Genomic DNA, 53,116 nt, shown 5'->3' with positions numbered 1-53,116 from the left:
CCCGCGCGCGGGTCCGTAGGCGGCTTAGCCGCCTACCACCAGGGATCGGCTTCGCCGATCCCCTGACGGCGTTTCACGCCGTCGAGGGCTCCGCTTCGCGGAGCCTGACCGCCGTTTCACGGCGGTTGTGGGGGTTGCTCTGGCCGCTTCGCGGCCTCTGACCTGGGCTTTTGCCGCTTCGCGGCTAGGCTGGCTAGGAGGGGTGCGGGTGGCCTCGTCGGTTCCGTTTCCCTCGAACTTGGTTTCTATTTCCCTCACCTCCCTTTATCTAATTCCGTTTAGGTTTCCCACCATAAGGGTTACCGAATTCTTTGTCAAGTGTGGTGGTCGCCTCTTTATCTGGCGCCTTTTCTCGGTAATTCCTTGGCTTTATGAGAATACCTCGGCATTCGTTTTCCAAACGGCCGTAGGCCGTTTTCCTTTGCCCCGCAGGGGCGGGCCCCGGCGCGAAGCGCCTTAAAGGGGCCCACCGCGATAGCGGCGGCCCGATAGGGCCGGGTCTTTTCCGCCCCGTGGCCGAAGGCCACTTAGGGGGGCGGGTTTCCTTTCGGGCCCGCGAAGCGGGACCAGGCCGCCCGTGGCCGAAGGCCACATAGAGGCGGCCCAGCCCGAAGGGCTGTCGATTGGCCGCGCATTTGGGCATGGAAAAAGGGTGACCATTCACCGGTCACCCTTTTTCTGTTGCCTAGTCGTTACCTAGGCCGTTCTGTCAGCCCCCCATGTGGTCGAGCCAGTCGGCGGGTTCCATCCCGTCGATGGTCGGCCGGTCCTCGTCCCACTTGAAGTCACCGGGCGAGAGCTCGATCTCTGCGTCTTTGGCCCTTTCGAGGTAGGGCTCGATTTCCTCGGCCCGCTCCTCGTCGAGTTCGGCCTCAAAGTGCATGAGGCCCGCGTCGATGACGAGTTCCGGGGTGCAGTCGTTGAGGCGCGCGAGGTGGAACAGGTCGGCGAGGAGGTCGCCGCCCAATTCCCTGAGAATGTCGCCGTCCACGTTGAGGGTGCCGTCGAGGTAGTTTTGCCCGGTCGTCGCTCCGAACGCTTCCAGGGCGGTAACCGCCCAGTGCGCGCGGGTCCTATTGGCCTCGGCGGCGCCGTCCGCGTAAAGGTCCGTCATTTCCTTTTCCCTGCCTTTCACTTGCCGTAGACGGTGATTGCGGCGCGGACCTTTTCCGCGTCGAGGCACCCGGGGTGCCGGAACGTCGAGGGCGGGTTTCCGTTGCGCCCGCGCAGGTGGGACCAGTAGCGGGGGCCTTGCCACCCGCAGAGCTGGCACCGGAGGAACCACGGGTTATCGGCCCCGGGGTAGCCGCCGAGGGGGGTCCAGAGGAATTCGGCGAGTCCGTCCATGGCCTTGCGCGCGGCCTCGGTGTTCCGGGGCGTGGCGGGCATTCGCGGGTGCAGGAGGGGCACCGGCCCAACCAATTCGCGGGGCGCGGTCTCCTGGTCCTTCTCGGCGTTCTGCGGGGTGATCTGCCGCAGTTCGTACATGGCGACGAGGTAACCGGCGGCGAGTTCCTTTCCGACGCTTCCGGCGGCGACTCGGATCTCTTCGTTCTGTCCGGCCGGGACGGCGTACCAAGCGCCGTGCCACCGGTAAATGCGGCCAATGTGCAGTCCGTTGAATCGGACCGGGTAACGGCATTCCTGGTTGGGGGCACCGAGTTCGTATCGGCGCATTTCGTTGTTGGTCACTTGCTCCACCCCCACCACGAACGGATTTCGTCGGCGCTCTCGCCGTAGTTCTCCTCGACCATTTCGGCGAATGAGGCACCGGGGTTGGTGAGGCTCGTAATCGCGGCGTTCACGACGAGGTTGATTGCGTCCTCTTCGGGTTCGCCGAGACTGATCTCGCCGAGGACCATGTCGGCACCCGCATTGACGGCGGTCCGAACACTTTCCTCGGTGTAGCCGAATTCGGGCCGCTTGATTCCGAGGCGGCGCGCGTCGATGTACGCCGCGAGGGATTCCGTCGCGCTCCGCATGGAGTCGAGGCGGGCGTATTCGGCGTTCGGGCACTCGTCGGCGGCGAGGAATTCCTCGATTGCCTCCATGAGGCAGTCAAGGGAATGGGCGGGGTCAGTGGCCGTGGACAGGGTTCCGTCGGCCGAGACTCCCCAGACCTCCATACCGTCGAGGTCGATATCGCGGCTGTCGAGGAGGTTCCCGCATTCGGGGCAGTGGAACAGGCCGTCAGGCCGGATGCAGTAGGCGGAGAGTCCTCCGCACTGCGGGCAGCAAATTGGGTTCACTGAAAGCTCGCCTTTCGCGTAGCGCTTCCGGGGCGTGACCCAGGAGGCCGCACGGCACGGCGCGTGCTTTTCGGCCCGGTGCGCGCCGAAGGCGCAGGGCCGAAAACCCTTTTGCCGGTGCGCGCCGAAGGCGCAGGCAAAAGGGCGGTCCCGCGAAGCGGGACCGAATCGCCGGTGAACGCGCCGAAGGCGCCCGGCGATTCGCCCGGAGGGCCCGCCAGGGCCCGCAGGGCGGTGCGCGGCGTGCCGTGTGGCACCCTGGGCCACGCCCCGGAAGAAAGGGCCCGTCAGGGCCTCTTGAGGCCCTGCGCCGCGCCCTGCCGCGCCCCGTCACTGCGCCCCGGCCCAGAACGCGCGAGACCCCCCTCCCCGTGTGTCGGGAGGGGGGTCTCGCGCGTGCTCGGTGGCGGTGCCCTGCTACGCCGCTGCGCCCCGTTCGAGGACGCGAATCACGGCCTGTGCGCGCCGCTTGTTCTCCGGGACGTCCCCCAGGAGGACGAGCACCGGCTCGGCCGTCTCGCGGGCGTACTCGGGATCTTCTACGGCAAGGCGAATCCACACCGCGTGGGCGTTGCTGATCACCCGCTGTGTCTCGTCCTCGGGGGCCCCTGCCTCGCGGCGACGCTGCGCCGTCTGGACGAGGAGCTCCAACGTCTCGGCCCAATCCTCTGTCTCCTCGACCCGGCGCACGGTGAACGCGGCCCTCGTCGTCATCACGTTGACCGTAGGCGGTGCGAGAGGCCCGAAGGCACCCGCGAGGGCGGTCTCGATCTGGGCGGCGGCGACGATGGCCTCGACGAGCCGTCCCGCACGTTCGTGGGCGACGAGCTCGGCCCAGACGGATGCGTACTGCGGCGGGAGGGGCGCGGCCCACTCGGGCGGTACGGCGGCCGTGGCGCGGCCGGCATCCGGTGTAGCGGGCTGCGGTGCGGTGCGGGGCTGAGTGCCGACCGCTGTTCGCTGGGGGGCCGGTTCCGGGACGTGGGTCACGACGGGCTCGACCGGCGCGGCCGGGGAGCTGGGGGCCGCGGGGGGCGCCTGTGCGGGGACGGGTGCCGGTGCCGTCGGGTGTGGGCGGTCGAGCGTCATCACGTCGCCGTTGACGTCCACGATCAGGGGCCAGGCCGCCCCGTCGGCCTCCTTGGCGAGCACGCGGACGGGGCGGCCGTGAAAGGCCGCCTTGATCCGGACCTCGGCGAGGGCGCGGACGCGGGCCTCGTTGGCGTCGAGGCCCGCCTCGGTGACCTTCTCACCGTTGACGGTGGCGACGCCGTTCGAGCTGACGGTGATGGTGTAGATCGGGGTTGCGGGAATCTGGTCGGGGTCAGTGATGGTCATTGGTCTTTCTCCGATCTATCCACCCTTGGGGAAATACGGTGGTGCCCAACCGACGTATGTAGAACCCCACTTGCTTTCAATGTCGGTGGCGGGTACGACGTCAATGTAACCCGGTCTGAGAATGTCGTTGCTGGCAATTTTCCCGTCACCGAGATACACGGCAACGTGACCCGCCCGGCCGCCGGTCTCCCAGTACATGAGGGCACCGGGCGGCGGGTTCCGGTCCTTGTCGTGCTTCATGCTGGCCGGCATCTCGCGGTAGTGGTCGATGGCGTACGGCGTCCCGGAGAAACTCCAGCCGTACACCCGGGCAACGAACGCGAGGCAGGCGCGATACCAGTCCTTGCCGCCCGTCTTGGCCTCGTTCTCGGCCCAGGCGATGGCGTCCGCGGTGCTGCGGGGGTTCTTCACGTTCGCGGGCCACGGGGCGTCACCATCGTGGAAGGCGGCGCCGGGCTTGCCGGGGCGGTCGTTGGCGCTCTCGGGGTAGCACTCGGCGTTGGGGTCGTCGTCCTGGTCCGGGTTGGTGGTGGCGGTGTCGTCGCCCTGGTCCTCGTCGGCGTCGCCGCCCTTGCCGGGGCGGTCAAGGTCGATGCCGGCCTCTTTGGCGATCTGCCGGGCGGCGTCCTCCTGGCCGTCGTACAGCTCGGGGTGGGCAGACGCCTGCACCTTCTGTGCGGCCTGCCCGAGGCCCATCGTCTCCCACCCCTTTATGTCGGTCAGGCCGTGGATGCCGGCGGTGGTGTCGCGGTTGGCGCCGAAGAAGAACATCCCGGCCGCGTACTTGGGCTGCATGATCTGTGTCTTCGTGCCCCAGCCCTGCGACGGCCGCTGTTGGAAGAGGCCGATCGAGTCGAGGTGGCCGTGATCCAGATTGAGGAGGGTCGACTCCTGTAGGGCAGTCATCAGGCCGATGAGCGAGGCGCGTCCGGACAGGCCGCCGTCGTCGGCCACCTTGTCAATGATCTTGGCGTTCGCTATCTGGTTCTTCCGGATGTTGCCGGTTGGTTGCTGGGCCTCTCCCCCGCCGTCGTCGCCGTAGTCGACGCCGGGCGTTCCGCGTTCGCCGCAGGAGTCGGCGAACGCCTTCCCGCCGATGCCGGCACCGAAGATGCCGACGACGAACAGGAAGATCACGAACACCACGGACGCTATGGCAGTGGCCTTGATCTTGAGCCCGGTCCCGGCGAAACGGCCGATGGTCCGGACGGCGTCGCGTCCGTCCACTACAGCCCCAGGATTCGGGAGACGCGCCACCCGTCGCCGTCGCCGTTGGTCAACTCGACCTGTAGCACGGTGGTTTCGCTGTAATCCTCGTACCCCTCGACGTCCACCTTCGCCGTGGTCTTCCGCCAGACACGAACGGGAGTGTCCACGGGCAGATCATTGCCCGCGGGCTCGACCTTGACCGTGCTCACGGTGGCGACTCCGCCGCGGCTGACGAGCTTGGACCATCCCGGGTCGGTGTGCCCGGCGAGGTTCTCGACGAGGGCCGCGGTCATGTACGGCTCGGCCCGGAGGACGCTCGCCGTGTGGTCCTGGTCCTTGGGCGGGTTGCGGGTGAGGTAGATCCGTACGGCCTCCTCGGCGACGTGGTCCGGCTTGCTGAGGTCGACGGCCGCCGAGGAGCTCGGCGACGCCGAGGGGCTGCTCGGCGTCGCCGCGGGCGCCTCGTCCTGGGCGCCGGGGGTCGGGCTCGCGGTGGCCGTTACGTGGTCGCCCTTGTGGCTCTCGCCGAGGAGGCTCGGCCACAGGAAGCGGGCCCCGACACCGAGGCCCAGGATCACCAACACGATGACCAGGGCCCCGGCCGGACGGATCGGGTCGCGGCGACGTTCCTCTCGAACCCATTCCTTCGTGCGGCGCCGGACGTCCTCGCGGTGCTCGCGCTTGGCCTCGCGGCGTCCGCGGCGGCCCTTCGTCTTCTTGACCTCCTCCGGGTAGGAGTACGAGGCGAGGATCTCCCGCCACTCCTCCGGGGTCGGTTCGTCTTTCTTCGTCATGGCTTACCCCCGTCGGCCGGTGTTCCTGGGCGCCGGGACCGCCGGGGCCGCTTGGCGGCGTGCCGGCGCGGTGGCGCGGGGCGGCGGCTGCGTGCTCCCGGTCGGCCGCGGTGGCGGACCGTTGGGCGTGCTGCGGATTACCGTCGCCTGAATGATCTTGGGATCGCCCGGCCGCGCGGGCGGCGGGGCCTGCCGGAAGGCGTAGTTCGGCGTCCCGCCGTTCTCCGGGCGCATGACCGGTGTCGGCCCCGACCCGATGGCCGGACGCGTGGCTCCTGCCCCTGTGGTCCCCGCCGCGGCCGTGGTGCCCTCCTTGCCGCCGGGCAGTCCGGCGCGGGGCCTCGACGGCTGCGGGGGCAGGGTGGAACGGGCCTTGCCGGTGACGTCGGACCGCTCGCGGTCGAGCGTGATCACCGGGGCGTCGGAGCGTCCGCCGGCAGTCGCGGCGGCACCGCCGGGCGGGAGTGCCGGACCCGCCCCCGCACCGGCCGTAGCCGGGAGCGGGCGGGGTGCCGGCGCGGGTGGCCGGTGGCGCGGTACGCGGGTGAGGACGACGTTCATGTCGTCGGCTGCGCCACCCCCGCCGCCGGGGAGCTGCGGCAGGTCGTCGCCGCCCCCGCCGCCTCCTCCTCCGCCGCCGCCTCGGCGACGTCCGCGGCCGGGCAGGGTGCGCACGGGCTGATGGTCAACGCCTCCGCCGCCTCGGCGGCTGCTGCCTCCGCCGCCTCGGTTCATCAGCTTGGCGAGGGCGAGGCCGCCGAGCATTCCGGAGGTGGTGCCGCGGACGCCGAAGATTTGGGCGACGACGGCCCGGAAGTTCATCCCGACGATGGCGGCGGCGATGCTCAGGCCGCTGGTGGGGAGCCACCCGTACTGTCCGAACATCTGCGTCGTGGCGGCTTGTAGGGATAGGACGGCGCCGAGGACCATCGTTGCGATGAGGCTTTCGAGGGTCCGCGCGAGGAGCTGATCGAACCAGGCGAGACCCCACTCGCGGGGGCGGCCGGGGATGACCCAGAGGCACGCGAAAATGACACCCGTCAACAGGAGCATGAGGGCCCCGAGGAGGCTCGCCAACGAGGTGAAGGCGAGCATCAGGATTAGCGCCGCGAACAGGATCACGGAGATTAGAGCGGGAATGGTGACCATGATCCGGCCGACGGGGCTATGCCCCTGACGCCATTTCACGGAGTCGCCGCCGACTGCATCGTCATCGACGGTGTCTTGCAACCATTCCTTGCGCTTGTCCTTGTCGCTGCCCTTGTCCAACAGGTCTTTGCCGTACTTCTCGCAGACCTCGAAAGAGCCGAATTCCGCGACACACCACGGGGTCGCCACATATGCGCGCCACACGGCATCACTCGATTTACGGAGGGCGTCATCCCTGCCGTTGCCGCTGAATTTCGGCTTATGGTCGAGCTTGAAAGGGAAGTCGCCCGACCCGTCGCCGAGGCCCTGCGACGTGGCGTTCATGGTGACGCTCGATCCGACCTGACGGGCGCTGTCGATGCCGCCGACCCAGGTCTGAGGGCTGGTCAGGAGCGACACCGAGACCACACCGGAGATCAGCACCCAGGCGATTTGCGACAGGCCCCCGCCCCCGCCGCCCTTCCGGTGCTGCACGAATGCCACCAGGCCGCCGACGGCGAGCGCGCTCGGGAGGAGCGTCACCGTAAGGCCCTTGGCGGCCCCGCCGATGCTCTTGGTGATGGCGTTCTCAAGTTCCGGAATCGTGGTCAGTTGGAAAATCCACTGCACGATCACGATGCACGCTGTACCGAGTACGGCAATCAGGCCCATGCAGATATCCGCGATGGCTTCGGCCATCGGGTCGAGGATGTCCCACTTGCCGAAATCGGAATCGAGCTGCCACAGAGACGGATTGCTGTACGTCTCATAGAGGGTGCCCTCGCCGTCGGGCACCTTATTGTCGGGCGACGGCATGAGGTCGCCGACTCCCGTTGGGTCGATATCCGCGGCGTGCGCGTGCCCGGCGAACACCATCAACGTGGTGAAGGCGAACAGGAGCGGAATCAACACGGTCCGCAGGCGCGGCAAGTTGTAGTAGACGAGCACTGTTACCCCCCTGACAGGGCGGTGCGGACCGGCGAACCGTGCCCCATGTCGCCCTCTTGTACGTCCTCGTGCTGGTCGACGAGCCAGGCCCCGCCCTGCTGGACCAGGCGCAGCGCGCGGCGCGTGGTGGTGGCGTCCTTGCCGGGCCACTTCACGGTGTAGGTGACGAGCACGCCGTACCCGGCCGGGTGGTCCTCGACCGCCGAGACCTCGACGACGTCCGAGGCCGAGACGGGGCCGGTGTCGGCGCGGTCCGGCCCGGTGGGCGTACGGGACGCGACGGGCTCGGGTGTCGAGCCGTCGGCGTACGTCGGCGGGGAGAACGACGGCGAGGGGCTCGACTCGCTGGGGTCGGGCGTGGGCTCGTCCACGGTGAGCCGGTCGGCGCACTCCTCGACCGTGCCGCCGCGCAGCCGGGAGGAGCTGAGGCCGCAAGCGGCCTTCCAGTCAAGGCGGTTGGCGGCCTCCTGGTAGCGCTGGGCCACCTTCACGAGCGCATCGTCCTGGGGGGCCTGCGGCCCGCCGGCACTGGGGTTGGCGTCCTTGGTTCCGCCGTCGCCGTCCGAGGAGCACCCAGCAAGAGCGAGGATGCCGGCGGCCAGTACGACGGCCGTCGTCTTGCGCATCATGCGTTCACCTTTTCCATGCTCACGGGGCCGTCGTCGGCGGACTGGTCGGCCGCCTTGGGTGAGGTGTCGAGGAGCTTCAAAAGCTCCTCGCTCGGTACGTCCCACTGGACGGTGGCGCAGGAGAACCGGCGGTCACGGATCACGCAATGGCCGTGCCGAATCTCGCCGTCGGGCAGGAGGCCGACGGACTGAATCAGGGCGCGGCTGTGGGCGTCCTTGGGCAGGCTGAGGAGCTCGGCCAACGCGTTCTGTTGCTCGCGGGTGGTGAGCTGGAAGCCCGCCACGGTCGTGAGCTGTTCGAGGACACCGACCATGGAGACGAGCGACTCCGGGTCCTGCGTGTCGAGGAGGAGCGACGTCGCCAGGGCGCGGCCCACTCGGGCGATGTACTGCAAGAACGACGAGCCTTCCCGCGTCGCCGTGAGGACGTGGACCTCCGGGACGGCTACCACCTTGCGCAGGCCGCGCAGGTCTCGACGGCCTGCGGTGGTGACGCCGAACGCCAACATCGAGTGCATGAGGGCGACACTCAGGCGCTTCATGGGAGTCCAGTCCCGGCGGCCCTCCTCGGGCTGCGGCAGGGAGAGGCCCGGCATCTGTACGACGAAGATCCCCGGTTCGGGGCTGATGGGCGCCCCGGCGCCGGTCGGGCGGCCCATGAACGGCGCACCCAAGGCGTTCTGCGCGAGTTCGTACAGGGCCTCACCCGCCTTGCGGCCGAGCTCGTCGTCCATCTGTCGCAGGTACTCGATCACCTTCCAGGTGGCGGGCTCGCCCTGGGCGATGACCTCGTTCACCGCGCGGGTGATGGGCGTCTCGGCCCCGGCCTCGCGCAGCCACTCGGGGATGGCAACAGAGAGTTGCGCCGGCACTTCACCACGGGCGACGTCGACACCCTCGGACGCCAGGAGCGTGAACAGGTCGACGGCCCCGGCGAACTTGGGGCCGGTCTCGATGAGGTGGGCGTTCAGGCCGTAGCGGCGGGCCGCGGTGACGAGGCCGCCAAGATCCCCCTTGAAGTCCAGCGCGAGGGCGTAGGAGCCGCGGAATCCGGCGTCGAGGAGGCTCAACATCATGGCCGTGGTTTTGCCTCGTCCGGACCGGCCGACGAAAGCCGTCGTCGTGGCGTCGCCGCGGTCGGACCCGGCCGTCACGTCGTTGCGGAATGTGCCGGGCGTGCTGCCGGTGAGGTATCCGACGATGGGGCCGCGGTCGTCGCCGACCTTGGCGCCGCCCCACCACCAGGAGCCGGACAGGGCCGTGACGTCGCGGACGTGACCGAGGTCGGGCACGCGCAGTTGGTCCCCCGGCTGCACTTCGAGCCAGAGCTCGCGTTGTTCCTCCTCGCCGACGGTGACCTCGATCCCGAACCCGCCGTAGTGCGTGATCACCGCGTCAATCCGGGCCCGGAGGTCTTCGAGGGACGTCTCGCTCGTCACGATCAGCCGGGGGTGATCCTCGACGAGGGTCACGTCCTCACGCCGCATGTCGCGGGTGAGCTCGGCCATCACGTCCTCGGTCTCCTCGATGTCCCGGCCGGGGTCCTCGGCCGACGCCTTCGAGGCGCTGCGGCGCTGTTCCTTGGCCAACCTGCGGGCCTCGTCCACCTTCTTGAGGGCGTCCCGCTTGGGCATCACGCGGAACCGTACGGACGCCTCGGGGCTGACGGGCTGGATGAGCGCGGCCGGGTCGAGGTCCGGGTCGAGGTCGTCCTCGTCCACGTCGGGCACGTAGTTGATCTCGGAGAGGACGCGCAGCCACTCGCCGTTTCCGGGGCTCTCCATCTGCTCGGGGAACCCCGACATGGTCAGCACCGACACCCAGGCCGTCACGTCGCCGTGGCCGTCGACCACGCGCAGGTGGTCGGGGTGGGGCAGGATGCGCCCGCGCGTCAGGGCCGCCAACTTGGCGCCCGCGATGACACCGGCACGCGGGGCCGGCAGGGGGGTTCCCCGGTGCTGCTCGCGGCTGATCATCCATGCGAGCATCTCGACGGATGCGGGCTGCGCCTTCCACGGGGAGGACTCCAGCCGTCGGCCGAGGCGGCGCATCTGCGCGTCGAGGCGGGCGAGTTCACGGGAACCGACGGTCGAGGAGTTGAGGCCGAGGCCGCCCTCGACACCACGGCGGCCGAGCTTCTGCGCCTGCCCCGTGCGCTCGGTGAGGCGCACGCCGAGGAGGAGGTGACGCGTAGGCAGGGCGATCTGTTCGAGGCGGCCGACGCGGATCTGTGCCCACTCCTGCCAGTCCCCGGCGGTGAACATCTCGGCGGCCTCGGCGGCGTAGTCCTCGGCGTGCAGCGGGGACCACAACACCCGAAGGTGGCAGTCGTGCCCGGCGAGGGTGCGCGCGAGGGCCGAGTTCGCGGCGTCGAGTTCGCCGTCGCGGGCCGTCTCCGACATGAGGTCGGTGTTCGAGGAGGCGAGGACGTACCACGCTTCCGTGTGGCTGTCGGTGATGACGAGGCCGTCGGCGAGGGCGACGTACTGCGGCGGCATCGCCGAGCGGTCACCGCCCACACCGAGGAACGTCCCGACCTTCTGTAGAACCTTCACGACGTGTTCCCCCTGTACTGCTGCATTGCCTTGCGGCCGTACGCCTTGCCGACGGCGTCAGGGCCGTACAGGCGAGGGCGTGCGGTGAGTCGAAGCGGGGCGCCGGCACCGGGCGGGACGGACTCCTCGGCGCCGAGCCAACGCTCGACGAGCGGCCCGAGCGGCGACTCGGCGAGGAGCTCGGCCTTACCGGCCCACCGGGCACGGCGGCTGATCCACTCGCTTCGGTTGGCGGCGCGGCGCCCGGCGCTGATGATCGGACGGTGTCCGAGGACGAGGTACCGAACCCCGATGCTCCACCGGGTGATGTTCCATCGGCGCTCGACTATCCGTGATCGCTGCGTGCCGTAGACGGCGGTGATCAGCGGGGGCAGGAAGTAGAGCGTAAACGTGATCTTGGACGGGAGGCCGAACAGGAGCAACAGGGCCCCGGTCCACAGGGCGTAGAGCACGAGCCCCAGGACGAGGGCGCGGCGCGGCGCCCCCTCCCCCAAGTCCATGCCGAGCAACTCGTGTTGCTTGGTCTCAAGGTCAAAATGCCTGGTGTACGTGTGCCCTACGCGCATCAGGCGGACCCCGAGACCTTGCCCCACACGCCCGTGAGGAACCCTTGCACGGTGTCGGGGGCCCAGATGATCGCGCCGACGAACACGGCGGCCACCCCGAGGGTGACCATCTCGCCCCACTCCTTTTTCAGGAAGTGCCCGAGGGCCCTCACCGCGAGGAACGCGGCGAAGAGGTTCCCCACCACAATCAAGATCCAGTCTTTGAGCTCCGCCCCGGTGGTGAGTGGCGCGGCGAGCTCGACGAGGCGGTGCACAGGTTCCACGGGTTCCCCCTTGTACGTGAATGGGCAGGCTAGCCAGGAGTTATGACGGGTGCTCATGATTTATGAGCTGGGGACATGACGGGTCAGGCCGACCCGCCGAGGACGTCGTCGACCTGCCAACGGTGGGCGTCCGAGCTCGACACCTGCGTGATGGTCACGCGGTAGACCTGCTCGACCGAGGCCCCGCCGAGGGACCAGGAGACGCGGGCGGTACCGGTGCGACTTGCGCCGCTTCCGGCGTCCGCGGACCAGGAGACGAGCCCCTTGTACTCGACCCCGGCCGGGAGTGCCGGCACGCTCGCGCCCGGCGCCGTGACGGCGTCGGTGTCGCCTGCGGCGTACGCCGAAAAGAACTTGTCGACGGCCCCCTCGGTCTGCGTGCTCAGCTCGGGGTCCGTCTGCGTCGTGGGCGTGTCCGGTGCCTTGGGTCCGTGCTTGGGGATGCCGACGAGGCCGGGCCGTCCGGTGACGACGATCTGTCCGCCGGATTCGGCAACGGGCACGTCGAGGCCGACCCATCGGGCCGCCTCCTGGGCCGGGGTCTCCGCCTTCTTCTTGTCCTTGGCGGGTTCGGTCTCGACCACGGGCCGGATGAGGACCTCGACCCGTACGCGCGCCTGGGCGTTCTTGGTCTTGGTCACGGCGCCCGGCTGGACGGCTAGCACGTCTTGGCGGCCGTGCCCGTCCCATCCCATGGTGGCGTCGGTGTCCGGGGGCAGGACGGCCGCGAGGAGCTGCTCGCGCTCGGCGGCCTTGCTCTCGTCCCACCCGAGGTAGGCGCGGGCGAACCTCGCGGCGACGGCCTGTGCCGCCTCCTCGGGGTAGGCCGCCTCGGTCTTCGTGGTGGGCGCCTTGGGTGCCGGCGCTTTCGGCGGGATGAACCAGGCGCGCACTCCGGTGATGGCGGCGAGGACGACCACGAACCAGACCAGGCCGCGGCCGAGGCGCCTCAAGAACACGGCGCCCGACCGTTCGTCCTGCGGCGTCCACGGGGTGCCCGAGGAGGTTCTCGACGGCGCGGTTCGGGTGCTGTTCCCGGCCTTGCCGGTGGCGGTCTGCTGTCGCAGTTCGGCGCCCGCGGACTCCCACGGATTCACCGGCCGGGGCGGCGCCTCGTCTGCCTGCCGTGGGACACCAACCGTCGGTTTCTCGCCGGTCCCGTCCTTGCCGGTTGGCTCCGGTAGGCCCATGACCTTCCGGGCGATGGTTCCAAGCGACACCACTCCCCGTAACCTCCCCCGCTACTACGCCCACTTGGGCACATGTGGCCACTCGATGATCGACCATATGCCGGGTTCGATCACAGCGTCAAAGAAGTTGGTAACCACCCCGGCGGGTTGTGGCTGGGCCGTGACACGGCCGTCCACGGAGGTGATCAAGGGCGCTAGAGTGCCGCCCCACACGGCCAAACGAGACGGGGGGCAGGACGGGTGCGCATACGCCGTGAGTGGCTGCGGCACCTGCGCAGAAAGCGCGGGATGACGCAAAGTCAATTGGCTGCCGCTTTGGGCTGTTCACGGGCCGCGGTGTCGACCTGGGAAACAACGGGGCGACTTCCCCGACCTGATCGGCTGCAACTCCTTGCGAATGTCCTCGGCGTACCAGTTCCCGAGCTGATCGAGGACGGCGAATCGCTTTCGCTGGTGTCTCTCCGCCTCACCGCTGGAATGCTCGCAAAGGACGTTGCCCGCGTACTCAAGGTGTCGAAATCGACGTACTGTCATGTCGAGCGTGGGCGACAGAAAGTCCCGCCCCGCTGGTTCCCGATTCTTTCCAGAGCCTTCGGAGTACCGGCGGAATTGCTCGATTCGTTAAGAGAGAAACCATCCGCCACGAACGCGGACGGGGGCGCCGATTGACCACTCGGCGCCCCCGTCCGCTTTCTTTTTAGGCCCGCTCGGGGGCCTCGTAGTGGGTTCTCCACTCTTCCGCGCAACGCCTTTGGATTGCATCAATCGCGGTTCCGGCACCGGCGTACAGAGTTACGCCGTGCGGGTCGGGTTCGATCCGCAGGGAAACCATGTTGAAAAGGTTATCCGCGTGTTTTGCCGCATCCGCGATTAGCGCGTTTGCCCGTAGGTTCCCGATAGGCGGGATAGGCCAACGCATGTGCCACCCGCTACCGACGAGGACAGGCGCGATATCCGCGTACTCATCAGCCGCGTATGCGCGGATACGGCCGTGAACCAAATCGACCGAGAGGAACGCGGCCCTTCCCTTTTTCAGGTCGGCGCCCTCCTCGGCGAGATAGTCCCGGGCGATCTCTTTCACCTGGTCCGGATTATGCACTCGGGGCCTCCTCGGTTTCCTTGTCTGCCTCGGTGCTCTTTCGCGGCGGCGGCGCGGTGTTGTTCTTGTCCTGCCATTCCTGCCATTCCGCAAGCCAGGCCGTGAGCTCCTCCTCGCTGTAAAAGGAAGTCTGTCCGTCGGTGATGCCTTCCGGGGCCTTGATTCCGCGCTTTTCACCGCGCTTGAAATACGTCCGGATGGTGCTCGGCTTGTGAGGGATGATGCCGCGCTCAAACGCCTGGGCGAGGCTGTAGGTCTCGACGACGTCCTCGGCCTGGTCCTCGGCCGCGGCCGGGACGAGCTCGGGGCCGGCACCTGTCGTGCCGCCTGTCGTGCCCCCTGTCGTGAGGGCCGGTGTCGTCTGCTGTGAGCTGGGCGAACCCCCCGTGATCCCCCTCGCGGCCGTGGAGCCGACAGGGGGGAGCGCCGCAGGCCCGTACTTGCCCCCAGGGAGGAACGCGCCCGTCGCGGCGGTCTCGTTGACCTCGTCGAGGACGTCGGGGGTAATCCACGGGGCCATGGCGCCGGCATCGAACCAGGCCGGGGCCTGCTGGCACATCGAAAGGAACTGTCCGACTTCCGGCGTGATGTAGCTCGGCTGAATCTCCCGCACGTACAGGTAATCGGCGTCGGGGTCTTTCCGCTGATCCGAGTAGGCGCCGCGTCCCTTCACGTCGGTGTCGAATCCGAGAACGGGTGTGCTCTGCCCGAATGCCACGCCCCAGGAAACGCGGTCCTGTTGCCCGACGGCAATCTTCGTGCCGATCTGGGCGCGTTCCATCGTGCCGCCGAAAAATGCGTTGGCGAACTGCTGCGTCCCGACGACGACGCGATGATTCGAGGAGCGACCTTGCAGGAGAATGATAGAGAGCCAGTCAAGGAAAGGAGGGGTTCCCTTTCCCTTGAGACCGTAGCGCCACCACGTATATGCGAGCTTGATCAAGGTCGGCAATTCGTCGACAACGAGTGTGCGCGGTACGAGCTGGGCACGTAGTGCCGGATCGGCACCCTTTTGCATTGCCGCTTCGGCCGCCATCATCGACGTGAGGAATTCAGCGAATGCGGCGATGCATTCGCGCACCGTCTTGTGAATGCGGACGCCCGAATATCCTTCGGCCTCGGCGAGGCTGTTCCGCTTCGTGTCGAGAATGTCGATCAGTTCGCCATTCATACGGCCGTGCACGACGGGAATGTAAAGCACCGTCGACTTACCCGAACCGGTGGCACCGGCCACACCCCAATGCGGCGTTGCGGACTGCGTTTGAACGACGACGTCGACAATCGAATCTCTCTCGATTGCGAGGCCGACGAATACGCGGCGCGGGTCTCCCGTCGATTTCCACGGCACGTATTCGGGGAGGACGGGTTTCGCTGCGGGCTTCGGCGCGGGCGTCCACTGGACGTAATGCTCCTTACCGGTGCGCTCCCATTGGGGCACCCATTCGCCGGGTACCCGCTCCTCGATGATGCGCTCGACTGCCGCGACGGACTCGGGTGCACCGATCCAACTCGACGGAATGCGCAGCACAATTCGAGCGCCGTCCGCGCGGACGTTGTCAGGGACAGAGAGCCAACGCGACCGCGGTTCTGTGTCCTCCATTCGGAGGATCTGACGCACCGCCACCCAGACGCCGGGCCCGTAGATTTGTCCATCTGTCCACACGGGGCGGATGCGCCACCACCCCAGTCCGGCCGGGCTGGTGAGGGCTGCGACAAAGGCGGCCAACGCGATTGCGTAAAGGGCGAGTTCGGTCTCGGCGGGGAATCGCCACCACCCCCAGACGAGCGGGATCGGCGCGAGGCGGGCCGCCGAGCGGGCGGCGTACGGCCACCGGGACCATGCGCGCAGAACGCGCCAGATACCCGCGAGGGCGCCGCCGAGGATGCGCACCGGGGCGGTGGCGGCGCGGGCGGCTCGGCGGGCCTTGGACGGCTTGTCGAACGAGACGGCGGCCGGGGCGCCGGGGCGTGCGCCGAGCTGCTCGACGGGCGTCTCGGTGGCCTTGTCGTCGGGCAGGGGTGCGCCTGCCTTCCACCACGTTGCCTCGCTGCGGGTCTCCCCGGTGAGCTCGCGGCCGGTGAGGTACCGGCCGATGCCGGCGGCGGCGTTGCCGAAGAACTGTTCAACGCTCCGGTTGAACTTCTCGCGGTCCGCCGGGGTGCCTTGGTTGGCGAGCACCGCGACGACGACCAGCACAGCGAACAGGCCGCCCCCGCCGAGGCCGAGCGCGCCGCCGGGTAGTCCGTCGACGAGGTCCCTCGGGTTCGGTAGGGCTTCCACGTCTCCCCCTTTCTGTCCCGCACGCCCGGCGGGGCGTGCCCTGTGATCCTCGCGCACGGCCGTACCGGGGCGCCGTCGGGTTTCACCGGGCACAACGCGCGCCCGGCCCCTGGGGAGCCGGGCGCGGGGAAGGGCGGGTTCGTCAGGGCGTCGGCAGGGCGTCGAGGGCGAGCTCCCACGGGTAGGCGTGAACGTCTCCATGCCGGGGCTTGTGCGGGACGAACCCGGGTGCGTCGCCGTCCCCCAGGAGGAGCGTCACCCCGGCCGCGCGCAGCTCGGCGACGCTGCGGGCGACGGCCGGGTGTCGCCCTTGGGCGTCGTTCCAGTGAGGTAGGGCGGTGATCGGCAGGCCGAGGCCGATCCCTTCCGTGATCAGGCCGAGGGCGAGCGTGTCCGAGATTCCGGCGGCCCACTTGTTCAGGCTGTTACTCGTCAGGGGTGCGACGAGGAGGGCGTCCGGGTCGGGGAACGCGTCGGCCTGTGAGGGGAGCTTGTACTCGTGGCGGACCACTCGGCCGGTGAGCTCGCGCAGCTCGTCGAGGTTGCCCTCGGGGTCCTCGGCGGCCCATCGGTGGGCGCTGGGGGTGAGGACGAGGCAGACGTCCCACCCGCGGGCCTGGGCGCCGCGGATAGGGACGGTGAGGTGCCGGGCGGGCGGCGCGGCACATGAGATCAGGTACAGGGTGCGTTGTGTCACCCGGGCAGTCCACAGCGCGAGGCGAGCGCCTGCAAGCGGCTGTCGGCGGAACCGGCCCCCAGGAGGCGCAAGTCCTCGACGAGTTGGCGGGTGCGCGGCCGGCACCGGACCTCTTCCTCGGCCTCGCGTTCGGCGTCGAGGAGGGTCTCGACGGCCTTAGCGCGTTGTCCGGCCTGCGTGAGGCCGCGGGCCAGGTCGGTGAGGAGGTGGGCGCGGCGTTCCTTGGGCAGGGTGGCGCGGGCGGGGTTCGGGATGTCGGCGGCGACGGCGACGGCGTCCGCGCCCTCGGAGAGTTGGACGTGTGCGGCCACGCGGTACAACCGGGCGTTGGTCGGGCCGAACGCGGTCCAGACGGCGTTTCCGTCGGCGCCGAGCTCCTCGGCGTGCTCGTCGGCCTGGTCCAGGAGGCCGGGCACGTTGCGGGCCGCGGTCGAGGCGCGGCGGTCGTCCGAGGCGCCGATGGTGGCCTCGGCCATGGCGGCTTTGAGGTAGAGCATCCCGAGGACGGACAGGCCGTCGGCGCCCCGGGTGCGAAGGTCGGGTTCGAGGCGGGCGGCGGCGGCGAGCGCGAACGCGGCGGCGGCCTGCGCCTGCCCCTGGGCCGTCATGGCGTCGGTGAGGTGCCGGGCGGCCGAGGCCATGATGACCGGGTCTTGGGACCGCTCGGCCGCGGCCACGGCCCGGTGGCCGCTGATGAGGGCTAAGTCGTGGTCCCCGTACTTGATGCCGGCGGCCTCGGTCAGTTCGAGCGTGAGGGACAGGAGGCGGAAGGCGCCGAGGCGGTCGTCGCCGTGGTGGCGTGCGGCGGCCCGGTTGGTGTCGACGAGGAGTTCGGGGACCAGGCGGCCGAGGCTGGCGAAGTGGCCGGACTGGAAGGCGGTGCGGGCGTGGACGAGGCGGCCGTGAAGGGTGCCGAGCGGAAGCGGGGCGGCCGGGTCGTCATCGGCGGTTCCGGTCAGCACGTCGTGCCGTTGCAGCGCGGCCCGGATGGCGTCGAGCTCGACGCCGTCAATGCACTGGCGGCCGGGGCCGTCGGTGAGGAGTGCGTCCAAGGTGATGCCCAGTACGGCGGCGGCGCGTTCGAGGACGGAGAGGCGGGGGTCGGTTTGTCGCTTGCCGCCTTCGAGATCCTGCACCCACCGGCGGGACTGGCCCATGAGGGCGCCGAAGTCGGTTTGCGTGATCCGACGGCGCTCTCGCCAATAGGCGACGCGGCGGCCGATTCCCTGTGCTTCCATGGCGCTTCTCCGGGCCGGGGAACAAGGCACGCACCGTGCGTGCCTACTTCCTGTTGTACGCCCCTTACGGTCCGGATATGGCCACTCCTGAGAACACCCCCCGTAGGTGGGCCGACTTCCTCAACCCCGATGACGAGACGCTCGACCGGCTGCGACATGCCGGCCGTGGCGCTACTTCCCTCGCCGCCGTCGGCACGCCGTGGGACACCGTCGGTGGCCGATGGGAAGCCCTCGCCATCGCCTCACTTGAGCGCGGCCTCGCGGCGCTCGACGTCCTCGACCTTCCCCTCGACGCCGGACATCCGGTGTTCGCCGACCACGCACGGAGCGAGCTCATCGTCCTGGTGCCCGAGGGGACGGCGGCCCGTGCGGTCGACGGCGGCCCGCAGGCCGTGCGCGCGCTCACGGCCGGGACATGGCTCGTCGTCCCGCACGGCCCGACGGGCGGGTACGTGGCTGCATGGTTGAGCCGTCCAACTCGCGGCGGCGGGCGGTACGTTGACCCTGTCCGGCTGTGCGAGGCGGTCCTCGTCGCCGAGGCGCTGCGCGAGGAGCACGCCCGCGCCTGTTGACCCCGTGTGCGGCTCCTCCCCCCGTGGGAGCTGCGCACGGCCCCCGCAGGACCCCGGAGTCTCCGCGCCTTGACTCCGGGGTCCTGTCGGTTCTGCGGCGCAGTGCGCCGTACCCTGGTCCGCGGCGGCCCCCCGGTGATTCACCCTCCGGGGGGCCGCTTTGTCGCCTTCACCTGCCTGTATGTGCGTCGCTCATTTTCTGTGAGCTGGGGACATACGGGGTTGCGGAACAAGGCACGCACCGTGCGTGCTCACCCCCGGCCCGTCGGCCCTTACGGTCCGGACATGGCGCATTCAACGAACGGAACTCCCCGCCCCGACCCTGGTCCGGGTGCCCATCTGCCGGCCACTCGCCGCCCCGTCGAGGACGGCGTCGAGCTCCTGCACGCGGACCGTACGCCCCCCTTCGCTCACGATCTCGTGCGCTCCCTCGACGAGGCCAGTCAAGCCGTCGGCGCGCTCGACCGGCTCGACCCGTCCAGCGACGTCACGGTGAGCGCGCTCACCGTCCTGGTGTGCACGGGCACGACCCCGGCGGACGCCCTACAGGCCGCCGCCGACGTCGCCCGGAAGTCGCCCGGCCTCGAACCGCACTCCCTGTCCCTTGCTCGGGTGCCGGGCCCGGTGGCGGGCCTGTGGGAGTACCAACTCACCATGACGGTGAGCTCGCGCGACCCGCAGACCGGTGAGCACGTCGCACCTGTCCACCACGGCGAGCGGCTGAGGTGACACGGTGACGAGGGCGGTCTACCGGTTCCGCGAGTACAAGATCACCCCGGACCCCTTGGGCCTGCCGGATCATCAGGCGGTGTGCGTGTCCGGCGACGACACCGAGTGTGGCGCGGACTCGGGGCTCCTCCCGGACGGGGAGGAGCTCGCGCGGTGGATGGCCGAGCACACCCGCGACACCGGACACCTTCGCTTTCGGGCGGCCCAGTGGGGATACGCCCTGATGGAGCCGGGCGCATGGAAATGAGGACCGGCGGCGAGCGGCTGCTCGACGAGCTGCGAATACCCGATGGACGGCGACACGAGCTGTGGGAGCGTGCCGAGCGGCTGCGGATCGGAGTCGATCACGCGCGTGCCGTCCGCGCGGCCCTGGCCGATCAGCGGGCCCGACGTGCGAGCGGGGGCCGCATGTAGGCCGCCCCTCTCCCCCGCCCTCGACACGGAAGCGCCCGGCCCCTCCTCGGGGCCGGGCGCTTCCGTGTGCGGCGTCAGGTCTGGCCCCCCAGACGTGGGGACCGGTACAACGGGCGGTCGCGCTCCGGGTAGAGCGGGGCCTCACTCGCCATGTGCGGGAAGTCATCCAACGGGCTGATGGCGCACGGCTTGCGGTAGTCGTCCTCGGCCCACCGGATCGCATCCCGGCGGGACCACTCTCGGCGTAGGAGGAGCTCCTCCTCGGGTAGCCACACGATCCAGTCGCCGCGCCCGTTGCGGCGCCGGAACCAGAGGAGCGCGAGGACCAGGGCGACGAGGGCCTCGACCCCGGCGAGGGGTAGCAGGCCCAGGCGTGACGCTCCGGGTTGGGCCCAGGCGAGGAGGAGGGCGAGCGTCGCGCCGACTACCCAGGCGGGCCAGTAGGCGTAAGGCCGCCGCGGCATCGTCCGCCGGAAGTACATCAGGGAGCTGATCAGCATTCCGGCCGCGAACCACACGGGGCCGGTGCTGCCGGTTCCGGCGGCGAGCACGACACACACCACGGCCCCGGTGAAGAACCCGCCCGCCGCCCGGCGGTCCTGGTCAAGGTTGTGTGCCATCCGGCCCCCCTTCACGTCGTCGCCGGTAAGACTGCCATGCCCCAGTGACAGGAAAACGCGCGGCGAGGGTGACCCCTCGCCGCGCGCTCCCGCATGGGTGCCTACGTTCAGGCGATGCCGTCCGGGAGCGGGCCGCCCCGCTCGCCGCTCAGGTCAACCATGAGCATGTCGGCCGCGGCCGGAAACTCGGGGTCGGTGGTGATCCGGTCGAGGATCTCGGCGTGATCGAAGGCCAGCGGCGGCAGGTTGGAGGCGGGCCACCAACGGGCCGTGCGGGCGTCGTCCCCGGCGGCGAACGGGGTGCCGGCGGGGACGATGGCGAGATAGGCCGTGGTGACGTATCGGCCGCGCGGGTCACGGTCGGGTCGGTCAAAGACTCCGATCTCCCGCAGGTCAGCGGCCGGGACGTGGACGCCGGTTTCCTCGGCCAGCTCCCGGGCCGCTGCCGCGCGGCTCGTCTCGCCCTGGTCCACATGGCCGCCCGGCAGTGCCCACGACCCCTCATGCGGCGGCCACCCTCGCTCGATGAGCAACACATCGCCGGACGGCGTCATTGCGACCACATCGGCGGTGTAGCGGATGCTCTCAGGCTCGGGTTCCGAGTCGTCCCGCGCGGGCTGGGCCCGAACGAGGGCGAGGGCCGCGGCGACGGTGTCCGGCAGCGTCTCGCACACGGGTGCGCCGTGGCGGCGGGCGACATAGATCAAGTACCTGTTGCGCTCGGGGTTGGGACAGTCCGGCGGGCAGCCGAGGACGGCGCGGCCGGTGCCGATGTCGAGGCCGAACTCGACGTTGGTCGTGAACCCTGGCAGCGCGGCAAGGTCACGGGGAATCCAGAACAGGACGGCGGTCGCAGCCTGTCGGGCGGCGGTCTCCCATCCGACTTGATCGTCATAGTGGGCGGCGCGCTTGCCTCCTCGGGATTCCGGCGTCAGGACGGTGAGGATCTCGGGGCCGGTCCACTGTTCGGCGAGGGCCTCGACGGCGGCCGGGCGCCAGGACTCGACGTCGCCGCCGAGGCGGGGTGTCGGCCCGGCGAGGAACACGGACGGGCCGCTCGTCGGGATGGGCTCGCGGGCCCACACCACGGTTACGGTCACTTCTCCCCCTCGGTCTGTCGCGCGGCGGCGGCCGTCTGCTGCGGGGTCCACGGGAGCGGGAGGCCGTCCTCGGCCGCGCGGGGCACGACGTGCATGTGCAGGTGGTAGACGGTCTGTGTCGCCTCGGCACCCTTGGAAGTGATGATGTTCGCGGCCGGGTGCTCGGCCATCAGTTCCGCGGCGCACTCCATGACGCGGCCGGACGCCTTCGGGTCGGTGCCGGCGTTCTCGACGTGGGTCCGGGGGATGACGAGGAGGTGCCCCTCGTTGACCCCGCCGCGCGGCCGGATGGCGAGGACGTCCCCCCAGTCCCGTACGACGGTGGCCGGTGCGATCCCGGCCGCGATGGAGCAGAACACGCACCCGGCGGCCTCGACCTTGCGCAGCTCGTCGGCGAGCTCGGCCTCGGCCCCGGCGATACCTTCGGCGGCCTCCTCGACCCCGGCCTCGACGAGGCGGCCGAGTACCTCGATCCGGCGGCGGGCGTGGGCGATCAGTTCGGCCGAGGAGATCGGCAGCGGAACGGGCCTGCGGCCACTGAGGTACTCGGCCGCCTCCTCCCGGATCGCCTCGGCCTCGCGCGGGTCGACGCCGTCCTTCCACCCGATCTCGTTGTGTCGGGCGACGACGTCCTCGAACGCCATGCGCGCCGCCGCGGCGACGCGCAGCCGGTCGGACTCGTGCTGTAGGTCGGCGAGTTGGCGGTACAGGTCCAGCCCGCGGGGGCCGGGGCCAGTATCGGCGGTCATGGTGAAACCCTCTCTCTGGGATGCGAACGGCCGGGGCGGGAGTCCCGCCCCGGCCGGGGGTGCTGTCGTGCGGTCAGAACTTCTTGACGCTGCCGTTGCCGGCCGTGGCCCGAACGTCGAGGTCGTCACGGCCGCGCACGCCGTAGAGCTTGACCGTGCCGTTGCCCGCCTTGATGTCGATGCGGCCGGTGGCCTTGGCGCCGACGGTGAAGTTGACCGAGCCGTTCCCTGCGCGGACGCGGGCCGCGTTGCCGATGTGGTTGTCAACCTTGACCGAGCCGTTGCTCGCGTCGGCGTCGATCCACTCGGTGACGGTGCCGACCTTGATCGACCCGTTGCCCGCCTCGGCCTCGATGCGGCCGACGGTCTCGGCCTTGATGCTGCCGTTGCTGGACTCGGCCCGAATGGCGGCGACGGTGCCGTACGTGTGAAGACTGCCGTTCTCGCCGCTGTACTGGACACCGGAACCGGCGGGCACGGTGACGTGCACCTCGACACCGCGCGTGAGGCCCTGCGCGCCGCCCCCGATGACCTGTCCGTTGACCACGGTCACGTTGCCGCTGTACCGCACGCCGTTGATGTAGGTCACGCCGCCGCCGAACGACTGGAAGGTGTTGCCGCCGAAGTTCGCGCCGTTCTGCTTGACCTTGGGGACGACGACGACCAGGCGTTCGGCGTTCTGCTGGATGCGGGCGCCCCGGGCGGCGTCGGCGGCCGGGGAGTCGGGGCCGTCCTCGGTGAAGACGCGGACGCGGGCGACGGTCGCGGCGGGGTCGACGGTGACGGTAACCGTGCCGTCGGGGCAGGTGACATCGGCGAGGACGGGGCCGGTGGCCGAAGCGGTGAACGTCGTCTCGGGAGTCATGTCGCGGGTGGTGATCTCGTTGTTCATGCGGGGCGGTCCCTTCCTTCGGTGTGGTGCGGTGGGTCAACCATGGCACGAGTTGCATCTCAAGTACAAGTCCAACTGTGAGTTGACTTGAAAGTGCGGTTCGGTGTTCGAGGGATGCCGGGCGGCGGCGCCGCCCGGCGGTCGAGCGGGTCGAGTCAGTCGCGGACGGCGAGGTACGCGGCGAATCCCTCGGCGAGGTGGTGTGTCGCCTGGTCCAGCCGGTACGCACCGCCGAGGGGGCCGCCGAGCTCGTAGAACGCGGCCTTCCCGGTGGCCTCGGCCGCCTTGCGGACCGGCCAGCGGCGGTCAATCAGGTAGTGCGTGCTCGCGGACAGGGCGAGCGCGGCGGCCATGCTGCGGGGGCGCAGGCCGAGGCCGAGGACGCGGTTCCCGACGAGGAGCGCGGCGGCCTGCGTGGCGGCATACGAGGCGACGTGTCCCGCGAGGGCCTTGTGCCCCTCGGCACCGGGCTTGGCCTTGTGCTGCGCCTGGTGGTCGCTCTGTACCCAGTGGTCGGCGACGTCGGCGGCCACGCGCAGGAGGGCGTACACGGCGGGGAAGGCGGCACCACGGTTGACGGTCATGTCGGCTGTTTCCTCTCGGAGTTGGGCGGTGTCGGGGGCCTCGGGCGAGGCCCCCGGGAAGTGCCGGCGGGTCAGCTGTGGGTGCAGCCGTGGGCGCGCGGGTCGGCGAGGTGGGTCTCGAACGCGGCGGCGTCGAACGGCGTCCACTCCCGGGCCGTGATCAGGCGCCCGCAGTCCTCGCAGGACCAGGTGCGCGGCCCGTGGACACGGCCGTACGCCCGGCGGTAGGCGCGCTCGGTGGCGTTCACGAGGGCGTTGTCGACGGCCGACAGGGCGATGACGGCGACGAGGACGAGGTACGCGACGCGGGCGAACCCGTCGGCGTTGAGCTGCGGCTCGACGGCCCACGCGGCGACGACGGCGGCGAGCGCCGGGACGGCCGTGCGGACGAGGCCGAGGGCCAGGAGGCGAAGGCGGGCGGTCCCGAGCGGGATCGTGTGGACCACGTTGTTTCGGGTCTCGGTCTTCACTGTGGTGGTTCCTCTCTGGGGGTCGGGCCGGGCCCCGGTGATTCACCCAGCGGGGCCCGGTACTGCGGTGTGCGGTGGGGTCAGCCGCGGGTGCCGGCCTCCCACCGGTCGAAGCCGCGTTCGCGGACGTGGGCCCACTCCTGCCGGGCGCCGATGAGCTGCTCGGCCCACTCCATGGCGGCCTCGATATCCGCGTTCGAGTCGTCCGGCCGGAAGGTCTCGTGACAGTCGCTCAGGTACTCGCCGGACTCCTTGTCGCCCTTGAGCTCCCAGCCGGGAACGTCCACGTCGACCCAGCCGGGTTCGAGCGTGAAGCGCGGGAAGGGGCGGAAGACGGGGGCCGGGGCCGTCGTGACGAGCTCCCGCAGGCTGGTCACGCGTACGGCGGGGCGGGCGGTCCCGGCGGACCGGTGGACCCGCAGGGCGGCGCCCTCGGGGGCGGTCGGCAGGGCGTACACCCGGCCGCCGTCGAGGATGGCGAGGAGGCGGGCGCCGTGGCGCTCGCAGCCCTCGGCCCCGGCGTTGGAGGAGTCGAGCACGGTCACGGTCGGGGCGCCGTCGCAGGGGGTCGGGTCGGTGGGCAGGGCGGCGCCGCACCGGCCGGTGATCGGGCCGAGCTGCTCGGCGTCGATGGACCCGCCCGAGCGGCCGAGGAGCTCGACGTCCGCGGCGGCCTTGCCGTTGTGGCGGCGGTAGACCGACTGGACGACTCCGTACGCCGCCTCTCCGTTGCTGGGGTTGGTCCACTCGACGGCGGCGCCGGTCCGCATGTGATCGCCGTACTCGGCGGCGATCTCGTCCTCGGTCTTGCGCAGCTCGGCGGCGAGGCGGGCCTCGTACGCCGTCCGTCGGGCGGTGCGCTCCTCGTCGGCCGCGGCCTCGGCGGCGGTGACGGCGGCCGGGGGGCGGGGGCCGGTCTGCCCGGCGCAGTCCTCGCAGTGCGGGGCCTCGTCGCCCCACGGGCGCAGACCGTGGCCGACGGCGGGCCAGGGGCGGGCGCCGTGGCGGGCGAGGAGGTCGAGGAGCTCGGCGGCGCCGCGGCTGCGGGTGGCGCGGGTGTTGGGGTGCTCCTCGGACTCCTCGACGAGGTCCGCCAGGAGCGCGGCGACGTCGGCGAGGTGGCCGAGGAGCCAGCGAGGGGCGACGGGGCGTCCGCTGGTGACGTGCTGCCAGACCTGCCGGTACGGGGCGCTGTCGGCGTCGGCGTGGGTCTCGGCGAGCTCGGCCTCGTACGCCGTGCGGAAGCGCTCGGGGAGGGGGAGGAGGACCTCCTCCTCGGCGGCCGGGGTCTCCTCGGCGGCCGGGGCCTCGACGCCGAGGGCGTCGTACCCGGCTCGGGTGAGGGTCCACACGGTGACGTCGTACTCGACGCGCTCGGTACCCACGACGCGGGTGTTCGTGCCGACCTTGACGGCCTCGACAAGGCCGAGCGAGTGGAGCCGCCTCTCGGTGTTGCCGTGGATCTTGAGGAAACCGGTCTCGCCGCGCAGCCATGCGACGACCCCGCGGGGGTTGTCGAGGATCAGGCGGAGGGCCTCGGTCTGTGCGTCGGTGAGCTTCAAGGGTGCGTCTCCTTCGGTGTCTTGCGGTGGGTCAACCATGGCACGAGTTGTATCTCAAGTACAAGTCCAACTGTGAGTTGACTTGAAAGTGTCGTCCGGTGTTCGAGGTCGGCCTCAGCCCGCCGCAGGCACCGGACATGACGGCGCCCCCGGAGGCCGATTCACCCGGCCCCCGGGGGCGCTCGATTCCTGCCGTCAGTCCTCGTCCCCGCCGTCCCCGCCGTCCCCGCCGCCGCGCATCTTGCGTTCGTGCCGGCGCTCGCCGTACGCCCCGGCCTCGCGGATGCCGTCGCGGGCGACGCCGATCCCCTCACGGCCGAGGCTCGATGCCGACTCGACGGCCGAGGCCCCGGCGGTGGCGATCTGTCCGGCGGCGCCCGCCACGGCGGCGAGGGCGCCGAACGCGGCCGTCATCGCCCCGCCCGTGGCCCGACCGGCGGGCTTGGCGGGCCCGGCCTGGCCGGTCTTCCCGCTCTTGGCGTCCGCGGCGGCGGCTGCGCGGGCGGCGGTCGAATTGGCCGCGGCGGCGCCGACGGTGGCGAGGATGCCCTCGACCTTGGTCCCGTCCGTGAGGGTCAGGCGGAAGCGGCCGGGCTTGCCCTGGGCGAGGACGGCGAGGTTCGCGGCGGTGAGCTGCTCGACGGGAAAGAAGCACTGCGCGCGGCGCCCGCCGTCCTCGCCCTTGTGCTTCTGGCCGCACGTCGCGGTGACGGCCTTCCCGTTCGACATGAGGGTGAGCTCGCGGGGGGTGTCGCGTTCACCCCGGCCGGGGCACCGCAGGGTGTCGGTTCCGATCTTGAGGGGTCCGCGGACCTTGATCGCACTCATGGGCGGGGTCTCCTTACTTCTTGGCGATGGCGGTTGCGGTGGCGGTGGCCGTGGCCTTGGCGAACAGGCCCCGGGCGGTGGCGGTACTGGTGGCCTCGGCGGTGACGCTCCCCCCGCCGGCACGACGCTTGACGACGACGACGAACAGGCCCAGGACGAGGGCGAGGACGAACGCGAACTTCGCCAGGAGGACGAGCGAGGCGACGAGGGCGGCGAGGCCCTCGGCGAACAGGCCGAGGGCGTAGGCGCCGAGGACCGAGGAGCCGGACAGGGAGAGGGCCAGGAGCGCCGTCGTCTTGGCCCAGGCGGGGACGGGCGCGGACTGGGGGGCCGCGGGGGCGGCGGCCGGGCCGGTGGGCTCGATCTTGGAGACCAGGAGCCACACCCGGGCGCCGTTGGGGGTGACGGCCTCGACGGCGCCCGGGATGGGCACCGGGGACAGGTACGGGAGGGTCGTCGCCAGTGCGGCCGTCTCGACGGGCTCGGGACGGTAGAGGACCGGCTCGGCGGGGGCGGTGCGGGCGGTGACGTCCATCGGGTCTCGACTCCTTGTGCGCGGGGTTTCGGGGTGTCGGGGCGGTGTCCTGGGGGGTGGCTTTGCCCCTGTTTGTGCAGGTCTGGGCGGTGTCTAGGGGGGTGTCGGGCCCCTGGGCGGGGTGTCCACTGGGGACACCCCGGCCGGGGGGCCGACACGTCCGGGACATGTCCCCACCTGCGGTTTTGCAGTGGGGACACCTTCCCGGACACGTCGGTTCATCCCGTTATGCACCGAGTACGAGCGTCAGGTCCGTGCGGCGGAATCCGCGGCCCTCGGCGCCCGCGAGGGTGGTCACCTTGACGCGGGCGAGGGTGCGGCCCGATCCGTCGAGGGCCTGCTCGATCTCGCGGCCGAGGCGGGAACCGACGCGGCTCGACCATTGCCTGTCGGTCTCGCCGTCGCGCTGTCCCCAGTCGGCCGCCGGGTCCTGCTTGTGCAGGAGCCGGGCAATGTCGGTGCTGCCGAGCTCCTCGGCCCCGGCCGCCTCGAACGCGGCGCGCATCTGGGCGAGGATGCCGGACACCGTCAGGAGACCCGACGCGGCGTAGCCGGTGAGGGTGCCGGCCTCGATCCGCAGGGCCCGGCCGCGGGCACAGATGGCCTCGAACTCCTGCGGGGTGATCAGGTCGACTTGGAGCTTCTCGGAACCGGCCTCCTCGGCGAGGATGCCGACGCCGATCCGGCCCAGTCCGGCGGCGGAGTGCCCCCGCTTGGCCTGTCCGTCGCCGAGGATCATGTCGGACGACGTGTCGTCCACGGTGTGCACGCTGTACCGCTTGAGGATGACGTCGCGGAAGTCCGTCGGGACCGACTTCGCACTCGGGCGCTGGGCGGCGGCCACGATGATGAGGCCGCAGGCCCGGCCGCGCCGGATGAGGCGGGCGAGCTTCTCGACGAGGGCGGCGAACTCCTTCAACCCGTCCTTTCGGGCGAGGACCACGCCGAACGCCTCTTGAATCTCGTCGATCAGGAACATGAGGACGGGCATTCCGTGCGCCTCTGCCATAGCGGGCGTGAGACGCATGTCGGGGCGCTCGGCCTTGGGCATCCGCCGGATTTTGGCAAAGCGGGTGTCCATTTCCTCGATCAGCTCGTCGACGAGCTCAATGAACTCGTCGACACTCGCGGGGTCGGCGCCGATGATCACGCGGTGCGCGATGTTTTCGAGCTCCTCCCAGTCCGCGCCGCCCTTGAAGTCGGCGAGGAGCATCCGGCACTGAGGGTCGAGGGCGCCCGCGGCGGCCGGCACCCGCATTGCCGAGGTCTTGCCGTACCCCTGGGCACCGCCGAACAGCATTGAGGACCACAGGAGTTGGAGGGTCTTCCGCAGGCCCTTGCGGTTCGAGGCGAAGGGGACGCCGTTCCAGATGGACCAGCGTTCGGCATCGACCAGCGGGGACACGGGCGCCTCACCGGAGAACGGCACCGTCGCCGACACCCAGAGGACGACGTCGGCCGGGGTCTCGCCCTGCGTCAGGTCGATGCGCTCCAGCGACAGGCCCAGGGCCCCGGCGAACTGCTCGGACTTGCTCTTGAGGGCCTTGCAAATGACGTTGGCCGGGAGCTTGAACTCAAGCGTCGTGTTGCCGAGCTCGTCGCGGGTGGCGAGGCCCACGGGCTTGATCTCCTGCTCGGCCGTCAGGAGCTTGATCTCGCGCAGGGCGTTGGTGATCCGCTCGTCAGTCACCGGGCCGTCGTGGTCGGCGCCCGCGGTGCTGTCGAGGAACGCGAACGATCCGTCGGGCGCCCGGCGGGCGAGCTCACGGTGTCCGAGGACGTACAGGAGGCCGAAGAACGGGATCAGGGCCGGGGCGGTGAGGATCAGGCCCCAGGTCTCCCCCAGGGCGAGGACGGCCGCGGCGTAGGAGGTGCAGCCGGTGAGGGCGTAGACCGTGACGGGTTCCTTCCGCCGGGCCTTGGCCTCCTTGCGGCGGTCGGCCCGCAGGTCGGCGATGTGCTCGGCCCCGGCCTTGGCACGGCGGACCTTGTCGGCGAGCTCGCCGTACTCGGTGGCGAACAGGTACGACCAGGCGTCCCGCGCGCCGACGCGGGCGCCGATGGCGCTCGTCTTGACGAACCGCCACAGGTAGACGGGGCTGCGGGTGGCGTGGAAGGCGGCCGAGTTGAGCCACACCGCCCGGCGCTGCCGCCATACGCCCGCGTCGAGGAACGTCGGCGGGATGATCGGTCGCAGGCCGAGGGATGCGCGCTCGTCCTCGTCGAGCTCGTCCTCGTCGAGCTGCTCGAAGGTGCCGGCATCGGCCGGGGCCTCCTCGACCTTGTCCAGTCGCACCGTGCCGGTGAACAGGTCGGCGACGCCGTTCTCGGTCTGCTGTGCGGCGGTCCGGGAGAGCTCGCCGAGGCGGAGGAGGGTCTCGGGGTCCTGGTAGGCGGTGAGGTCGACGAGCTGCGCCTCGCGCTCGCCGTGCTCGGTCTCGGTGGTGCTCATGGGGGTGGTTCCTTCCTCAAGTGCGTGGGCCGTCGGCCCGGCCGCCGGGGGGAGGGGGCGGCCGGGCCCGGGTGGTGGATCAGTGCGCCGCGTGCTCGCGGGCGAGGGCGTCGAGGGCGAGGTGAAGGCGGGCGCGGGCGGTGTCGGAACCGCAGCCGACGGCCGTCCCGTACTGGAGCGACTCGCGGGCCGCCTCGGCGGCCTCCCACGCCTTCACCCCGTGCTCGCTGGCCGGGGGGTGGGCGTCGAATTCGAGGTAGACGAGGCCGAGGTCGGCGGCGCAGCGTCCGAGCTGGGGGTGTCGGTCGGCGGCGTGCTGGTCCGCCTCGGCGGCGAGCCCGCGGGCGATCTGCCGGTAGACGCTCTCGGGGGCGCTCACTTCTTGCCCCCCTTCTTGGCGGCGGCGGCCTCGGCCTCGGCCTTCTTGGTGGCGGCCCGGACCTTGGACGCCTGGGCGGCGGACCGGATCAGGGCCGGGCCGAACAGGACGAGAGCGAAGATCACGGCGCCGACGACGGCGGACCACGTCCACCCGGTCTCGGGCGAGAGGGTGATCGTCGGGTAGATGCCGGCGGGCGCGGCGAGGATCAGGAGCCGGGGCGGGGTGAACGAGGCACTCATCGGGTCCGGCTCCTCTCGGCCTTGACCGCGTCGCGGAGGGCCATCGCGTACCGGGTGTTACCGCCGCCGACGGCCTCGCGGACGTTCTTGACGGAGAGCTTCGCGGCGCCGCCGAGGAGGTCGGCGAGGGCGCGGACACGGTCGAGGTCGGCCGGGTCGAGGGGCTTGTCGGGGACCTTCCGAGAGGTCCGTCCGGTCAGGCGGTCGACTGCCTGCTTCCCTTTGCGCCCAAGGGTTGTCGTCTTTCGACCGCCCTTGCTCGGCCCACCGTTCGGGCCCCGTGAGGAGCGCCGCGCGGGCGGTCCGTCGTCGCCCCCGTCGCCGGGGAACAGGTCGGCGAGGAGCTCCTCGACGGCGAGGGTTTCGACCCCCACGCCGTGCGCTGCGGCGAGTGCCTTGTCTGCCAGGCCCCGGTGTGCGACGACACCGGCCGTGACGGCGAGGTCGGCGCCGTGCGTGTCGCGCCACGCGTCCCGCCATGCCGTCTCGGTGTCGACGGTGCCGTACGGGTTCGCGGTCAGAATGTCGGTGTACCGGGTGTAGACGGCGGGGAAGCGGCGGCGGCGCTTGCGGTCGTGCCGGCGGCGGCGACGGGCCTCCTTGCGCTGGTCCTTGGTGCGGGTGGCCTTGGTGCCGTGGCGGCCCCACCCGCGGACCTCCCAGAAGAACACCCCGGCGTACGAGGCGGCGGCGAGGACCCAGGCGAGCCACCCGCCGGACGGGCCAGGTGCGTGCGAGTAGTTGATGACGGCGGCGAAGGTGGCGCACGCCCACATGACCACCCGGAAGCGGCCGACGGGGCGGCCCTCGCGCTTGGCGCGCTCGCCGCTCACGGTGGCGACCCAGGCCCCGGCTTCCAGCATCACGGCCAGGCACAGGCTGATGATGCCGGGGAGGTCTTCCCCGTTGAGGGCGCGGAGCTGGAAGTACAGGGCGGGGACGATGCCGCACGCCATGACGATCAGGGCGCCGACGGTGTCACCCTCGTTGCCGAGCTTGGCGAACAGCTCGGCGCGGGCCTTCTTCCGCTCGGCCTTGCGGCGGGCCTTCTCGCGCTTGCGCTCGGCGCGGAGTCGGCGGTCCTTCTCCTCCCGGGCCTCCTCGTCCTTGCGCTGCTGCTCGGCGCGGGCCTCCTCCCGAACGCGGGTGGCCTCGGCGGCGGCGAGCTCCCGAACGCGGGTGGCCTCGGCGGCGGCGAGCCGGTCGCGGCGGTCCTCCTCGCGCTCGGTCTTCCGGTCGAGGCGGCGCTCCTCGCGGTACGACGTGCTCACTTGGCTGTCTCCTTACGGGCGCCCCGGCGGACGAGGGGGCAAACGGGGCAGTGGGGGAAGGGGCGGCCGACCCGGTCGGCGCGGATGCCCTCGGCGGCGAGGAGCACCCCGACGGTGGCGGCGGTGATGGCCTGTCCGGCGTGTCCGGCGATCACGGAGACGACGAACCAGTCAGCGGCCAGGAAGAGGACCACGGCCGACGTGGCGATGTGGTGGACGGCGGCGGCGGTACCGGCGACCGAGACGACGAGGACGCGGCGGACGGCGGCGGTCATCGCGTGGCCTCCTGGTCCTGGTGGCGGTCGAGGGCCCCGCGGTCACCGCGGCGGCGGTTCTCGACGGCCCAGAGCTCGGCGCACCGGGCGGCCTGGTGGACGTCGGTCCGGCGGGTGAAGCCGTGGGCGGTGAGGGTCTCCTCGGAGACGGCGCCGACCAGGGCGCACGCGGCGGCGGTCATCGGGCCGTGCGGGGTGTCGGGACCGACGGGACCGCGGGCGGGACCGGCGCGGCCGGGGATGCCGGCGGGGCGGTGCGGGGGCCGGGAAACGTCGCGGCCACGCGGACGGCGAGGCGGGCGAGGACGGCGGCCCCGGCGAGGAGCGCGGCGGCCTTGGCCCCGGTCACCAGGGCGGTGAGGAGGGTCACGACGAGCGGCGCGGCGAGCTGGGCGAGTCCCGCGAAGGCGAGGACCAGGACCAGGAGGGCGGCGGGGTGCAGCCGGTCGGCGGAGCCGAGGAGGGCGCGGGCGGCGCGGGCGGCGGAGTGGCGGGTGATCACGCGGCCCACCCCCCGGCGAAGTCGTCGGCCTCGTAACCGTCGAGGTCGTCCTCGCGCTCGATCTCCTCGACGATTCCGGCGATCAGGTCGAGGGTCGCGTCGCGGGGGATGAGGCCCGAGTCGGCCATGTCGACCAGCGCGTACAGGCGGGCGAGCTCGTCGAGCTCGTCCTCGTCGCCACCGATGGGGCCGAGGACGAGGTCGACGTCGAGGCCCAGCTCGGCGGAGAGGTCGAGGCGGGTCGGGACGGTTCCGTTGGCGGAATCGGCCGCGCCGATTCGCAGGTGAAGCACGCTTTCGGGCATGGTGGTGCGCACGCGGAATCACTCCTCTGTCTGTCAGGGGAGTCCGCCGAGCGGCCCCGGTGTGCGTGGACAAGACGCCCCGGGGCCGCGCCCTTTCGAGCGTGGCGGACCACAGCAACTCAGGCCCCAGGGCCCTCGTCGGTGCCGTTCGATCGGCACGACATGAGTGAAGCACCGAATGGAATCCATTGCAATAGTCTTGGATTCCATTCATGCTTGTGTCGGTAGCAAGCGCCATGGAATGGCTTCCAGATAAGGTGACCCGCATGACAGAGGACGAGCCGCGCCGAGCGACCTTTCGCGCAGTCGCCGACGAGGTGCGCACGCGCATCCAGCGGGGCACATACGCCCCGGGTGCCAAGCTCCCCACCGAGGGGGAGCTCGCCGACGAGATCGGCACGAATCGGGGGACCGCCGCACAGGCATTGCGCCTGCTCGCCTCCGAGGGACTGATCGACAAGAGCCGCCGGGGCATGTTCGTGCACCGGATCGTCAAGAAGATCGTTAGGGACTCGACGTCGCGCTACGTCCGGGCCCGCCGCGAGGAGGGGCAGGCCCGGGGGGCGTTCGAGGCCGAGATCCGCGGACTCGGGATGACCCCCTCCTCGATCACCACCACCCAGCACGCGCAGCCGCCGGCATGGGTGGCGGACCTTCTCGGGGTAGACGGGAACGATGTGTCGACCCTCGCCCGCGTCCGGCGGATGCTCGCCGACGACGTCCCCGTGCAGCTCGCAACGTCGTACCTCCCCCTCGCCATCGCCGAGGGGACCAGGCTCGAAGAGATCGACACGGGGCCGGGCGGGTCGAAATCACGCCTCGCCGAGCTCGGTCACCCGCAGGCCACCATCACGGAGGAGATCGACGTCCGTCCTCCTACCGCCGAGGAGGTCGGGGCCCTCGACATGCGGGAGGACCAGCGCGTTTACGAGATCGCCCATATCGGGCGCACCGAGGACGGCCGCGCGGTCGAGGTCACCGTTCACGTACTGCCCACCCACCTGTGGCGCCTGTCCTACTCCTGGCCGCTCGGCCCCACTCACTGACCACCCCACCGGAAGGGATCACGCACATGGCACAGAACACCATCGGCGCGAACGGCGGCATTCTGCGGGACGCCCGCAGCCGGTACCGCACCGAGAACCGCGAGGCGAACGGCGCGCACGGCGCGTACGAGAGCGAGACGCGCCGCGGTGGCGGGACGCCCCGCGCCGAGGTGACGGTGAACCGCGCCGAGGCCCCGGCCGACGTCGCCGAGCTGCTCGGCGTCGAGGGGCCGGTCGTCGTCCGCGCCCGGCGCATGTACGACGGTGAGCGCCTGGTCCAGCTCGCCGACACCTGGATTCCGGTCGACGTCGCCGAGGCCGCCGGCATCGAGCAAGTCGACACCGGGGCGGGCGGGATCATCTCCCGGATGCGCGAGGCCGGTTTCGACCAGGGCGCCGAGGCCGTCGAGGACGTCGACCAGCGGCCCGCCACGAAGGACCAGGCCGAGGCCCTCGGGGTCGACGAGGGCGAGCTCCTCCTCAACGTGACCCACGTCGGCCGGACTGCCGAGGGCCGGGTCGTCGAGGTCACCCGGCACACCCTCGGCCGCGGTTGGACCCTGCGCTACGCGGCGCCGCTCGACTGATCACCAACCCGTCCGCAGGACGAGCGCCCGGCCCCGGAAGGGGTCGGGCGCTCTTGCGTTCCCGGACACGGCAGAGGGCCCCACGCTCGGGAGCGTGGGGCCCTCTGCCGTGATGCCGGCGCCTTCCGGGTCAGTCGTCGTCGGGCGCGCTCCCGACCCAGGCGACGGGGCGGCCCTCGGCCGTGATCCCCCAGTGCGGCGCGGTCGACTCGTGACCGGTGTCGAGTACGCAGACGCGCCCCCACCGGCCGTGTTTCCCGGGGCACGTCCGGGCGAGGGCGTCGAGGTCGGCATCGCGTACGGCCCGGTCGTACCGGTCCCGGAAGTGCTCGAACTCGGGCCGCAGCTCCTCGCCGAGGAGGGTCTCGGTCCGCTCGATCTCCTCCCCCAGGCGCCGAACCTCCGGGTCGGACACCACGGCCGCGATGGCGGTCTCGGCCTCCCACCACGCGCGGCGCCGGGCGTGCGCCTCGACGGCCGCCGCCACCCGGCCCGGTGCCGAGCTGTCCCCCGTCGCTCCCCCCGTCAACATCAGGGCCCCGAGACGATAGCGACGATCAGAACCTCGCCCCGGGCCTCGTCGACCCGGTACAGGACGCTGGTCCACGCCATCCGGCCGCCGACGGTGAGTAGTGCGGTGTAGAGGCCGCCGACCCGGTCCGGGTACAGCTCGCCGCAGGTGTACGGCGAGGCGGCGACTTGCTTCTCGAAGGCGAGGACGGCGGCCCGCTCCTCGGCCGTGGCCGTGGCCAGTCCGGCGCGGCCGGTCTCGCTGTAGACCACGGCCCACGGGGTGCCTTGGGTCACCGGCCCGCCTCCTGGTGGCCGTCGGCGCCGAGGATCTCCTCGGACGTGAAGCGGGGGGCGGCCGGGTCGGTCGAGGCCGCGACGGCGGCGAGGATCTCGGGCCGGGTCCGCATGACGAGGCGGTGCCGCCAGGAGCGGACGAGGGCGGCGTACTCCTCGGGGTCGTCGAGGTCGAGCTCGCCGAGCTGCGCCTCGAACTCCTCGCGGTCCGCGGCGCTCGCCGCGGTGAGGGCGGCCCGCAGTTGCGTGACGGTGCGGGGGCCGCCGCCGTGCTGTGTGCGGTACGGGTTGGTCGGTTCCTCGACGGGGAGGGCGCTCACGGGGTGATCTCCTTGGACTCGGGGCCTGCCTTGCGGAAGCGGAGACCGACGCGGCCGTGTCCCTCGTCGGTCTCCTCGTACGGGATGCCGGCGGCGTCGAGCTGCGCCCGGGTCAGGTCGAGGGCGTTCGTCTTGCCCGACCCCGACTGACCGACGAACAGGGCGCGTTGGGCGTCGGGGGCGATCCGGCTCACGCGGCCCACGGCGATGATCTCCTCGGCGAGGCGGCGGGCCTCCGGGGTGAGCAAGGCGGCGGCCTCGTCGTACATCACGACGCGCGGGCGCCCGGAGTCGCGGGATACGGGGACGGGGAGCAACTCGCCTTCCTGGGGCGCGTGTTCGGGCTTCGGTTCCTGGTCCATGGGGGTCCTTCCGGGGTCAGGCCGTGGCGTCCTTGACGAGGGCGGGGCGGGTCCGGGTCTCGACGGCGGCGACGGCCTGCCGGGGGAGGGTGAGGACGCCGTCGAGGAGCTCGCGGGCCTTGGCGTAGGCGGCGCGTCGCTCATGCTCACCCCCGTTGCCGTCGAGGGCGATTTCGAGGAGCCCACGGGCACGGGTGACGGTGGCGCGCTCCTGGCGGGGTAGGTGGCGCAGGCCGGTTTTCCGGGCGTGTTCGTCGGCGGCCCGCCATGCGGTTTTCAGTTGGCTGACGGCGGGCCGGTAGAGGTTGAGGTCGCCCCCTCGGCGGGCGTCGGCGGCGGTGTCGAGGGCGTGCAGGAGGGCCGCGGTCTGGGGCACGGTGACGTCGTCGAGGGCTGGGCGGTCGAGGACGGCGAGGACGTCGCACAGGTAGGCGCCGTGCGCGTCGAGTACCTCGTCGTGCTCGGCCTCGATGGCGCGGCGGCGCTCCTGGGCGGCGGTGTCGGCCGCGCGCTGGGCGGCCTTGCGGGTGCGGCGGCGCTGGATGAGCGACCACAGCCCGTACCCGCCGAAGCTCACGGCGAGGCCGACGGCCCCGAAGGTGAGGGGGAGCCACAGGCTAGACCCGTCGTCGCTCTTGGGGTGGGAGTCGGCCGCCGGTTTCGAGGGGTGCCCACCGTCGAGGGCGCCCTCGAACCAGTCCCGCAGGGGTCCGAAGTTCGAGAGCACGACGAGCGCCACCATGCCGGCGAGTAGCCGCACGACGGCCATTCCGAACTCCTTGCGCACGACTGCCGCGAGGACACCGGCCACGGTTCCGAGCGAGACAACCATCGTGGCGACGGTGGTTACCCATTCGATCATCAGGCGGCGGCGGCGCCGCTCTTGCGCGTGCGACGCGCGGTCCCGCCCTCACCACCCTTGGCGGTCCGGGATCGGGCGGGCTTGGGCTTCGCCTTCGCGGCCTTGGCCGCGTCGCGCTCCTCGGCGGCCTGGTCAAGCCACCCGGGGTGCTGGTTCTCGATCAGGGTCCGGAGGTACTGAGCGGCGATGCCGGCCTCGCGGGCGACGGCGGACAGGTGGCCGTACGCGGTCGAGGTCATGGCCTCTTTGACGGCCGCGTCCAGCAAGGCCGCCTTGTCCTTCTTGGCCTGGGCCTCGGACGCCTCGGACGCCTCTCGCAGTTCCTTGATCGTCTTCACGGGGGTGTCAGTCATACCCCGAGGATGACACGTCCGGAGATTCACTACAAGCAAGACTTGTAGTTGACGTGCAACCGTGGAAGAGTGTGCACCGGTCGGGCAGGAATCGCCGGACCCCTCTAGCTGCCGTTATGAGCCCAGCTCACAAAAAGTGAGGTCAGAGCATATGGGGAAGTTCGCAGCCGCCTTGAGTACCAGCGAACGCACGCTCCGGATCACGGTCGCAGCCCTGATGCGCGCCTGCGGCGAGAATCAGACGTCGCTCGCCGCGGGCCTGCGGATCACTCAGGGGCAGGTCTCGCGCAAGCAGACCGGCGCCGCCGCATGGTCCCTCGGTGACATCGACCGCCTGTCCGCGCACTACGGCATCCCGGTGCCGGATCTCCTGTGCGGTCCGACGCACGCCGTGGAACAGCTCTCCCCCCGGCGCCTCGCCTCGGTGCTCGGCGGATCGCAGGAGGTCATCACGGTCTGACCTGGCACAGGCCGCGCGCCTGCCGCTCGACCCGCTCCACACATGCGAAAAGCCCCGTCGGGGTCATAGGAGGTGGCTCTCCTACCCGTCCGAGGCTTCCGCGTGGACCCTGCTCTAGGTCTGTGGCGGAGTCTACCCGCGCACCCCCGGGTGAGACACCGCAGCGGACGGAAAGGCCGATTAGTGGCACCCCACCGCGATATCAGTCCCGACGACTGCCCCAACTGCCACAAGGTTTACGGGGCCCTTGAAGAACACCAGACGGCCGACTCTGAGAATTGGCTCACGACCGAGGCCCTCGGTCGGATGATCGGCCTTAAGAAGCGCGCCACTCAGGACCACTTGGCGCACCTGTTCGCGCACTCCCGTATCGACGCCGACCGGCGCACGCCGCTGGGCGGCGGGATCGGTCAGCCGTTCTTGCCGGGGGCCCAGGAGTGGGCCGCGAACATGATTGCGCCGGACCCCACCTGTGCGAAGTGCCTCGTCGCTCTCGCCGGGATCGGGTGGGAGGGGCAGGTCCACATGGAGGAGCTCGCCAAGATCGCGGGCGTGAGCCTGCGGACCATCGAGCGTCACCGGCCGCACCTCGTACGCGCGGACCTCGTCGCCTTCCGCCCGGTGCCCATCCGGGAGAACGGGAAGAACCTCGGCCGCCGCCCGGACCGCTTCACCCTGTTGAGCGGTTTCACCGCGCCGCGCCTGGAAGGGGCGGCCCTGGAAGCGGTGCCGGCACTCTCCGAGTCCATCATCGACCGCGTCCGCTGGTTCGTCGGCGTCACCGACGAGGAGCGCGCCCTCGCCGCCAAGTCCGTTGCCTGGTGTCTGCGCAACGGGTGGCCCGAGGAGGCTCTCCTCCGTGCGCTCGACGCGACGGAGAACCGGCAGGCGTACAGGCCGAATGGCTACCTGTCCAAGCTCCTGCGCAAGCTCCCGGCCGAGTACGTCATCCCGGCCCGGCAGATGGTGACCCAGCGAACCGCGCCGCGCAGGCTTGATTGCTCGATCTGCGACACCCCGTTCAAGACGACGATGCCGGGCCATGTGCTGTGCGGCGGCGCCGTTTGCCTGCGGCCGGAACTGGCCGTCATTCCCTCGCCCTACAAGCTCGCCTGAGAGGAGCCGTGACCATGGGAAAGCTCGTCGATGCAATGCGAGCGCGGTTCCAGACGCGCAACGCCCCCAAGACCGCGAGGGGTCAGTTCAACGCCCTGATGCGCAAGGAGAAGGGGAACACCGCGCGGGTGGCCGAGCGCCTCGGCGTGTCCCGCCGGACGGTGCAGCGGTACGTCAAGGGCGAGCGGAAGATCACCAACTCGAAGCCCGAGATCCTCGACCGCTTGGAGAAGGAGGCCGCCAAGGACCACCAGCCGCGCGTTACGGCGCGGGCCCAGAAGGAGGCCCAGCAGCGCGGTATGACGATCGAGACGCGGGCCCGGTTCGGGTTCACCGCGGACGCGGGCAGCACGGATGACCCGCGGATGCGCCGCCTCACCGAGGACGTTCCCGACCACCTGATTCCGCAGGTGTTCGACGCCCTGCGGGCGGGGGACGAGGACGAGTTGAACCGGCTCCTCGGGGAGGGGCTCGCCGAGGAGTATTTCCGCACCCCCGGCACCGACGCCGAGCGTCTCGACGTCGAGTTCACAGACATTGACTACGTGGAATTGGACTTCCGCTGATGACCGAGAAGACCTACGCCGCTCCCCTCCTGGTCCTCGACGCCGAGGCCGGGGTCCTCATCGCCCACCGCACCGACGTACAGCGCATGGACGTGCCGGCGGACGTCGTCGACCTGGCGACGGCCGCCGAGTGGGCCGTCGCGTACGGCCTGGGCGCCGGTCCCCTGTCGCAGTACGGCGAGGAGTCCGGCCCGCTCCTGGTCCTCACCGAGGGCGCCGTCGAGGCCCTCGGCCTCCCCGCCCGGCTCGACGACCGCAAGCGGCTGCGCGTGTCGGACGATCACCCGGCGGTCAAGGCCGTGGAAGAGGGCGGATGGAAGCTCTCCCGCGCGGGCCTCGCGCCCTGGTCCTTCCTGTACCGGGACCGCGTCGAGGTCCACGTCGCCACGGTCCCGTGGGGGGCGTTCGCCGATCACCTCCGGTGGGGCGGAATCGAGGACGTCGCCGCCGACCCGGCCGCCCTCGCGTACGTCCTCGGCCAGTACGCCGAGCGCGTGATCACGCCGACCGGCTCGACGGCCGCTTGCAGCCTCGCCCTGATGACCGCCCTTCGGCCGCCGACCCGGCTTGTCCGCGACCGGGGCACCGGACGGCCCCACCGGGTGCCGGTCGAGGGCTCGCTCTCCGCGCCGGTCGACCCGGCGCCGCCCGAGGCGCCGGACGAGCACCCGCTCGCCAAGGACCGCACCCGCGACGAGGCCAAGAACCCCGCGCACGTCCTCGCCGAGGAGGCCCTCGCGTGGCACCGGGAGCCGACCGAGGCCGAGGCCGCCGCGCCGTACGTCGTCGGCGTCGACATCAACGTTGCGTTTCTCGCGGCGGCGAACCGGCTCACGGTGGGGATCGGCGAGGCGGTCTACACGGACGGCCCGCGGTTCGACAAGAAGGTTCCGGGCGCGTGGCTCGTCGACCTGTCCGGCGCCGAGCTGCGCACGAAGGATCTCGTCACGAAGGCGTGGAAGACGCTCCCGGCCGAGTTCCCGAGCCCTTTCACCCCGGACGGGAAGGCGCCGACGGGCCCGGCCTGGTACGCGACGCCGACCCTGGCGTACGCGGTCGAGCTGGGGATCGAGGTCCGGCCCATCGCGGCGTGGCTGCGGCCCGAGGCGGGCGGGTACCTCGACCTGTGGCACAACCGGCTGAGGGATGCCTACATGGACACCCTCGCCGATCTCGGCATCACGGCCGACATGGAAGAGGGGGCGTTCCTCGCGGCTATGGCCACGGTCAAGGAGCGTGACCCCGAGGCCGTCGCCCTCCTGTCTGCGATCAAGCAGACGGCGAAGGGCGGTATCGGCAAGCTGCGGGAGAGGCCGCAGGGGAAGCGCGAGGGGCGACACGCCCCGTGGCCGGCACTCAAGCGCCCGACGTGGCGTCCGGACATTCGCGCCGCCGTGATCAGCGCGGCGCGGGTGGGCGCCCACCGGAAGATGGTCAAGACGTGGAACGCGCTCGGCCTGGTCCCGCTCGCGGTCCTGTCTGACTGCGTGATCTACCCCTCGGCACACCCGACGGCCCGCGCGGTCGTGCCGCGCAAGCCTGACGGGGCGCCCCTGCCGGGCGGGTTCCGTCTCGGCCCGAACCCGGGCTACTGCAAGGAGGAGGGCGTCCGGCCGATGGAGTGGTTCCGAGAGACGGTGGCCAAGGGCGCGAACCCAGCGCGGTTCATCAAGGAGGGCCGGGACGCGGGCCGCGAGGAGTAGGCGGACCGTGCACGGCAGGGGCGGGCCCCGGTAGGCAACTACCGGGGCCCGCCCCTTTCGCTGTGCCGACTTGGATCACAACTGTGAGTTTCACTTGTAGTTGTAGTGCGACTGTGCGAAGGTGTCCGGAGATCAGCACCCCGACCACAGGAGCCCCGCCGAATGCCTGCCGAGTACGCCACCCGGACCCGAATCGCCGTCGACCGTGGCCGCGCCGAGGCCGCCCTCGAATTCGAGCGCGCCGCCGGGAAGGGCAAGGCCCGCGCCGCCGCCGCCCGCCGCCTCGCGGTGATCTACCGGGTAGAGGCCCGCCACCCGTACAGGACCCTGCACTACAACCCGGCCGGGTCCGAGGCCCCCGAGCCGACGCCCGACGAGCTGCGCCTCGACGTGTCCGGCGACCCCGAGCGCGTCGCCCGCTACCTGTCCGCCGTCCCGCGCTACCTCGCCCGCGTCGAGGCCCTCGCCACCAAGGCCGCCCGCGCCTACGGCCGGTGGGCCCGCAGCGCGGCCGGTGAGAACGCCCTCGAATACGTCGATGCCGGCGGGGCCCGCGCGTACGCCCGCCGGTTCCGCGTCGAGGCGTTCGCGGCCGTCGCGGACGCGTTCGGGATCTCCTCTCTTCCCCGGTACGTCGACCCGGCCGCGCCGATGTGGGACCAGGCCGCCCGCATCGCGTGGGACGTCGTCAAGGCCGAGGGCCCGGTGTCCCTGTACGCGATGCACGACGAGGCCGAGGCCGAGGAGCTCCTCGCCGCCGCGGACCGCACCCCGGACCCGGCCGCCGAGGCGTTCGAGCGGGAGCTCGCCGAGCTGCGCGCCGCCGAGCGCCGCCGTAGCGCTCGCCTGTTCGCCGCCCTCGACGGCGAGGAGCTCCCGGCCGACGAGGCGCCGGTCGAGGAGGCCGCGGCCGAGGACGTCGTCGAGGACCAGGAGGACGAGGAGCTCCCCGCCGTCGAGCTCACCCCGGTACAGCGCCGTTGGCTGCACACCGCCGCCGCGCACCCGGAGGGCTTCCTCCCCGCGTCCGTGAACCTGCGGACGGCGCGCTCCCTGGGGGCGGCCGGGCTCGTCCGGTGGACGCGACCCGAGGGCCGCACGGTGCCCGTGGCCGAGGCGGTGTGGAAGCTCGACGCGGGAGAGGTCCGGCTCACCGCGGCGGGCCGCCGCCGGGCCGTGGCCGAGGAGCGCGAGCGCGTCGTAATCGTGGCGTGCGGGGGCCGGAAGGCGGTGTATGCCGACGGAGTCCGCAAGGGCGAGCCGGTGATCGGCGAGCGGGCCGGGGCGCTTTACGTGGGGAGCTACCACCGGGCGATGCGCCGGGCGGCCGACGTCCTCACCCAGGGCGGCCGGTCCGGGCGCGTGCTGATCCTGTCGGCCAAGTACGGGCTTGTCGAGCTCGACCGGCACCTCTTGAACTACGACCTCCGGGCGGGCGCCCCGGGAACGGTCGACGGCGAGACGCTGCGCCGGCAGGCGCACGAGCTCGGGATCTCCGGGGCGGCCGTGACGGTGCTCGGCGGCCGGGCGTACGTCGAGCTCGCCGGGGAGGTCTGGGACGAGTTCGCCGCGCCGCTCGCAGGCACGCGAGGGATCGGCGAGCAACTCGCCCGTCTCGCCGCCATCTACGACCCGGCCCGCGCCGCCGTCGAGGCCGCGGCCGAGGACGTCGTCGAGGACCAGGACCAGGAGGACGAGGAGCTCCTCGACTCCCCCGCCGCCCCCGTGCGGCCGGTCGAACTCGCCCCCGCCGCCCGGCCGCACGGGCAGTCGCGCCCCCTGTCGCACCCCCTGTCGGCGGCCTGCCTGTCGTCTGGCCTGACCTGCGCCGACGGCCGCGTTCCCCCGGCACTGCGGGCGGCACGACAAGGGAGGAGGCACGGGGGCGACGGGGTGTGTCCCTCGAACCGGTGGACCGCCGCGCGGCGCGACGTACGGCGCCCCGGCATCGGGCACGGTGAGCGGGTGCACCGTCCCGTGATCGCCCTCGCCGTCGCCGCCCTCGCCATCCTGGCCACCGGATGCGTGTCCGTCACCCCGGCGGACGACAAGGCACCCGGACCGCGCGCCCGGCCCATCGTGTCCGCCGCCCCCAGTCCGGCGAGCGCCACCCAGGCCCCGGCCCGCGAGGAGCTCACCCGGACCGGCCCCGACCCGTCGCCCTCCTCGACCCCGCCGCGCCCGCGGCCGACGGCGTCCGTCGGGCGGGCCCCTCGGTCGGTGCGGCCCGCCCCGGCGGGTCGTCGCGCCGCGCCCTCGCAGGGTCACCGCGTCCGGCCGCCGGCACCTCCGCACCGGGCGGCCCCGCGGCCGTCGCACCGCCCGGTGCGCCCGACTCACCGGCCGCCCGCCGCGCCGGGCTACTCCATGCGCGACGTGTGCCGGGCCGCGCAGGGCGTCACCGATCCGGGCCTCGCCTCGCTGTGCCGTAGCACGTACGGGGGATAGACGTCCGCGCCGAGCGGCCACACCGCGCCGCGAGAGTGAAAAGCGGCGCCGGGATCACGGATGCGGCGGATAGCCTTCCGCCATGTCATCACTGATGTTCCAGCTCCCTGAAAAGGGCCGCCGCGTGACCTTCGTCGGCAAGGGCGGGTCGACCAAGACTCACACCCTCGCCCACGTCCGCGGCCACTGGGCCCGCATGGGCTACCCGACGAACGCCATCGACTCCGACCAGCCGGGCGAAGACGAGGACGGCTCTCTCTACACCTGGGATCAGATGTGCGGCGGCATGGTCAAGGACCGCCCCGTCAAAGCGCAGTACAGCGCCCTGCACCTCCCGGGGACCATCACCCAGGAGACCCCGCCCGGTGGTCTCCTCGGCGTCGACACCGGGGCGTGGTCCAACACTCCCGGCGGTACGCATCACTCGGCGCTCGCCATGTCGGATCTCGTCGTTCTGTGTCTCCAGCCCGCCGAGGGTGAGCTCCACCGGTCGGCGTCCGTGTGGCTCGCTCTCAAGTACCTGGAAGACACCACGGGGCGCCGCCCCGAGCTCGTCGTCCTGTTCACCCGGACCCACCACACCGCCAAAGCCAACGACGACGCCCGCCGCACTCTGGAAAAGCGCGACATCACCGTGTTGGAGAGCAGCGTCCCGAACCAGCAGGGCGAGCACGGCTACTCTCGCGCGTTCGGTAAGGCGCTCACCCTCGCCGACGACGACCCCATGCATAAGGTGGCTGTCGAGATCCTTACGAAGGTGGCGATTCAGTAGATGAGCATGGATGCAGTGTTCGGCGACGCCTTGGCCACCCGGGGGCGGGGGGCGGGAACAGGCAAGCCTGAGAAGCCCGCAGTACCCGCCACGTTCACCGCGCCCGAAGTGCCGGCGCCCGCGGGAGCACCGGGAGTCGAGGCCGCTCCGGAGACTGAGGCCGGGGCGGCGCCCGCCCCGGCCGAGGGGGGCGTCCCGCCAATTGGCGGGAAAGCGTTCGATGAAAAATCGAACAGTGATGAGGGGGGCGCACCGGCCGCCGCCGAGACGGACGACGAGGCCAAGCTCGTGAGTCCGCTCTCCGAAGAGGACCGACTCCTCCTGAGTCAGTGCGAGGGTCGGATTCAGGCGTTCGGGAAGGCGGCGGCCGACGCGGGCGAGGCGTTCGACACGATCAAGGACAAGGAGCTCCACCGGCACTACCGCGCGGGGACCGGACCCCGTCGGATGACTTGGGCCGAGTACACCATGGCCCGGTGGGGGGTGTCGGTCTCGCAGGTCGACCGCCTCATTGCGGCTGCGCCGGTCATGCGGGAGCTGTCCATCCCGAACGAGGGCACGGCGCGCGAGCTCGTTCCCGCCTACCGCGAGTGGGGCGCGGATTCCGCGCGGGCCCTCTGGGACGGCACCAAGGAGGGGTCCGAGAACAAGCCCACAGCCAAGGTGTTGCGGGCCGCCGTCCAGAGCGCGAAGGAGAAGATCGAGGAGGGGAAGAAGGTCCCCGCCCCGGAGAAGCTCCTCACTCTCGCGCGCAAGACGGTGGCGCGAGTCGTCAAGGAGGATGCGGCGGCCAAGGCAGAGAAGGCCGCCGCGAAGAAGGCGCCGGCACCGGCACCGGCCGCCGCGGGGGAGGCCGAGGAGAACGGCGCGGACACGTCGAGCGCACCGGCCGGTGAGGCGTCGGCGTGGGTCCTGCCTGACAGTGCGGTGACCGAGTTCTCTCGCCTGTTCGTTGCCCAGGCCGAAGCGACGGGCCGCCCGCCCGAGGAGATCGCCATAGAGGCGTACGACGTGCTGCGCAAGCACTACGGCGCGGCGGCGGACCAGGCCGCCGCGTAGGCCGCCGCAGAACCCGCCACACGGCGCGGCCCCGGGAGTTCGAGTTCCCGGGGCCGCGCCGTTTTGTGTCTGCGGTCAGTCGGCGGCGGGGACGGGGCGGCCTACGTCGGCGAGGAGCTCGGCGGGCACGCCCTCGCGGCACCACTTCACCGCGAGGTCCGAGGCGAAGCCGTTCCCGTGCAGCAGGGGGCCGCTCTCGCACATGATGCGCCGGGCGTCCTCGGCGTGCACGGGAAGGCCGAGGTATGCGCCGCCGGGGCGGGGCCAGGTGAGGTCACGCGCGTTACCGTCCGAGCCTGCGCACCATGCGTGTTCGACGGGCCAGGCGATATCCCATGCGAAGCCTTCCACATAGGCGAGCTCGCCCTCGGACGCCCAGGCCCACGATGCCGCTTCTACGTAGCACTTCCCGGGTTCGCCGGGCGGTGTGCCGCCGTCGGGCCACGGCGTCGGGGTGAACAGGCGGCCGTGCGCGAGGAGGAGGGCGGCCACGCTGTTGTGGGTCCACCCGGGGCGTTCGCCGCGCCACATGGCATCCCTGCGCAGGTGGTCGACGAGCTCGCCCTCGGCCGTGGCGGGTTCGGTGTAGGGCATGGGCGGGCGTCCTCCTGGTGGTCGAGCGGGCACCGGTCGAGTCTGCCCGTTCCGGGCGGCGGCCGGGAGGTTCTCGGCCGAACCCGCCACGGGTGCACGAGCGGCCGGCACTTCCGCTCGGTCCGTACGGCGAAACCGCAGGTCGCACCGAACCCGCCATCTCGTGCACCCCCTGATGCCGACACCGCCACAGCGTGCACCCCTGCGGGACGTCGCCCCTGGTCCCGGGCCTGTGACCTGCGAGGGCGGGGAGTCTCTCGCCGTTCTGAAACCGCCATTCCGTGCACCCCCTCCCGACCTGGGGTTATGACGGTGGCTCATATTTCATGAGCTGGGGACATACGGGGTGCACCCTTCGCCTGTCGGCCGACGCGTCTCCTTCACACTTGCAGTTCAACTTGTAGTTGACCTACAACTCGTGCCATGGTGGAACCCCACCGACCAAGGAGGCAGCACCGATGAACACCCCGACCCCCGCCGAGCTCCCCACCACGGCCCGCACGTTCGTGGTCGACACCGAGACGCGCGCCCTGTTCGAGGACGTCGTCGCCGAGGGCCGCCCCGAGCTCGGCGCCGTCCTCGCCACCGTCCGCGCCGACGAGGTCCCGGCCGGGGCCGTCGTCCTCGGCTGCTACCCCGACGGCGTGAGCGTCGAGGAGGCGACCCCGGCCGGGGCGATCACGCACTCGGACCCGTACACCGCCGCGCCGCGTCCGTACGACCCGGCGTGCGGCTGCCTCGGGTGCACCGAAGCCCGCGACTGGACCGGCCCCGTGATCACCCTCGCCACCGAAACGATGTGGGATGCCTGCGACCCGGTCCCGGCCGCCGCGCCCGTCCTGGTCCGCCTCGCCGCGTAGAACCCGCCCAGCACGAGGGCCCCGTCGCACGCTGCGACGGGGCCCTCGGCGTTCACCGGTCGAGTGCGCTACGCCTCGGCCTGCGGCTGTCGGTCCCACAGGTGCACGGTGCTGCCGGTGCGGAGCGGCGCGCCCTGGGGGCCCTTGATGTGCCCGGGAACGATGCGGTCCTCATGCTGGCAGTCCCCGGCCGCGTGCCCGCCGGGGTTGAGGCAGGTTGAGCGGCGGTACGGGCGCACCGGCCATCGGCAGGACCATGACGGTTCACGGCGGCCGGTGCTCGCTGCGGCGTCGGCGTCGGCCGCTTCCCGGGGTGGCCGTTGGGCTGTGTGGACGTTCACGACGCGGACGGCCGAGGGGCCCGTGATGCCCTGCCGGGCGTCCCGCTTCCTGCCGGACCGCTCCCGGGGGATCTCCTCGACTTCTGCCCACCGGGTGCCCCCGGCGGCCGTCATGAGTTGCCACGCGGTGTAAAGGGTGTGCGTCCATACGTCGGTGGTGTCGGGCCGGGCCGGGGCGAACTCGGCGCCCTCGATGAGCAACGCCTCGTTGTCCCAATTGAGCGGCCCCCCGGGGACGCTGTGTCGCTCCGCCTCGATCAGCCCGGCCGTCATGACTGACCCGTCCCGCATCGTGCCGAGCACGGTCTCAGGGGGCAGGCCAGAGAACAGGTTCCGGGGACTGTAGTAGGTCACCCAGATACCCCGAGTGCCGGGCGGAATCGCGGCGTACCCGTCGCGGGTGGTGTGGCCCCATGTCACCGGCTGCCCCTCGACGTTCACGTCTTCCGGGGTCCACGCGGTCCACGACGCAGCCACGATCGGTGTCGTGACCTTGGCATCGACCCCGGGCCGGGCGGCGAGGGTTTCCGCCAGGGCGGCCCCGACGTCTTCGACGTAGCCGCCGATGGGCTCGCCGAACACGATCAGCCCGGATTCCGCCGGCAGGCGGTCGATGCTCACCCGCTCCCGGGGCGGGGTGGCGGCGGCGGCCAGGGCAAGGGCCGTCATGTCCGCCGTGGCGTAGTAGAGCTCGGCCTCTTCGAGCCGGGCGCGCTCTGCCTTGTTGAGCAGGATCGCGGCGAGAGTGTCGGCCGCAATCGGCGCGTTGCGCATGGTGGGCACGATGGAACAGCGGCCCGCGCGGATCGCCTCGCGCATGGTGATGTTGGACGGGTCCGACGCGGTGAAGTCGACGAGCTGTGCGCGCCACTCCGGCAGTTCTCGGGGGTCCGGCGGCACCCATCGGGTGGGGGCAGCTTGGGTCATGGGGTGGCGCCTTCCTGGTCTGTGATGATGGAGGCCGCGGCGGGCCGCCCCTACTACCGGTGGGGGCGGCCCGTCGTCCTGTCGGCACCGTAGCGCCGTGGGGTGTCAGCGGGTGCGCTTGTCGGGCAGGCCGGTGCACTCGGGGTAGGGCACCCATCGGCAGCTCGGCGCGCGGCCGTCGCACCGGGGACATACGGCCGTGGTGGACGTCAGGGGCAAGCCGTAGACCCACATGAGGCAGGAGGGCGCCCGGAAGGGGCCGGGCTCGGTCGGCCGTCGGTGCAGCGCGGGGAGGTGATTCCATCGACGGTCGGCGGCCGTGCGGCCGGACGACTTCCCGGCAGGCTCGGGCCGATGCTGCTCTAGCCAGTAGTCGAGGGGTGCACGCTCTTGCCGGGTGAGGGTGCCGGCGGGGACGAGCTCGGCGACGACGTCCTCGACCCAGGCCGCGGACGACGCCCCGCGCTTTCGGCGCCGCTCCTCCCATGACCACATGAGCTCGGCGAGGGTGACGGCCTCGGGGTAGACGACGACGGGCGCGGCCCGGCGGCGGTGCCGGGTCATGCCGAGGGCCTCCTCGCGGGTGTGCCAGACGTCGGCGACGCCTCGGCCGCCGTCCCGGCCGGGGCCGCGGCGGCGAGGGATGGACACCCACCACCACAACATCACTTGATGCGCGTCCGCGAGGAGAGCGTCACCGACGGGCCCCACGCGGTGGACGAGCTGTCGGTGTCGTTGCAGCGCCCACCCGAGATCGGGGACGGGGGCGGTGTCGACGAGGTACCCGCCGTCATCCCCGGCGAGCCACCGACGGCCGCAGGGGCACGGCCGCCAGCGGTGACCGGTGGCGGCGAGCCACGCCCCGGGTTCCATACACAGCGGGCAGGCCGGCAGGGGAGCGGCGCCGAGCTCGTCGGGCCACGGTTCGATGCGGGGCGCCTTGACGTCGGCGACGCGGTCCGGGTGCGCACTGGGGAGTGCGCGGGACAGTTGGTCGGCGTCGCGGTCGACGAGGGAGGCGAGTCGGTCGAGGCCCTCGGGGGAGAGGAGGAGCTCCTCCCGCTGCGGGTCGAGGCCCTCGGCGGGGAGGTCGAGGGCCTCGTCGAGGGCCCGCAGGAGCCGAGGCAGATCGGGCCCATTGGCGGCGGCCGTGCGGGCGAGGAGAGAGAGCGTCGTCTCGCCGGGGATCAGTGGAACGCGGATCGGGAGGCCGAGGAGGGGCTCCTCCGGGGTGGCCGGGTCGGTACGGGTCATGGCGGCACCGTGGCACACCGGACCGACAACGGGTTCCCGAACGGGTGACGTCCCGCTCGGACGAGGGGACCGCCTGTCGTCACTTTGGCGCGTCCCTGTCAAGTTTCCTGATGAATCCACGGGGTGGGCCCTCGGCCCCTCTGTCGTCTTTGAAGTGTCCTTGTCAAGTCTCTGAGGAAGCGCCGGCACCCGACCCAACGGCCGGATGCGGGGCGGGGGGCCGCGCTCCCCGTACCCTTGCAGAGGCCGCCCCGCGCGCCCGGGGGCCTGTCGCGTGCCCTGTCGTGCCCCCTGTCGCGCCGCGCCCTGTCGTGCGGTGTGACCTGCGCGAACGCCCCCGACCCTCCCCCCTCGCGGGAGACGCGACAGGGGGACGCCGACAGGCACCCCCGCCCCCGGGCGGGCCGCCGCCGGGGCCGGTCGGTCGACCGCCGCCTCGGCCTCCTCGACCGCCGCCTCGGCCTCGGCGTCCGGGACCAGGAGGCCAACCTCGGCGTACGCGGGAGTCGACAGGAGGACACCCATACCGGCCCACCCGGGCGCGTCCCCTTCCCGTCCGCGCGCCACGACGCACCCGTTGTCGAGCCGCTCGACACCGGTCAAGGTCACCGGGGCGCCCCACGTTTCGGGGGAGAGGGGACCGCCGTCCCCGAACCCGCCACGGACCGGCACGCACCGCCCCGGGGTGCGGACGACGTCCCCCGACTCGACCGCGTCCCATGTAGTGACGCGCCACCCCCGGGGTGCCACGGTGCGGGCCCGCATCCGGCGCGCGGTGTCCGCCTCGGCCGCGGCCCGGACGTCGACCAACCCGACGAGTCGGGCCGCCGCCTCGGCGCGGCTGGTGTGGTCGGTCCGGCGCGTCTCGTCGAGACCGACGGCCCACCATGTGCGGCGCGTCCGGTAGACGTGCCCGACCGGTGCGCCGTCGACCGACACCGGGTAGCGACCCTCGGCGTCCCGGCGGCCGAATCGGTACCGGGGTGCCTCCTCGACCGCCGCCTCGGTCGGGGCCGGCACCGGAGCGGCCTCGGCCCGCGCAGCCTCGGCCGCGCGCTGGTTCCGTGCCCACTCCTCGCGGTCCCGCGCGTACTCCGCCACCGTGGCACTCAGCGCACGGACCCTGTCAGCCACCGGGGCGATACGGTCGGCCGCCTCGGTCCCGCGCTCCCGCGCGGCACGGTCGTGCAGCTCCTCGGCCGTCTCCAGCGCGGTGCGCGCCTGCCGGTACCGGCCGCCCGGAACCCTCGTGTTCGCGTGCCGCGCGTCGTCCATCAGGGCCCGCATGATGCCCAGTTCACCGGCCATGCGCTCACACAGCACCCGCGCGGCGTGTTCGCGGTTCTTCGCGTCGGCGATTGCCTCGGCCCGCCACTCGTCCGTGGACGTGTCGACGATGCGCACGGCCGTACCCGCGTACCGGCTCACGGTGCAGTAACCGACGCTCCACCCCTTGACGGTCCCTCGGTCGGTAAGCGTCGGGTACGCGATGAACGGTGCGCCGTTGACCGCCGCAAGAGCCTGCCGCGCGATCCACACGAGACGGAGCGCGTTCGTCTCTCCGATGCGTCGGTCAACACCCTGCGCCCCGATCCACGCGTTCGGACGGCGCGCAGCCTCGTAGTGCTCCTCGGCGTCCGCGAGGGACCACTCCGCGCGCTGCAACTCGGCCGCCGCCGCGGCCTCGGCCTCGGCCCACGCGAAAGCCTCGGCGACCGTGCGCGCGTCCGCCTCGCATCCGTCGGCCAGCACGCGCGCACGCTCGGCGCAGTCACGCGCACGGGCGGGGTCCGTGATCTCCGCGCCGTCCCACCAGTCACGCCGCGCGGAAAGCTCAAGGTTGTACGCGGTCCGGGACCGGCGGTCGATACGGGCGAGCGCGGCCCGCACCCGCTTGCCCTCGGTCTCGTCGAGCCGCTCAACGGGCATCGCGTCATAGATGTTGGTCCGGTACCGGACCGCGGTCACCGTGAGCTCGTACGCCTCGGCCGCGCGGGACGCGTGTCCCTCCGCCTCCTCGGCCCACTGGCGCGCGGTCCGGCCGTCGCACGTCGCCACCGGTGCCGCAGGCTCGACCGCGGCCTCGGCCGCACGGACCGCCGCGCGCCGCGCCTCGGCCTCGGCCGGACCCTCCTCGGCCCGCTCGATAGCCTCCTCGGCCTCGGCCCACTCGCCGCCCAACATGAGCTGTCCAGCGGCGTGAAGCTCCTCGTCGTCAGACATGATCAGTTCGCCGATGCGGACCGCCTCGGGGTCGACCGTGCGCGCCGCACCCGACCCGTACCGGGCGAGCACTGCGCACATGATCTCTCGGCACGCGCACAGCCATTCGCCGCACCCCATGCACTCGTTGTCGGCCGCGGTGCGCGCGGCCTCGGCCGCCTCCTTCGCAGCCTCGGCCGCCTCCTCGGCGGTGTCGAGGGACTCCCGCGCCGTCTCCCGCGCATCCTTCGCACGGTCAAAGGCACGGTCCGCCTCGGTCTCGTAGAGGGCGCCGGTAGCGGCCTCGGCGTACTTCCGGCACTCGTTGGCCGCGCGCTGGGCCCGCTGGAAAGCGCGCTTGCAGTCGACGACCGCCTCGGCCGCTCCCTTGGCGTCCGCCTCGGCCTGGTCCGCCTCGGCGTCGGCCTCGGCCCAGGTACGTGCGGCCTCGGCCGCCTCCTGCGCCGTCTCGGCCGAGTGCTGGAACCCGCCCGCAGCGTCGGCGCACTTGCGCGCCTCGGCGAGTGCCTCCTCGGCCTTCTCTCCGGACTTGACCGCGTCGAGTGCGGCGCGGGCCGCGGTGACACCGGCCGCGGCCTCGGTGACCGTTTCGGCCGAGACGTCACCCGCCGGGACCTTGACCTCCTCGACGACAGTCTCGACCGCCGCGCCCGGAAGCGACTCCATGCCGGACCGGTACCAAGCGACCGTTTCGCGGTAACCGCGGCCCGCCGTCGCCCACTTGCCCGCGCGCCAGGTGTAGCGGCCCGTACGGGAGTCGGACGGCGTCGCCACAACCAGGGTCCACGCGTCGGCCGTTGCGTCGCGCTCGACCATGACGCCCCACCCGCACCCGGTAGCGGCGGCGGCGAGCGCACCCAGGGTGCGGGGGGCGCCGGCCGACAGGGCGTCAGCAACGGGCATCGGGGCGGAAGTCGAGGTCATGCGCGGTTCCTTTCGGATCGGACCGCCGGGGGTTTCCCCCGGCGGTTGGTGCGGTTCCCACACTAGCCAACTTGCATCACAACTACAAGTTGAACTGTGAGTTTGGGTGCGCCTTTTCGCGTCCGGGACCGAACCCGCCACGGGGTGCGCCGGGGGCGCCGGGGGCGCACGCTGGACACCGGGGGGACGATCACCCGCAGCGGGCCCAGGAAGGGGCCTAGGTGGCGCCCTCCGGGCCTAATCTCGACCCGGCGGCCCGTTGTGCGCGTACAGGGTCGAGGCCGCGAGACGGCCGCACAGCGGTTTTCGCTGGTCAGTCGGGGTGTGGATAAAGGGTGCACCAAATGGCGGTATCGGGGCTGACCAGGGGGAACGGGGTCTACGATGGCCGAACCCGCCACGGGTGCACGGCAGTTGGTAAGGGGTGAAACTTTGGAGGCGCCTCTTACTCGAACACCTTATTGGGAACGGTTCCCGATAAGGAGCGGGCCCGGACGACTGTTCTCCCTGGTCACTCCCGAACCCGCCAACCCATGCACCCCCCGACCTTTGTTCGATTTCCGCACTGTGGAAAAAGCGTGCACGAAATGGCGGGTTCTGAGATCGGTTACGATCGGTCTCCGAGGCCGGCACCATGCGAAAACGTGGGTTGAGCTGGGCAAACGTGGTTATCCACAGGGGTGCACCGTATGGCGGGTTCCACCTAGTTCCCACACTCAAGCCGCAGGCGCAGACGTGATCCGCGAAGCGGATCACCGCGGCCCGCGAAGCGGGCCGCATAGCAGACAGCGTGAAACGCTGTCAAGTGATCGGCGAAGACGATCACCAGGCATAGGCGGCGAAGCCGCCTATGTACCCGCGCGCGGG

At 71.6% G+C, this 53,116-nt stretch carries 57 protein-coding genes and 1 pseudogene; 15 read left to right on the top strand and 43 right to left on the bottom strand.

Annotation, left to right across the window (positions count from 1 at the left end; all coding sequences use genetic code 11):
- Positions 1-709 precede the first annotated feature (709 nt).
- The 12 genes from ACIP93_RS36685 to ACIP93_RS36630 form a co-directional block, all read right to left on the bottom strand.
- Positions 710-1,114: a hypothetical protein gene (locus tag ACIP93_RS36685; RefSeq protein WP_401766522.1), complete on the bottom strand. Its 405-nt coding sequence runs from the start codon at positions 1,112-1,114 to the stop codon at positions 710-712.
- Positions 1,115-1,131: 17 nt separating this feature from the next.
- The gene (locus ACIP93_RS36680; protein WP_401766520.1) at positions 1,132-1,692 is read right to left on the bottom strand and encodes a hypothetical protein; all 561 of its coding nucleotides are present in this window, start codon (positions 1,690-1,692) and stop codon (positions 1,132-1,134) included.
- Complete coding sequence (locus ACIP93_RS36675; RefSeq protein ID WP_401766518.1) at positions 1,689-2,249, bottom strand: hypothetical protein; 561 nt, start codon at positions 2,247-2,249, stop codon at positions 1,689-1,691. The genes ACIP93_RS36680 and ACIP93_RS36675 overlap by 4 nt, the downstream gene beginning before the upstream one ends.
- A 417-nt stretch (positions 2,250-2,666) precedes the next feature.
- Positions 2,667-3,587 (bottom strand): hypothetical protein, encoded by a 921-nt coding sequence (locus ACIP93_RS36670; RefSeq protein ID WP_401766516.1) that lies wholly within the window; start codon positions 3,585-3,587, stop codon positions 2,667-2,669.
- Positions 3,588-3,602: 15 nt separating this feature from the next.
- Positions 3,603-4,814 (bottom strand): peptidase M23, encoded by a 1,212-nt coding sequence (locus tag ACIP93_RS36665; protein ID WP_401766513.1) that lies wholly within the window; start codon positions 4,812-4,814, stop codon positions 3,603-3,605.
- A complete protein-coding gene (locus tag ACIP93_RS36660) occupies positions 4,814-5,590 on the bottom strand; it encodes a hypothetical protein (RefSeq protein WP_366392630.1) in 777 nt (258 codons plus the stop codon). The genes ACIP93_RS36665 and ACIP93_RS36660 overlap by 1 nt, the downstream gene beginning before the upstream one ends.
- A 3-nt stretch (positions 5,591-5,593) precedes the next feature.
- Complete coding sequence (locus tag ACIP93_RS36655) at positions 5,594-7,666, bottom strand: hypothetical protein (RefSeq protein WP_366392631.1); 2,073 nt, start codon at positions 7,664-7,666, stop codon at positions 5,594-5,596.
- A 2-nt stretch (positions 7,667-7,668) separates the two neighbouring features.
- Positions 7,669-8,295, bottom strand: a complete 627-nt coding sequence (locus tag ACIP93_RS36650; RefSeq protein ID WP_366392632.1) for a hypothetical protein — start codon at positions 8,293-8,295, stop codon at positions 7,669-7,671.
- On the bottom strand, positions 8,292-10,850 hold the full coding sequence (locus ACIP93_RS36645) for an ATP-binding protein (RefSeq protein ID WP_366392633.1): 2,559 nt from the start codon (positions 10,848-10,850) through the stop codon (positions 8,292-8,294). The genes ACIP93_RS36650 and ACIP93_RS36645 overlap by 4 nt, the downstream gene beginning before the upstream one ends.
- Positions 10,847-11,350, bottom strand: coding sequence for a hypothetical protein (locus tag ACIP93_RS36640; RefSeq protein ID WP_366392634.1), 504 nt, complete (start codon positions 11,348-11,350; stop codon positions 10,847-10,849). The genes ACIP93_RS36645 and ACIP93_RS36640 overlap by 4 nt, the downstream gene beginning before the upstream one ends.
- Before the next feature lie 65 nt (positions 11,351-11,415).
- A complete protein-coding gene (locus tag ACIP93_RS36635) occupies positions 11,416-11,679 on the bottom strand; it encodes a hypothetical protein (RefSeq protein ID WP_226599040.1) in 264 nt (87 codons plus the stop codon).
- Positions 11,680-11,762: 83 nt separating this feature from the next.
- Positions 11,763-12,776: a conjugal transfer protein gene (locus ACIP93_RS36630; protein WP_401766508.1), complete on the bottom strand. Its 1,014-nt coding sequence runs from the start codon at positions 12,774-12,776 to the stop codon at positions 11,763-11,765.
- Positions 12,777-13,109: 333 nt separating this feature from the next.
- On the opposite strand from ACIP93_RS36630, the gene ACIP93_RS36625 reads away from it, so the two are divergent.
- Positions 13,110-13,538, top strand: a complete 429-nt coding sequence (locus ACIP93_RS36625; RefSeq protein WP_366392636.1) for a helix-turn-helix transcriptional regulator — start codon at positions 13,110-13,112, stop codon at positions 13,536-13,538.
- Positions 13,539-13,566: 28 nt separating this feature from the next.
- On the opposite strand, the gene ACIP93_RS36620 is transcribed toward ACIP93_RS36625, so the two are convergent.
- The 4 genes from ACIP93_RS36620 to ACIP93_RS36605 all read right to left on the bottom strand — a co-directional run bounded on the left by ACIP93_RS36620 (position 13,567) and on the right by ACIP93_RS36605 (position 18,184).
- Positions 13,567-13,950, bottom strand: coding sequence for a hypothetical protein (locus tag ACIP93_RS36620; protein ID WP_366392637.1), 384 nt, complete (start codon positions 13,948-13,950; stop codon positions 13,567-13,569).
- Between the two features lie 10 nt (positions 13,951-13,960).
- On the bottom strand, positions 13,961-16,249 hold the full coding sequence (locus ACIP93_RS36615) for a type IV secretory system conjugative DNA transfer family protein (RefSeq protein ID WP_366392638.1): 2,289 nt from the start codon (positions 16,247-16,249) through the stop codon (positions 13,961-13,963).
- Between the two features lie 142 nt (positions 16,250-16,391).
- Entirely contained in the window at positions 16,392-16,946 is a 555-nt protein-coding gene (locus tag ACIP93_RS36610; RefSeq protein WP_023543992.1) for a flavoprotein, read from the bottom strand.
- Positions 16,943-18,184 (bottom strand): helix-turn-helix transcriptional regulator, encoded by a 1,242-nt coding sequence (locus tag ACIP93_RS36605; protein ID WP_366392639.1) that lies wholly within the window; start codon positions 18,182-18,184, stop codon positions 16,943-16,945. Before ACIP93_RS36605 ends, ACIP93_RS36610 begins: the two co-directional genes overlap by 4 nt.
- 77 nt (positions 18,185-18,261) lie before the next feature.
- Here ACIP93_RS36605 and ACIP93_RS36600 point away from each other — a divergent pair, with 77 nt between their 5' ends.
- From ACIP93_RS36600 to ACIP93_RS36585, 4 genes are all read left to right on the top strand, one after another.
- Positions 18,262-18,756: a hypothetical protein gene (locus tag ACIP93_RS36600; RefSeq protein WP_141724719.1), complete on the top strand. Its 495-nt coding sequence runs from the start codon at positions 18,262-18,264 to the stop codon at positions 18,754-18,756.
- 285 nt (positions 18,757-19,041) lie between these two features.
- Entirely contained in the window at positions 19,042-19,485 is a 444-nt protein-coding gene (locus ACIP93_RS36595; RefSeq protein ID WP_141724720.1) for a hypothetical protein, read from the top strand.
- Between the two features lie 4 nt (positions 19,486-19,489).
- Positions 19,490-19,732 (top strand): hypothetical protein, encoded by a 243-nt coding sequence (locus ACIP93_RS36590; RefSeq protein WP_366392640.1) that lies wholly within the window; start codon positions 19,490-19,492, stop codon positions 19,730-19,732.
- Positions 19,723-19,899: a hypothetical protein gene (locus tag ACIP93_RS36585; RefSeq protein WP_366392641.1), complete on the top strand. Its 177-nt coding sequence runs from the start codon at positions 19,723-19,725 to the stop codon at positions 19,897-19,899. The genes ACIP93_RS36590 and ACIP93_RS36585 overlap by 10 nt, the downstream gene beginning before the upstream one ends.
- Before the next feature lie 74 nt (positions 19,900-19,973).
- On the opposite strand, the gene ACIP93_RS36580 is transcribed toward ACIP93_RS36585, so the two are convergent.
- From ACIP93_RS36580 to ACIP93_RS36495, 18 genes and pseudogenes are all read right to left on the bottom strand, one after another.
- Positions 19,974-20,519, bottom strand: a complete 546-nt coding sequence (locus ACIP93_RS36580; protein WP_366392642.1) for a hypothetical protein — start codon at positions 20,517-20,519, stop codon at positions 19,974-19,976.
- A 107-nt stretch (positions 20,520-20,626) separates the two neighbouring features.
- Positions 20,627-21,100, bottom strand: a complete 474-nt coding sequence (locus tag ACIP93_RS36575; protein WP_366392660.1) for an NUDIX hydrolase — start codon at positions 21,098-21,100, stop codon at positions 20,627-20,629.
- 165 nt (positions 21,101-21,265) lie between these two features.
- Positions 21,266-21,565 (bottom strand): annotated as a pseudogene (locus ACIP93_RS36570) (nucleoside 2-deoxyribosyltransferase domain-containing protein); the annotation flags it as partial.
- A gap of 50 nt (positions 21,566-21,615) precedes the next feature.
- Positions 21,616-22,368: an HIT domain-containing protein gene (locus ACIP93_RS36565; RefSeq protein ID WP_366392643.1), complete on the bottom strand. Its 753-nt coding sequence runs from the start codon at positions 22,366-22,368 to the stop codon at positions 21,616-21,618.
- A gap of 73 nt (positions 22,369-22,441) precedes the next feature.
- Complete coding sequence (locus tag ACIP93_RS36560) at positions 22,442-23,260, bottom strand: hypothetical protein (protein WP_366392644.1); 819 nt, start codon at positions 23,258-23,260, stop codon at positions 22,442-22,444.
- Between the two features lie 155 nt (positions 23,261-23,415).
- Positions 23,416-23,844 (bottom strand): hypothetical protein, encoded by a 429-nt coding sequence (locus tag ACIP93_RS36555; RefSeq protein ID WP_023543981.1) that lies wholly within the window; start codon positions 23,842-23,844, stop codon positions 23,416-23,418.
- A gap of 71 nt (positions 23,845-23,915) precedes the next feature.
- A complete protein-coding gene (locus ACIP93_RS36550; protein WP_023543980.1) occupies positions 23,916-24,314 on the bottom strand; it encodes a hypothetical protein in 399 nt (132 codons plus the stop codon).
- 80 nt (positions 24,315-24,394) lie between these two features.
- The gene (locus ACIP93_RS36545; RefSeq protein WP_366392645.1) at positions 24,395-25,876 is read right to left on the bottom strand and encodes a hypothetical protein; all 1,482 of its coding nucleotides are present in this window, start codon (positions 25,874-25,876) and stop codon (positions 24,395-24,397) included.
- 195 nt (positions 25,877-26,071) lie between these two features.
- Complete coding sequence (locus tag ACIP93_RS36540) at positions 26,072-26,704, bottom strand: hypothetical protein (protein ID WP_366392646.1); 633 nt, start codon at positions 26,702-26,704, stop codon at positions 26,072-26,074.
- Positions 26,705-26,717: 13 nt separating this feature from the next.
- Entirely contained in the window at positions 26,718-27,239 is a 522-nt protein-coding gene (locus ACIP93_RS36535) for a hypothetical protein (protein WP_366392647.1), read from the bottom strand.
- A gap of 226 nt (positions 27,240-27,465) precedes the next feature.
- On the bottom strand, positions 27,466-29,691 hold the full coding sequence (locus ACIP93_RS36530; RefSeq protein ID WP_366392648.1) for an FtsK/SpoIIIE domain-containing protein: 2,226 nt from the start codon (positions 29,689-29,691) through the stop codon (positions 27,466-27,468).
- A gap of 79 nt (positions 29,692-29,770) precedes the next feature.
- Complete coding sequence (locus ACIP93_RS36525; protein WP_023543975.1) at positions 29,771-30,070, bottom strand: hypothetical protein; 300 nt, start codon at positions 30,068-30,070, stop codon at positions 29,771-29,773.
- Positions 30,067-30,312, bottom strand: coding sequence for a hypothetical protein (locus ACIP93_RS36520; RefSeq protein ID WP_366392649.1), 246 nt, complete (start codon positions 30,310-30,312; stop codon positions 30,067-30,069). Before ACIP93_RS36520 ends, ACIP93_RS36525 begins: the two co-directional genes overlap by 4 nt.
- A complete protein-coding gene (locus tag ACIP93_RS36515; RefSeq protein WP_366392650.1) occupies positions 30,309-31,583 on the bottom strand; it encodes a hypothetical protein in 1,275 nt (424 codons plus the stop codon). The genes ACIP93_RS36520 and ACIP93_RS36515 overlap by 4 nt, the downstream gene beginning before the upstream one ends.
- Positions 31,580-31,858 carry a hypothetical protein gene (locus tag ACIP93_RS36510; RefSeq protein ID WP_023543972.1) on the bottom strand — a complete coding sequence of 93 codons (279 nt, stop codon included), beginning with the start codon at positions 31,856-31,858 and terminating at the stop codon, positions 31,580-31,582. The genes ACIP93_RS36515 and ACIP93_RS36510 overlap by 4 nt, the downstream gene beginning before the upstream one ends.
- Entirely contained in the window at positions 31,855-32,040 is a 186-nt protein-coding gene (locus ACIP93_RS36505; RefSeq protein WP_023543971.1) for a hypothetical protein, read from the bottom strand. The genes ACIP93_RS36510 and ACIP93_RS36505 overlap by 4 nt, the downstream gene beginning before the upstream one ends.
- Entirely contained in the window at positions 32,037-32,360 is a 324-nt protein-coding gene (locus ACIP93_RS36500; RefSeq protein ID WP_158689621.1) for a hypothetical protein, read from the bottom strand. Before ACIP93_RS36500 ends, ACIP93_RS36505 begins: the two co-directional genes overlap by 4 nt.
- On the bottom strand, positions 32,357-32,677 hold the full coding sequence (locus ACIP93_RS36495; protein ID WP_366392651.1) for a hypothetical protein: 321 nt from the start codon (positions 32,675-32,677) through the stop codon (positions 32,357-32,359). Before ACIP93_RS36495 ends, ACIP93_RS36500 begins: the two co-directional genes overlap by 4 nt.
- Positions 32,678-32,931: 254 nt before the next feature.
- On the opposite strand from ACIP93_RS36495, the gene ACIP93_RS36490 reads away from it, so the two are divergent.
- Positions 32,932-33,711, top strand: coding sequence for a GntR family transcriptional regulator (locus ACIP93_RS36490; RefSeq protein ID WP_023543968.1), 780 nt, complete (start codon positions 32,932-32,934; stop codon positions 33,709-33,711).
- A gap of 26 nt (positions 33,712-33,737) precedes the next feature.
- A complete protein-coding gene (locus ACIP93_RS36485; protein ID WP_366392652.1) occupies positions 33,738-34,298 on the top strand; it encodes a UTRA domain-containing protein in 561 nt (186 codons plus the stop codon).
- Between the two features lie 130 nt (positions 34,299-34,428).
- On the opposite strand, the gene ACIP93_RS36480 is transcribed toward ACIP93_RS36485, so the two are convergent.
- From ACIP93_RS36480 to ACIP93_RS36455, 6 genes are read right to left on the bottom strand one after another with little or no spacing between them, the layout of a single operon-like run.
- The gene (locus tag ACIP93_RS36480; protein ID WP_023543966.1) at positions 34,429-34,830 is read right to left on the bottom strand and encodes a hypothetical protein; all 402 of its coding nucleotides are present in this window, start codon (positions 34,828-34,830) and stop codon (positions 34,429-34,431) included.
- The gene (locus ACIP93_RS36475; RefSeq protein WP_023543965.1) at positions 34,830-35,105 is read right to left on the bottom strand and encodes a hypothetical protein; all 276 of its coding nucleotides are present in this window, start codon (positions 35,103-35,105) and stop codon (positions 34,830-34,832) included. Before ACIP93_RS36475 ends, ACIP93_RS36480 begins: the two co-directional genes overlap by 1 nt.
- A complete protein-coding gene (locus tag ACIP93_RS36470; RefSeq protein WP_023543964.1) occupies positions 35,102-35,425 on the bottom strand; it encodes a hypothetical protein in 324 nt (107 codons plus the stop codon). Before ACIP93_RS36470 ends, ACIP93_RS36475 begins: the two co-directional genes overlap by 4 nt.
- Positions 35,422-35,787 carry a hypothetical protein gene (locus tag ACIP93_RS36465; RefSeq protein ID WP_023543963.1) on the bottom strand — a complete coding sequence of 122 codons (366 nt, stop codon included), beginning with the start codon at positions 35,785-35,787 and terminating at the stop codon, positions 35,422-35,424. The genes ACIP93_RS36470 and ACIP93_RS36465 overlap by 4 nt, the downstream gene beginning before the upstream one ends.
- A gap of 16 nt (positions 35,788-35,803) precedes the next feature.
- Positions 35,804-36,619 carry a hypothetical protein gene (locus ACIP93_RS36460; protein WP_366392653.1) on the bottom strand — a complete coding sequence of 272 codons (816 nt, stop codon included), beginning with the start codon at positions 36,617-36,619 and terminating at the stop codon, positions 35,804-35,806.
- Positions 36,620-36,648: 29 nt separating this feature from the next.
- Complete coding sequence (locus ACIP93_RS36455; protein WP_023543961.1) at positions 36,649-37,002, bottom strand: hypothetical protein; 354 nt, start codon at positions 37,000-37,002, stop codon at positions 36,649-36,651.
- A gap of 172 nt (positions 37,003-37,174) precedes the next feature.
- Between ACIP93_RS36455 and ACIP93_RS36450 the strand changes: the two genes are divergently transcribed.
- The 7 genes from ACIP93_RS36450 to ACIP93_RS36420 all read left to right on the top strand — a co-directional run bounded on the left by ACIP93_RS36450 (position 37,175) and on the right by ACIP93_RS36420 (position 45,126).
- Positions 37,175-37,462 (top strand): hypothetical protein, encoded by a 288-nt coding sequence (locus ACIP93_RS36450; RefSeq protein WP_037785387.1) that lies wholly within the window; start codon positions 37,175-37,177, stop codon positions 37,460-37,462.
- A 306-nt stretch (positions 37,463-37,768) separates the two neighbouring features.
- Positions 37,769-38,578, top strand: a complete 810-nt coding sequence (locus ACIP93_RS36445) for a hypothetical protein (RefSeq protein WP_023543959.1) — start codon at positions 37,769-37,771, stop codon at positions 38,576-38,578.
- 14 nt (positions 38,579-38,592) lie between these two features.
- The gene (tpg, locus tag ACIP93_RS36440; RefSeq protein WP_023543958.1) at positions 38,593-39,144 is read left to right on the top strand and encodes a telomere-protecting terminal protein Tpg; all 552 of its coding nucleotides are present in this window, start codon (positions 38,593-38,595) and stop codon (positions 39,142-39,144) included.
- A complete protein-coding gene (gene tap / locus ACIP93_RS36435; protein WP_023543957.1) occupies positions 39,144-40,847 on the top strand; it encodes a telomere-associated protein Tap in 1,704 nt (567 codons plus the stop codon). The genes tpg and tap overlap by 1 nt, the downstream gene beginning before the upstream one ends.
- A 162-nt stretch (positions 40,848-41,009) precedes the next feature.
- A complete protein-coding gene (locus ACIP93_RS36430) occupies positions 41,010-43,295 on the top strand; it encodes a DUF6884 domain-containing protein (protein ID WP_366392654.1) in 2,286 nt (761 codons plus the stop codon).
- A gap of 82 nt (positions 43,296-43,377) precedes the next feature.
- On the top strand, positions 43,378-44,067 hold the full coding sequence (locus ACIP93_RS36425) for a hypothetical protein (protein ID WP_366392655.1): 690 nt from the start codon (positions 43,378-43,380) through the stop codon (positions 44,065-44,067).
- Between the two features lie 288 nt (positions 44,068-44,355).
- Positions 44,356-45,126: a hypothetical protein gene (locus ACIP93_RS36420; protein ID WP_401766483.1), complete on the top strand. Its 771-nt coding sequence runs from the start codon at positions 44,356-44,358 to the stop codon at positions 45,124-45,126.
- Positions 45,127-45,201: 75 nt separating this feature from the next.
- Here the strand turns inward: ACIP93_RS36420 and ACIP93_RS36415 are convergent, their stop codons facing one another.
- Entirely contained in the window at positions 45,202-45,720 is a 519-nt protein-coding gene (locus tag ACIP93_RS36415) for a hypothetical protein (RefSeq protein ID WP_366392657.1), read from the bottom strand.
- 458 nt (positions 45,721-46,178) lie between these two features.
- On the opposite strand from ACIP93_RS36415, the gene ACIP93_RS36410 reads away from it, so the two are divergent.
- Positions 46,179-46,580 carry a hypothetical protein gene (locus ACIP93_RS36410; protein ID WP_366392658.1) on the top strand — a complete coding sequence of 134 codons (402 nt, stop codon included), beginning with the start codon at positions 46,179-46,181 and terminating at the stop codon, positions 46,578-46,580.
- A gap of 68 nt (positions 46,581-46,648) precedes the next feature.
- Here the strand turns inward: ACIP93_RS36410 and ACIP93_RS36405 are convergent, their stop codons facing one another.
- Positions 46,649-47,848 carry a hypothetical protein gene (locus ACIP93_RS36405; protein ID WP_141724867.1) on the bottom strand — a complete coding sequence of 400 codons (1,200 nt, stop codon included), beginning with the start codon at positions 47,846-47,848 and terminating at the stop codon, positions 46,649-46,651.
- A gap of 105 nt (positions 47,849-47,953) precedes the next feature.
- Complete coding sequence (locus ACIP93_RS36400) at positions 47,954-52,249, bottom strand: TniQ family protein (protein ID WP_366392659.1); 4,296 nt, start codon at positions 52,247-52,249, stop codon at positions 47,954-47,956.
- Positions 52,250-53,116: the final 867 nt, after the last annotated feature.

The sequence above is a fragment of the Streptomyces sp. NPDC088745 genome, from assembly GCF_044751045.1.
GTDB lineage: Bacteria > Actinomycetota > Actinomycetes > Streptomycetales > Streptomycetaceae > Streptomyces > Streptomyces cremeus.
Note: the sequence above shows the minus strand (reverse complement) of the source record. Positions and strands in the feature narration are given on the sequence as shown.

Bases quoted from the DNA above. Each gene is read 5' to 3' on its own strand.
- ACIP93_RS36410 (WP_366392658.1), top strand. From the start codon at position 46,179: ATGAACACCCCGACCCCCGCCGAGCTCCCCACCACGGCCCGCACGTTC.
- ACIP93_RS36415 (WP_366392657.1), bottom strand. From the start codon at position 45,720: ATGCCCTACACCGAACCCGCCACGGCCGAGGGCGAGCTCGTCGACCAC.
- ACIP93_RS36660 (WP_366392630.1), bottom strand. From the start codon at position 5,590: ATGACGAAGAAAGACGAACCGACCCCGGAGGAGTGGCGGGAGATCCTC.
- ACIP93_RS36485 (WP_366392652.1), top strand. From the start codon at position 33,738: ATGGCACAGAACACCATCGGCGCGAACGGCGGCATTCTGCGGGACGCC.
- ACIP93_RS36480 (WP_023543966.1), bottom strand. From the start codon at position 34,830: ATGTTGACGGGGGGAGCGACGGGGGACAGCTCGGCACCGGGCCGGGTG.
- ACIP93_RS36540 (WP_366392646.1), bottom strand. From the start codon at position 26,704: ATGAGTGCGATCAAGGTCCGCGGACCCCTCAAGATCGGAACCGACACC.
- ACIP93_RS36455 (WP_023543961.1), bottom strand. From the start codon at position 37,002: ATGACTGACACCCCCGTGAAGACGATCAAGGAACTGCGAGAGGCGTCC.
- ACIP93_RS36560 (WP_366392644.1), bottom strand. From the start codon at position 23,260: ATGAACAACGAGATCACCACCCGCGACATGACTCCCGAGACGACGTTC.
- ACIP93_RS36600 (WP_141724719.1), top strand. From the start codon at position 18,262: ATGGCCACTCCTGAGAACACCCCCCGTAGGTGGGCCGACTTCCTCAAC.
- ACIP93_RS36520 (WP_366392649.1), bottom strand. From the start codon at position 30,312: ATGAGTGCCTCGTTCACCCCGCCCCGGCTCCTGATCCTCGCCGCGCCC.
- ACIP93_RS36400 (WP_366392659.1), bottom strand. From the start codon at position 52,249: ATGACCTCGACTTCCGCCCCGATGCCCGTTGCTGACGCCCTGTCGGCC.
- ACIP93_RS36445 (WP_023543959.1), top strand. From the start codon at position 37,769: ATGATCGGCCTTAAGAAGCGCGCCACTCAGGACCACTTGGCGCACCTG.
- ACIP93_RS36530 (WP_366392648.1), bottom strand. From the start codon at position 29,691: ATGAGCACCACCGAGACCGAGCACGGCGAGCGCGAGGCGCAGCTCGTC.
- tpg (WP_023543958.1), top strand. From the start codon at position 38,593: ATGGGAAAGCTCGTCGATGCAATGCGAGCGCGGTTCCAGACGCGCAAC.
- ACIP93_RS36405 (WP_141724867.1), bottom strand. From the start codon at position 47,848: ATGACCCAAGCTGCCCCCACCCGATGGGTGCCGCCGGACCCCCGAGAA.
- ACIP93_RS36650 (WP_366392632.1), bottom strand. From the start codon at position 8,295: ATGATGCGCAAGACGACGGCCGTCGTACTGGCCGCCGGCATCCTCGCT.
- ACIP93_RS36490 (WP_023543968.1), top strand. From the start codon at position 32,932: ATGACAGAGGACGAGCCGCGCCGAGCGACCTTTCGCGCAGTCGCCGAC.
- ACIP93_RS36605 (WP_366392639.1), bottom strand. From the start codon at position 18,184: ATGGAAGCACAGGGAATCGGCCGCCGCGTCGCCTATTGGCGAGAGCGC.
- ACIP93_RS36425 (WP_366392655.1), top strand. From the start codon at position 43,378: ATGTCATCACTGATGTTCCAGCTCCCTGAAAAGGGCCGCCGCGTGACC.
- ACIP93_RS36535 (WP_366392647.1), bottom strand. From the start codon at position 27,239: ATGGACGTCACCGCCCGCACCGCCCCCGCCGAGCCGGTCCTCTACCGT.
- ACIP93_RS36460 (WP_366392653.1), bottom strand. From the start codon at position 36,619: ATGGTTGTCTCGCTCGGAACCGTGGCCGGTGTCCTCGCGGCAGTCGTG.
- ACIP93_RS36465 (WP_023543963.1), bottom strand. From the start codon at position 35,787: ATGGACCAGGAACCGAAGCCCGAACACGCGCCCCAGGAAGGCGAGTTG.
- ACIP93_RS36585 (WP_366392641.1), top strand. From the start codon at position 19,723: ATGGAAATGAGGACCGGCGGCGAGCGGCTGCTCGACGAGCTGCGAATA.
- ACIP93_RS36685 (WP_401766522.1), bottom strand. From the start codon at position 1,114: ATGACGGACCTTTACGCGGACGGCGCCGCCGAGGCCAATAGGACCCGC.
- ACIP93_RS36555 (WP_023543981.1), bottom strand. From the start codon at position 23,844: ATGACCGTCAACCGTGGTGCCGCCTTCCCCGCCGTGTACGCCCTCCTG.
- tap (WP_023543957.1), top strand. From the start codon at position 39,144: ATGACCGAGAAGACCTACGCCGCTCCCCTCCTGGTCCTCGACGCCGAG.
- ACIP93_RS36595 (WP_141724720.1), top strand. From the start codon at position 19,042: ATGGCGCATTCAACGAACGGAACTCCCCGCCCCGACCCTGGTCCGGGT.
- ACIP93_RS36670 (WP_401766516.1), bottom strand. From the start codon at position 3,587: ATGACCATCACTGACCCCGACCAGATTCCCGCAACCCCGATCTACACC.
- ACIP93_RS36510 (WP_023543972.1), bottom strand. From the start codon at position 31,858: ATGACCGCCGCCGTCCGCCGCGTCCTCGTCGTCTCGGTCGCCGGTACC.
- ACIP93_RS36580 (WP_366392642.1), bottom strand. From the start codon at position 20,519: ATGGCACACAACCTTGACCAGGACCGCCGGGCGGCGGGCGGGTTCTTC.
- ACIP93_RS36640 (WP_366392634.1), bottom strand. From the start codon at position 11,350: ATGGACTTGGGGGAGGGGGCGCCGCGCCGCGCCCTCGTCCTGGGGCTC.
- ACIP93_RS36430 (WP_366392654.1), top strand. From the start codon at position 41,010: ATGCCTGCCGAGTACGCCACCCGGACCCGAATCGCCGTCGACCGTGGC.
- ACIP93_RS36565 (WP_366392643.1), bottom strand. From the start codon at position 22,368: ATGACCGCCGATACTGGCCCCGGCCCCCGCGGGCTGGACCTGTACCGC.
- ACIP93_RS36505 (WP_023543971.1), bottom strand. From the start codon at position 32,040: ATGACCGCCGCCGCGTGCGCCCTGGTCGGCGCCGTCTCCGAGGAGACC.